The following is a 56,037-nucleotide window of genomic DNA, read 5'->3' on the forward strand; positions in this document are numbered from 1 at the left end:
CACCCCAAGGACGTCTACGAGGGCACCGGCATCGGGCTCTCGTTGTGCAAGAAGATCGTCGAGTTCCACGGCGGTCGCATCTGGATCGAGCAGCCTGACGGCGAGGGCACCAGCATCCGCTGGACCCTGCCGGCTGCCGACGACCACGCCTGAGCGGAGAGCCCCTGTGCCCACGAGCACCAAGATCATCGACGTCCTCCTGGTCGAGGACGACCCCGGCGACGTCCTGATGACCCGCGAGGCGTTCGAGGACAACAAGCTCCGCAACCGCCTGTCGGTCGTCTCGGACGGCGTCAGCGCCCTGGAGTTCCTGCGCAAGGAGGGCGAGCACGTCGAGGCCCCGACGCCCGACCTGATCCTGCTCGACCTCAACCTGCCCCGGATGGACGGCCGCGAGGTCCTGCAGGCCCTCAAGGCCGACGACGGCCTGCGCTCCATCCCCGTGGTCGTCCTGACCACGTCGGAGGCCGAGGAGGACGTGGTGCGCAGCTACGCGCTGCACGCCAACGCGTACGTCACCAAGCCGGTGGACTTCGACCGGTTCATCGAGGTCGTCCGACAGATCGACGAGTTCTTCGTCGAGGTGGTCCGGCTCCCCGGTCGCTGATCCGGGAAGAACTCACCGGGGGCGTGTGTTGTCCCCGGTAACCCGGACCGGACGGAAGTGAGCGCAACCCCATGCTGAACCCGAGCGAGATCTACGACGTCGACCCGGAGGTCGCCGCCCAGGTCGAGGCGCGGACCGTGAACGGCGCTGGTCCCGTGCTCGTGCATGTGGTGCGCGGCTTCGTGGACGCGGGCAACGCCGGCCAGCTGGCCGCGGAGCACCTGGTCGACGAGCTGCCGACCACCCGCCTGGCGACCTTCGACGTCGACCAGCTGCTCGACTACCGGTCGCGGCGGCCGGTCATGACGTTCGACCAGACCACGTGGTCGTCCTACGCGGAGCCCGAGCTGGTCGTCGACCTGGTGCAGGACGCGGCGGGCGTGCCGTTCCTGCTCCTGCACGGCGTCGAGCCGGACGTGCAGTGGGAGCGCTACGTGGCCGCCGTCCGGCAGATCGTCGAGCGCTTCGACGTCCCGCTGACCGTGGGCGTGCATGGGATCCCGATGGGCATCCCGCACACCCGACCGCTGTCGGTCACGGCGCACGCCACCCGTCCCGAGCTCGTCGCCGACCACACCTCGTGGTTCGGCACGGTCCAGGTGCCGGCGAGCGCGAGCGCGCTGCTGGAGCTGCGGCTGGGGCAGTCGGGCCACGACGCGGTCGGCTTCGCGGTGCACGTGCCGCACTACCTCGCGCAGTCCGCGTTCCCGCAGGCCAGCCAGGCAGCGCTCACCAACGTCGAGCGCGCGACCGGCCTCGACCTGCAGGTGGGATCGCTGACCGCGGCCGCCGACGAGGCCATGCACGAGATCGAGCGGCAGGTCACGGGGTCCGAGGACGTCGCGGCCGTGGTGCACGCGCTCGAGGAGCAGTACGACTCGTTCACGCGCAACATCGGCCGGACCAGCCTGCTCGCCGGGTCGACCGACCTGCCGACGGCGGACGAGCTGGGTGCCGAGTTCGAGCGCTTCCTGGCGCAGCAGGGCGACGACGGCCCGGCGATCTGAGGCCCGTCGCCTTTACCAGATCGTTGTCAAAGCGAGTGCGCCGGAAGGGCGAAACCGTGGCGCCGCCCGCGGGCCCGATGTAAGGATGCACACGTTGCAGTGACGTACTCGCTTGACCGGCGTCGTCACCCGGGCCCAGGCCCGGGGGTCGGTTCCGACCAGCCGCTCGCGGCTGGGCCACCCGGTGCAGGACGTGAGGCATTGCGGCACGGTGCGGGCAGAAGGCCGGCGCTGTCACCGGATGGACAGAAGGAAACGAACATGGCACAGGGTGCTGTCAAGTGGTTCAACGCTGAGAAGGGCTACGGGTTCATCGCCCAGGACGGCGGCGGCGCCGACGTCTTCGTCCACTACTCCGCGATCGACTCCTCGGGCTACCGCAGCCTCGACGAGGGCCAGCGCGTCGAGTTCGAGATCACGCAGGGCGCCAAGGGCCCCCAGGCCGAGAGCGTCCGCCCGCTCTGATCGCAGGCTCGTGCGAAGGGCCGTACCCGCCTCGGGTGCGGCCCTTCGTCATGCCGGCGGGTCGACGAGGGCGGGAGCACTCCCGACGAAGGCCGTGACCTCCTCGCCGTGCAGCAGCCGCGCGGGCGCCGGCAGGCTGCGGACGGCCCGGGCCAGCGGGGCGGACCCGAGCAGGTCCGGGTCGTCCGTGGCGGCGAGCACGACGTTCCCGTAGCCCCGCCCGCGCAGGAGCCCGGGCTCGGCGATCACCGCGACGTCGCCGAACGCCTCGCGCAGGGTCGCGCCCTCGGCCCGCGCCCCGGTCAGCGGCGGTCGGTCGGCACAGTTGACCAGGTACACCCCGCCCGGCCGCAGGACCCGCGCCACGTGCGCCACCATCTCGCGCGTGCGCACGTGCGCCGGCGTGAGGTCGCCCGCGAAGACGTCCCGCACGACGACGTCCGCCGATGCGTCGGCCAGCTTCTCCAGCTCCGCGCGTGCGTCCCCGGCGCGGATCCGCAGCGCGGGGGAGCGCGGCAGGTCGAACCAGCCGCGGACCAGCTCGGTCAGCGTCACGTCGAGCTCCACCGCCAGCTGGCGGGAGCCCGGCCGGGTGGCGTCGACCGCCCGCGCGAGCGCGCAGCCCGCGGCGCCGAGGTGGACGACGTCCAGCGGGCCGCCGACGTCGCCGACGCGCTCGATCACCGCGGCCATCTGCTGCATGTACTCGAAGTCGAGGTGCGTGGGGTCCGCCAGATCGAGGTACGAGCTGGGCACGCCGTTGACCAGCACGGTGACGCCGTCGGGGTCGTCGAGGTCGCGGACCAGCTCGACGGTGCCGGTGGCGATGGGCAGCGGCCCCGTGGGCCACGGCGTCCCGGCGCGGGTCCGTGTGGGTGGTCGGTGCGAGCCTGGGCTGCGTCGGGCGGAGCGGTCGCGGGCGGCCATGGGGCCACGCTACGGGGCGCTCGGACGGCGGGAGGGCTTGACGCAGATCGAACAGGTGTTCGATACTGGGGTCACGGATCGACGGCAGGTGAAAGGGGACGGCGGCATGGACCAGCAGCTCGGTCGGCGCAGCGCGGGTGGGACGACCACGGGAGCGCCCATCCCGGCGCGGGTGGACGAGCTGCTCGGCCGCGCGGACGCCGAGCTGCTCGCCGCACAGTTCTCTCCCGAGCCCTGGGAGCAGCTCTCGCACGCGCACCTCGCCGCCCTCCGGGCCGGTGCCGCCGTCGTCGCCTTCCGCGGCACCCCGACCGGCCGGGGCGCCCCCCGCACGGTCTGGGCCATGCTCGGGGCGGTCGCTCCGGAGCTGAGCTCGTGGTCGACGTACTTCGCGGAGGCCGCCCCGCTGCGGTCGGCGGTGGACGCCGGCAGGTTCGAGCTGGTCGGGCCCCAGCGGGGCGAGGAGGCGGTGTGCGCCGCGGAGGACTTCGTCGCCGCCGTGCGTGAGCTGGTGCACGGGGGCGCGGGCGCCGTCGCCGGGCGCACGTTGAGCATGCGCGTCCTGCGGGCGTCGTGAGCACCGGCGGCGGGGCCGTGGCATGAGCCGCGGACCCCGGTCTGCCGGGGCGAAGCGGGACTGGGGCCGCGAGGAGATCGGCTGCTCGATCCTGCACGTCGACATGGACGCGTTCTTCGCCTCGGTGGAGCTCGCGCGCCGGCCCCAGCTGCGAGGGCTGCCGGTGATCGTGGGCGGCGCGAACCGCGGGGTGGTGCTGGCGGCGACGTACGAGGCGCGGGCCTTCGGGGTGCACGCGGCGATGCCGATGTCGGTCGCGCTGCGGCAGTGCCCGCACGCGGTCGTCGTCCCGCCCGACCACCACGCGTACCACGAGGTCTCGACCGGGGTGATGCGCGTGCTCGGTGACGTGACGGCGCTGGTCGAGCAGGTGAGCGTCGACGAGGCGTTCCTCGACGTCGCGGGTGCCCGTCGCCGGCTCGGACCCCCGACGATCATCGCCCAGCTCATCCGTCGCCAGGTGCGCGAGCAGTTCGGGATCACGTGCTCCGTGGGCATCGCCTCGACCAAGTTCGTCGCCAAGCTCGCGTCCGGGCACGCCAAGCCGGACGGCGTCCTGCTGGTCCCGCGCGCGGCGACGGTCGAGTTCCTGCGCGTCCTGCCGGTCGGGGCGCTCTGGGGAGTGGGTGAAAAGACGGAGGCGGCGCTGGCCCGGTGGGGGATCCGCACGGTCGCGGAGCTCGCGGACAGCGACGTGTCCACGGTGCAGAACGCCGTCGGGAAGGTCGCCGGGGCGCACCTGTTCGACCTGTCGTGGGGGCGGGATCCGCGGCCGGTCCGGCCCGGCCGTGAGGAGCGGTCGCTGAGCGCCGAGGAGACGTTCCCGGCGGACGTCGCCGACCTGGTCGTGGTGCAGGAGAAGGCCCGGGAGCTGGCCGACCGGTGCGCGGTCCGGCTGCGCAGGAACGGCCTGGTCACCCGCACGATCACCGTGAAGGTGCGGACGTCGGACTTCCGCACGCTGACCCGTTCGCGCACCCTGCTGACCCCGACGGACGTCGGCCGCGAGCTGTTCCTGGCGGCCCGGGAGCTCATCGCCGGGGTCGATCTGGGCGGGCTGCCGGTGCGGCTGGTCGGGGTCCGGGCGGAAGGGTTGTCGCCCGCGTCGTCGACGGTCCGGCAGCCGACCCTCGAGGAGGCGTCGGACCAGCCGACGGCCTCACGACGGGACGCCGAACGGGCCATGGACATGGTGCGGGACCGGTTCGGGAGGGCGTCGATCTCCGCAGGAGCCCCTCAGTCGACAGGAGTATCCTCACGGTCGACTACCACCTTCGTTCCGGCGGATCTATCCTGAACCGGAAGAAGGTCCACAGAGCTGACAACGGGGGTCAGGATGCCTCTCTCGGAGTACGAGCAGCGCGTGCTCGAGCAGATGGAACGGCAGCTGACCTCTGACGATCCCCGGCTCGCGAACACGCTGACCCAGCGCGGGCATCGCCCGTTCGGCCGATACGTCATCGCGGGAGTCGGTGCGTCCGTCGGTCTGCTGCTGCTCGTGCTCGGCGCGGCGAACAGCCTGGCCTGGTTGGGTGTCGTCGGGTTCGTCGTGATGTTCGCCGCGGTGGCGTTCGCGTTCGCAGACCCCCGCCGAGGGTCCGGGCGTCGCTCGGGGCCGCAGGGCGTCGTGCAGACGGATGGCAAGGTGAAGCCGGCAACGCCGCCGGCTCGTCAGCGCAGCAGCTTCATGAGCCGTCTCGAGGAGCGCTGGGAACGGCGGCGCGGCGAGAGCGGTCGCTGAGCAGCGTCTCGACGCCGCTCATCATCTCCTCCACCCACCCGGCCAGCACGGCCGGCTCGACGTCGGGCTGCTGCGGCGCGTAACGGTCGCGCTCGAACGTCAGCGCCAGCGCCACCAGAGCCTCCTCCGGCGCCCCGGTCAGGGGTGACCCGCACAGCTGCACCAGCTGCTCCTGCACCGACGCCACGACGGTGCGCGGCGTGTCCGAGTCGGTCCACACGATCCCGCGGGCGGCGAGCCGCTTGCGCGCGCGCAGCCAGGCCCGCTCGGGGGTGAGATCGGCGAGGAACCGGGTGCGGCGCCGCAGGATCGCCAGGCCGAACGAGGCGATGGCCAGCACGATCGCGACCGTGACCGCGGCGGGCAGCCATGCGCGCCCGGCGTCGTCGGTGGAGCCGGTGCTGGACTGTCCGCCCGGAGCGGTCGAGGCGGTCGACTGGGGGCGCGCGGTGGGCAGCACGTCGTCGGGCTGCCCGGCCGGCGCGGAGATCCCGCGGAACGGGTCGCTCCACTGCGGCGGGGCTCCGGTCTGCACGGCGGGCGTCGGCTCGAACCGCACCCAGCCGTAGCCCTCGAAGAACAGCTCGGGCCAGGCGTGCGACTCGTGGCCGGTCACCACGTAGGTGCCGTTGCGGTCGGACTCGCCCGGCAGGAAGCCGACGCCGACGCGGGCGGGGATGCCCAGGGTGCGGGCCATCATCGTCATCGAGGTCGAGAACTGGACGCAGTACCCGCGCTTCGACTGCAGGAAGTCCCAGACGGCGTCCTTGGTCCGGGAGGGCGCGACGCGGGTGTCATAGGTGAAGTTCGTCGTCGCCCGGAAGTAGGTCTGCAGGGCCATCGCCTGCTCGTAGGGGGTCGTCGCGTCGGCGGTGACCTCCTTCGCCAGGTCGGCGATGTCCTGCGTGTGGCTGGTCTCGGGGACGACGAGCGAGGCTCCGTCGTCGCCGGGGTCGCCGATCTCCGCGGCGGCGAGGTCGTCGGCGGTCAGCGAGGGGATCTCGACGGTCATGGCGTAGGCCATGCCGTCGAAGGTGCCGCGCCGACCCACGACCTCGTCGCGCTCGGTGTCGTACTCCCAGGTGCCGGGCACGTCGACCGTGCGGGGGAACGTGCTCATCGGCAGCCGACGCTCGCGCAGTCCGCCGACCTCGACCTGGACGTCGGCGAGGGTGCCGCGCTCGGGGTCGGGGAGGGTGCCACGCACGGCGGGGTCGGAGGACAGGAGCGTCGCCGGGTCCCACGGGACCATCTCGAAGGAGTCCGCGCGGTCCCACGACTGCCCGTCGAACGTGGTGAGCGTGAAGGCGCGCAGGGGGCCGACGGCGGCCGCGCTGACGGTGGCCGCCGTGGCGGTCGGAGTCGGCGTGGGCGCGGTGCCGTCGCCCGGGTCCGGCGCGACGGGGTTGACCGTGTAGCGCAGCACGACCTGCGAGGACCGGGAGCCCAGGCTGTCACGCAGGTCCAGGTCGTCGCTGAGCGACATGGGTCCGACCGGCCCGCTGCCGAAGCTGGGCATGCTCAGGCTCGCCCAGCCGGGGAAGGCCGCGACGGCCGGCCCGGCGATCAGGGTCGCGACGATCAGCGAGAGCGAGCACATCACCGCGACCGAGATCCGTCGGGCGCGGTCGCTGTGGGCGGACGCGGGGGCGGCGCTGAGCGCGAGGAGCAGCAGGTAGAAGAACGCGGTCCAGGCGATCGCCCACCCGCTGGCGGGGAACCCGAGGATGATCGCCGGGATCCACAGCGCGGCGAACGCGAATCCGGCCAGCGCCGGCAGGCCGAGCCCGATCGCGACCAGGTCGGCGAGGAGGAACACGGCGACCGCGCCGACGACCACGAGCAGCTCGGCGGGCCGGACGCCGGCCATCGGCACGAGCGAGGCGTTGATGACGGCGACGCCCTCGTGCGCGGCGGCCAGCGTGCGCTCGAGCGAGCCGGTGTCGGGCAGCACCTGCAGCCGTCCCGGGGGCGCTCCGTAGCGGACCAGGATGATGCCGACGGCGACCACGGTGCCGGCCAGGGTGGGTGCCCACCAGGAGCGGGTAACGGCGCGCACGCCGATGACGATCGCAGCGACGACCAGCACGATCGCCCAGGTCGCCGCGAGCCAGCCGCCGCGCTCGATCAGACCGGTGAGCGCGTACAGGCTCGCGCAGGTGGCGGCGGCGCAGAGGGCGGACCCCAGGACGGAGCGCGAGCCCCGGGGGATGCGCTGCGGACGCCCGGTCACTGTGCCGACCCCAGGAGCCGCAGCCAGCAGTCGACGATCGGCTCGCCCGGCGTCACGCGGCAGGCCCGCCAGCCGGCCCGGCGCAGCGCCTTGATCGTGTGCTCGGCCTCGGCCTCGTGCGCGGGGGTGTCCGCCCGGACGACGGCCCAGGCCTGGGCGTTGTCGGCGACGTGCGCGAGCGCGGCCCGTGCCGCCGCGCCGAGCGGGCCGAGGACCGCGAGGACGATCTCGCCGCCCGCGTCCGTCGTCTGCAGGAGGTGCGCGGCCGAGACGAGCTCCGCCTCGCCGATCGCGGAGGTGCGGGGCGACTCGAGGTCGATGGTGCGGTCGAGCACCGCGTTGCGCGCGCCGGGGCCCGTCCGGTTGTGCACGAACGCGAGCGGGTAGGGCGAGGCGTCGTCGCGCAGGCCGCTGACGAGCCGCACGGGGTGGCCGCCGTCGAGCATGGCCAGCGACATCGAGGCGGCCAGCGAGATCGACCACTCGAGGTTGGCCACCTTCGCGGGCAGGTCGAGCAGCACGGACACCGGGCGCATGCCGGCCCGCTCGTCGGAGCGGACCATGAGCGCGCCCTTGCGGGCGCTGCTGCTCCAGTGCACGCGCCGCAGGTCGTCGCCCTCGCGGTAGTCGCGCAGCGACGCGTCGTCCGTCGACGGCGTCCGTGCCCCCAGTGCGACGCGGTCGGGCTCGCCCACCAGGACGTCGCTGGGCGTCGGCAGAGGCACCACCGCGGGCCAGACCGACACCTCGGCCTGCTCGCCCAGCGTCGCCGACGTGCGGACCACCCCGAACGGGTCGCTGCGCGTCACCACCAGCGGGCCGAGCGGCCAGCGCCCGCGCCGGGCCGCCTGCACCGCGTAGCTGACGGTGACCTTGCGGGGCGCCCGGCTGACGCGCGCGCGCAGCGGGCGGCCACCGGAGAGCTCCGTGGCCGCCTGCTCGGCGAACTTCAGCCCGGCCAGCCGGACGCGCGCCGCGGGATCGGTCGCCGAGATCGTGACCTCGATCTGCGCCTCGTCGCCCGCGTGGACCGGGTTGGGGGTCGCGCGACGCTGGACGTTGAGCCGGTGCTTGCCGCGACCGGGGTCGAGCAGGCCGACGCCGACCGCGGCGCCCACCACGAGCAGGAGCGCGAGCGTGCCGATGCGCACCAGGTCGACGGCGCCGAGCACCACGCCGAGCTGCAGCGCGGCGATGCCGGCGACGCCGATCGCCCAGCCGCGGGGGGTGGGTCGCAGTCGCATCAGATCGCGCGGCGGGAGCGCGCGGTGCCCGCCGCCGAGGGCAGCGGGATCCGGTCGAGGATGTCGGTGACGATGTCGGACGTGCTGCGCCCGGACAGCCGGGACTCCGTGCTGGGCAGCAGGCGGTGCGCGAGCACCGGCACGCCGAGCTGCTGGACGTCGTCGGGGAGCACGTGGTCGCGGCCGTCCATGGCGGCGAGCGCCTTGGCCGCCCGCAGCAGCTGGATCGCCGCGCGCGGGGAGGCGCCGAGCCGCAGGCCCTGGTCCTCACGCGTGGCGGTCACCAGGTCGACCACGTAGCGCTTGACCGCGGGTGCCGCGAACAGGCGGCGGGTGGTCTCGATGAGGGCCTTGACCTGCGCGGCGTCGGTCACCGGTCGCAGGGTGTCCAGCGGGTCGGACGTCTCCTGCAGGTCGAGCATGTCCAGCTCGGACTCGATGCTCGGGTAGCCGACCGTGAGTCGCGCCATGAACCGGTCGCGCTGGGCCTCGGGCAGCGGGTACGTGCCCTCCATCTCCACGGGGTTCTGCGTGGCCACCACGAGGAACGGACGCGGTAGGGGATAGGTGCGCCCGTCGACGGTCGCCTGCGCCTCCTGCATGCACTCGAGCAGCGCGGACTGGGTCTTGGGCGAGGCGCGGTTGATCTCGTCGCCGATGACCACGTGCGCGAAGACGGGGCCGGGCCGGAACTCGAACTCGTGCGTCTGCGACCGGAAGATGTTGACGCCGGTCAGGTCCGACGGCAGCAGGTCCGGCGTGAACTGGATCCGCCCCACGGTGCAGTCGATGGTCTTGGCCAGCGCCTTGGCGAGAGTGGTCTTGCCGACGCCCGGCACGTCCTCGAGGAGCAGGTGCCCCTCGGCGAGCAGCACGGCGACGGTGACCCGCACCAGCTCGGGCCGGCCGGTCACCACACCCTCGACCGCGGCACGCATCCGTAGCGTGGTCTCGACGACGTCCTCGAGCTCGCTCGACGACGGGACTGCCTGCAGCATGACGCCTCCTTTGGCGGAACTGCGTCCGAGCCTAAAGGTCGGGCGCGCGTTGTTCATCGCCCACGGCGCCCCCACTTCGCTCCACCACCCACCCGGCGGAGCGCCCTTGTGGCGCCGCGACCGGGCGATTCGTCCGGTCGCTCCGCAATCCGAGCGCCCGGACGCCCCTCGACACGCCCCGGCGGGGCCCCGGGCCGCTGGATCCCTCCACTTCGCCCCACCGATTCTGACCTGGGCTTTTACACCTTCGATCGGGTGAATCGTGCGTCCGTCACGTGGCGGGTGGAGTGAAGTGGAGTACCGTGGAGGCACGTGGTGAGGCAGGGAGTCTCGCGTCGGAGGAGCGGAGGGAGGCGGGGTGTCGCATGAGTCGTCGTCCGGCGTCTTCAGCTCCTTCGCGCCCTTCCTCGGGACGTACACGCCGCGCCTGGACGACAAGGGGCGGCTCATCCTTCCGGCCAAGTTCCGCGGCCAGCTGGCTCCGGGCCTCGTGATGACCCGTGGCCAGGAGCGATGCCTGTTCCTGCTCCCCGTCGACGAGTTCCGCCGCATGCACGACCAGCTGCGCCAGGCCCCGGTCACCAGCCGCCAGGCCCGTGACTACCTGCGTGTGTTCCTGTCGGGCGCCAGCGACGAGCTGCCGGACCGCCAGGGGCGCATCTCCATCCCGCCGATGCTCCGCAAGTACGCGGGGCTCGAGCGTGACGTCGCCGTCATCGGCACCGGCACCCGGGTCGAGATCTGGGACCTCACCGCGTGGGAGACGTACCTGGCCGAGCAGGAGGCCGGCTACGCCGACACCGCGGAGGAGGTCTTCCCGAACGGTCCCTTCTAGCGCACTGGCCCGAACGGGCCGCCCGGTGAGACCTCCTCCCGAATCTCTGCCGCACTTCCCCGGTGGCAGAGGGTCGGTGGGGGATCTGGTCGGACGGCGGAGGGGCCGCCTGACCAATTCCGTGCCACCTGGGGAGGGGAGCAGCGATGACCGAGAACACGCCTGGGCACACGTCGTCCGACGCCGCCTCCCGGCACACCCCGGTGCTGCTGCAGCGCTGCCTCGACCTGCTGGCCCCGGCGTTCGACGTCGAGCGCCCGGTGATGGTCGACTCCACGCTCGGCATGGGCGGGCACACCGAGGGCGTCCTGCAGGCGTTCCCGCACGTCCGGGTGGTCGGCCTCGACCGCGACACCCAGGCGCTCGAGCTGGCGGGCCGCCGGCTGGCCCCGTTCGGCGACCGGTTCACCGGCGTGCACGCCATCTACGACGAGATCAACGACGTGCTGGACCGGCTGGGCATCCCCAAGGTCCAGGGCGTCCTCATGGACCTCGGCGTGTCGTCGCTGCAGCTCGACGAGCGCGAGCGCGGCTTCTCCTACTCGGCCGACGCCCCGCTCGACATGCGGATGGACGCGACGACCGGGCAGACGGCCGCGGACGTGCTCAACACCTACGACGAGCGCGACCTGGCCCGGATCCTGCGGGTCTACGGCGAGGAGCGGTTCGCGCCGCGCATCGCCCGCGCGATCGTCGCCCAGCGTGCCCGGCGGCCGCTCGAGCGCACCGGCGAGCTGGTGAGCATCGTGCGGGCCAACATCCCGGCCGCGACCCGCAAGACCGGGGGCAACCCCGCCAAGCGCACGTTCCAGGCGCTGCGGATCGAGGTGAACGGCGAGATCGAGGTCCTCGAGCGCGCGCTGCCGCAGTCGATCGAGGCGCTCGCGGTCGGCGGCCGGATCGTCGTCGAGTCCTACCACTCGCTGGAGGACCGGGCGGTCAAGCGCGCGCTCGCCGTCGGCGCCACGTCCAGCGCACCGCCCGACCTGCCGGTCGAGCCCGAGACGCACGCGCCGTTCCTGCGCCTGGTGACCCGGGGCGCCGAGGAGGCCGACGAGGCCGAGCTGGCGCACAACCCGAGGTCGCAGTCCGTCCGGCTCCGCGCCGCCGAACGCGTCCGTCCCACGCCCGACCACCTCAAGCCCCGCCAGACCGGAAGGAGGGCAGCATGAGCGCCCAGTCCGCTGCCCGAGCAACCGCGTACCCGGCCCCGGCCCGCCCGCGCCCGACAAGTGCACCCGCACCCCGACTTCGCGTCGTCCGCGCGCCGGAGCACGCCAGGACGCGAGTTCCGTTCATCCTTGCCTGCATGGCTGTCCTCGCCGGCGCGCTCCTCTCCGCGCTGCTCCTCAACACCTCCATGGCGGCGAGCGCGTACGCCAAGTACGACCTGTCGAACGAGCTGGGCCGGCTCGACCAGGACGCGCAGGACCTGACCGCGCAGCTCGACGCCAAGGCGTCGCCCACCCAGCTCGCGGCGTCCGCGGCCGCGCTGGGGATGGTGCCGACCAACGGCACGGGCTGGCTGCGGCTCTCGGACGGCAGCGTGCAGGGCGCACCCGAGCCGGCCGGAGCGGGCGGATGACGACACCGGTCGAGCGCACGCGCGCCCGCACCGCGCCCTCCAACCGGGCCGCCGGCACGACCGTCCCGCGGCAGCGCACGCAGGGCGGCCCGCCGACCGTCGTCGTGCCGCCCGGAAAGCCCCGCAACCCCGGGTCCCGCGGCACCCGCGGCGGCAGGCCACCGGCCGGACCGGTCCAGCCGGGCTCCCGCGCCCGCATGGCCCTGCTCACCGCCCTGATCGTGCTGGCGCTCGCCGTCTTCGGCGGGCGCCTGGTCTACGTCCAGGGGCTGCGCGGCGCCAGCATCGCCGAGCAGGCGCGCAACTCCCGGCTCATCTCCGTGGCGATGCTCGGCGGGCGCGGCGACATCACGGACGCCGAGGGCAACCCCCTGGCGACGTCGGTCGAGCGCTACGACATCTCGGTGAACCAGCGGCTCGTCGCCAAGTTCACGGGGACGGTCAACCCGCCGGTCCCGGACGGCGCCGCGGGGGTCGCGGCCGTGCTCGCGCCGCTGCTCGACATGAACGCCGCCGAGCTGGGCGGCTCCCTGGTGGGCGACCGTCAGTTCGTGTACATCCGCAAGGGCGTGCTGCCCGAGGTCGCCCGCGAGGTCCGCAAGCTGGGCCTGAGCGGCGTGAACGTCGACCGGGTGGCCGAGCGCGTCTACCCCAACAACACGCTCGCCGGGAACGTCATCGGCTTCGTCAACTCCAACGGCGTCGGCCTGGCCGGCCTCGAGGCGTCGCTCAACCCGCGCCTCACCGGCACGGCCGGCAGCGAGACGTACGAGAGCGGGCGCAAGGGGCAGGCGATCCCCGGCGGGTACACCAAGGACACGCCGGCGCGGCAGGGTGACTCGGTCCAGCTCACGCTGCTGTCGGACGTGCAGTGGAAGGCCCAGTCGGCGCTCGACGCCCAGGTGGCCGCCACCGGCGCCGACTCCGGGTCGCTGATCGTCATGGACACCAAGACCGGCGAGGTCTACGCGCTGGCGGACTCCGGCTCGGTGGACCCGAACCACCCCGGGGAGGCGTCGGGCTCGCTGTCCAGCGCGGTCTCGGACGTCTTCGAGCCCGGCTCGACCGGCAAGGTCATCACGATGTCCGCGATCCTCGAGAACAACATCGCGACGCCGCTCTCGCAGTGGTCGGTGCCCTACACGTACTCGCCCGACGGCCACGAGACGTTCAAGGACTCGCACGAGCACGGCGTGCTGCCGCTCACGACGACCGGCGTGCTCGCCGAGTCCTCCAACACCGGCACCGTGATGATCGGCCAGAGCCTGCCCGTGCAGACGCGGTACGACTACCTCGCCAAGTTCGGGTTCGGGGCCAAGACCGGGATCGAGATGCCGGGGGAGTCGAACGGCATCCTGCACCCGGTCGACACCTGGCAGCGGCGCGACAAGTTCGCCGTGCTGTTCGGCCAGTCCGTGTCGGTGACCGCGATCCAGGCGACCCAGGTGTTCCAGACCATCGCCAACGGCGGCGTGCGCGTGCAGCCGCACATCATCAAGGGCTGGACGTCGCCCGACGGCGTCTACACGCCCGTCGCGCCGGCCGCGAAGACCCAGGTGGTCTCGGCGGAGACGGCGAAGACGGTGCTGACGATGATGCAGAGCGTGGTCGACGACGGCACGGGGTCCAGCGCTGCGATCCCCGGCTACCAGGTGGCCGGCAAGACGGGTACCGCGCAGAACTGGGTGGGCGGGGTGCAGGGCATCACGGCGTCGTTCATCGGCGTCGCGCCCGCGGACAACCCGCGCATCGCCGTCGCGGTGATCCTGCACAACCCGAGGTCGTCGATCTACGGTGGCACGGTCGCCGCCCCGGTCTTCTCGGACGTGGCCGGGTACACGCTCAGCGAGCTCGGCGTCGCCCCGTCGGGCACCGCGGGGACGCTCTTCCCCACGACGTGGTGAACCGCACCGGCCGGGAGGCCGAGAGTGCCGCCCGGGGTAGATTCTCCCCATGACGACCCCCGCTCGGATGCGCCCGCTGCATCCCGCGGCCCATCGGGTCGCCGACCTCGTCGAGACGTTCTCCCTGGTCACCCGCGGTGTCCCGGTGGCCGACGACGCCCTGCTGACCGGCGTGACGCTCGCCAGCGGCGACGTGGAGCCCGGTGACGTGTTCGTCGCCGTCACCGGCTTCAAGGTCCACGGCGCCACGTATGCGGCCCAGGCGGTCCACGCCGGCGCTGTGGCCGTGCTCACGGACGAGGCCGGTCTGACCCACCTGGAGTCCGCCGGCCTGACGGACGCGGTCGCCGTCCTGGTCGCGGACGACCCACGAGCGATCGCCGGCCCGGTGGCTGCGTGGGCGCACGACGCGCCCGGCGAGCGGCTGGTCACGGTCGGCGTCACGGGGACCAACGGCAAGACGACGACGACGTACTTCCTCGACGCCGCGCTGCGGGCCGCGCACGCGACGACCGCGGTGCTCGGCACCGTCGAGCTGCGGATCGGGCCGGACGCGGTCGAGAGCCCGCGCACGACGGTCGAGGCGCCGGCGCTGCAGGCGATCCTCGCGGTGGCCGTCGAGCGCGGCGCTACCGCGATGTCCACGGAGGTCTCGTCGCACGCCCTCGCGCTGGGCCGCGTCCACGGGCTGACGTTCGACGTCGTCGGCTTCACCAACCTGCAGCGCGACCACCTCGACTTCCACGGCGACATGGAGGGCTACTTCCGGGACAAGTCCCGGCTGTTCGCGCGCGGTCAGGCGCGCCGCGGCGTGGTCGTGGTCGACGACGAGTGGGGCCGACGGCTGGCCGCGGAGTCCCCGATCCCCGTCGAGTCGCTGGCCACGCACGTCGGTGAGCCGGAGGGCGCGGACGCGGACTGGGCGGTCACCGCCGCGGACATCGGCCTGGACGGCGTCGGGTCGAGCTTCACGCTGCGTGGGCCGGACGGCGTCGAGCACGCGGCCACCAGCCCGCTGCCGGGTCTCGTCAACGTCTCCAACGCTGCCCTGGCCATCGTGCTCGCGCACGCGGCGGGCGTGGACCTCGACCAGGCGATCGCCGCCGTCGCGGTGGCCCACGAGATCCCGGGCCGGATGGAGCGGGTCATCGAGCGCGGCGACGGCTTCCCGCTCGCCATCGTCGACTACGCGCACACGCCCGACGCGCTCGTCCTGGCGCTCGACGCGGTGCGCCCGATCACGCCCGGCCGCCTCGTCATCGTGTTCGGCTCCGACGGCGACCGGGACCAGGGCAAGCGTCCGATCATGGGAGAGATCGCCGCGCGCCTGGCCGACGTGATCGTCGTCACGGACGAGAACCCGCGTTCCGAGGAGCCGTCGGCCATCCGGTCCGCCATCCTCGACGGGGTCCGGGTGCAACGCCCGGACATGGTCGACGTGCACGAGGCCACCAGCCGCGCGCAGGCCATCCGCGACGCCCTCGACCTCGCCGCCGAGCAGGACACCGTGATCATCACGGGCAAGGGCCACGAACCGACACAGGAGATCGCCGGCGTGTTCCACCGCTACAACGACCGTGACGTGCTGATCGCGGCACGCCTCGCCCGTCAGGAGCAGCACGCGTGATCGCCCTCACCGCGGCCGAGATCGCGGCCGCGACCGGTGGCGTGCTGCGCGGCTCCGCGGCGACGGACCCGGCGCTCGTCGTCAGCGGCCCGGTCGTCGTCGACTCGCGCGACGACGTGACCGGCGGCCTCTTCGTCGCGCTGCCCGGCGAGCACGTCGACGGCCACGACTACGCCGCCGTCGCGGTGGCCCGGGGCGCCGCGCTGGTGCTCGCCGCCCGCGACGTGGTCGGCAGCGGCGGCGCCGTGCTGCCCAGCGTCGTCGTGACCGACGTCGAGAAGGCGCTGGGCGATCTCGCCCGCGTGGTGCTCGAGCGGCTGCGCGAGGCCTCGCACGAGCCCGGCGGCAGCGAGCTGAAGGTCGTCGGCATCACCGGCTCCGTCGGCAAGACGACGACCAAGGACCTGCTCGCGCAGCTGTGCGGCAGCGTCGGACCGACGATCGCGCCCGTCCGCTCGTTCAACAACGAGATCGGGCTGCCGCTGACCGTGCTGCGCGCCGACGAGTCGACCCGGTTCCTCGTGCTCGAGATGGGCGCCAGCGGGCCCGGGCACCTGACCTACCTCACGGACATCGCGCCGCCCGACGTGGCCGTGGTGCTCATCGTCGGGCAGGCGCACCTCGGCGGCTTCGGTGGCATCGAGGCCGTCGCCGTGGCCAAGGCCGAGATCGTGCAGGGCCTGGTGTCCGACGGCGTCGCGGTGCTCAACGCCGACGACCCGCGGGTGTCGGCGATGGCCTCGCTGGCGCCGGGGGACGTCGTGACGTTCGGCGCGGCACCCGAGGCGACGGTCGGTGTCCGCGACGTGCGACTGGACCGGTCCGGCCGGGCCACCTTCACGCTCGTCGAGCGCGGCGCCGAGGAGCGCTCGGCGCAGGTCACGCTCCGACTGGTCGGGGAGCACCACGTGCACAACGCGCTCGGCGCCGCGGCCGCGGCCCTCGCGGTCGGTCTCGACCTCGACCAGGTGGCCGCCGGACTGAGCGACGCCGACGTGCTCAGCCCGCACCGGATGCACGTGGTGGACCGGCCCGACGGCGTGACCGTCGTCGACGACTCGTACAACGCGAACCCGGACTCCATGCGCGCGGCGCTCAAGGCGCTGGCCGTGCTGGCCGGGCGGGACCGTCGCTCGATCGCGGTGCTGGGCGAGATGCTCGAGCTCGGCCCCGGTGCGCGGGAGGCGCACGACGCCATCGGCCGGCTCTGCGTCCGTCTCAACATCGGCCTGACCGTGGTCGTGGGCGACGGCGCGCGCGCCATTCGCGACGGCGCCAACCACGAGGGCTCCTGGGGCGACGAGGTGGTGCTCGCCGACGACCTGGACGTGGCCACCGCGTTCCTCGAGAGCGAGCTGCGGCCCGGCGACGTCGTGCTGGTGAAGTCGTCGTACGGCGCCGGCCTGTGGAAGCTGGGCGACGCGCTCGTCGAGGGGGGCGCCCGGTGAAGGCCCTCCTCATCTCCGGCGGCCTCGCGATGCTCATCGCACTGCTGGGCACGCCCCTGTTCATCCGGTACCTGGTCCACAAGCAGTACGGCCAGTTCATCCGGCAGGACGGCCCGACCGCGCACTTCACCAAGCGCGGCACCCCGACCATGGGCGGCGTCGTCATCATCGCGGCCACCCTGATCGGCTGGCTGGGTGGCCTCGTCGCCACCGGCACGGTGCCCAGCGCGTCGGCCGTCCTCGTCATGTTCCTGATGACCGGGCTCGGCGTGGTCGGTTTCCTCGACGACTTCATCAAGATCTCGCGGCAGCGCAGCCTCGGGCTCAAGGCACGCTGGAAGATCCTCGGGCAGGGCGTCGTGGGCGTGACCTTCGCGGTCGCTGCCCTGCAGTTCCCCAACGAGAAGTTCCGCACGCCGGCCTCGACCCACATCTCGTTCATCCGCGACACCAACCTGGACCTGGCGTTCTGGGGCGTGACCCTGGGGATCATCCTGTTCGTCGTCTGGGCGAACTTCCTGATCACGGCGTGGTCCAACGCGGTCAACCTCACCGACGGGCTCGACGGCCTGGCCACCGGCGTCTCGCTCATCGTGTTCGGCGCGTACGTCATCGTCGGGGTGTGGCAGTTCAACCAGAGCTGCCAGTTCCTCGCGAGCGCCGGCCCCCGCTGCTACGAGACCCGGGACCCGCTGGACCTCGCGGTCATCGCGGCCGCCATCACGGGCGCGTGCTTCGGGTTCCTGTGGTGGAACGCCAGCCCCGCCAAGATCTTCATGGGCGACACCGGCTCGCTCGCCCTCGGCGGCGCGCTGGCCGGCCTGTCGATCATGTCCCGCACCGAGATCCTCGCCGCGATCATCGGTGGCCTGTTCGTGCTCGAGGTGCTCTCGGACGTCATCCAGATCGGCTTCTTCAAGATGACCGGCAAACGTGTGTTCAAGATGGCGCCGCTGCATCATCACTTCGAGCTCTCGGGCTGGGGTGAGGTGACGATCGTCATCCGGTTCTGGATCATCGCCGGGCTCTTCGTCGCGCTCGGCGTCGGCATCTTCTACGCCGAGTGGGTGGCCGGCTAGGTGTCCGAGCTCGTGCTGGAGGGCGCCCTCGTGGTGGTCGCCGGGCAGGGCGTGTCCGGCCGTGCCGCGGTCGAGGTGCTGGCCTCCCGGGGTGCGCGCGTGGTGCCCGTCGACGACCGCGCGGACGACGTGATCGGCTCCGCCGAGCTGCTCGCGGGCACGGTGCTGGAGCGGGCCGACCTGGTCGTCGCCTCGCCCGGCCTCCCGCCGCACCACCCGCTGATCGCCGCAGCCCTGGAGCGCGGCCTGCCGGTGTGGAGCGAGGTCGAGCTGGCGTGGCACGTGCGCGTCGACCGCGCGTCGGGGGGCGGACCCGCGCCCTGGCTCGCCGTGACCGGGACCAACGGCAAGACCACGACCGTCGGCATGCTCGAGTCGATCCTGCGCGCGGGCGGCGAGAACGCGGTCGCGGTCGGCAACGTCGGCACCCCCGTGGTGCTCGCCGCGACGGACCCGACCGTGGACGTCCTGGCGGTGGAGCTGTCGAGCTTCCAGCTGCACTTCACGCACTCGATGTCGGCGCAGGCCGCCGCGGTGCTCAACGTCGCGCCCGACCACCTCGACTGGCACGGGTCGCTGGATGCGTACGCGGCCGACAAGGGACGCATCTTCGAGCACGCGCAGGTGGCGTGCGTGTACAACCTGGCCGACCCCGTGACCGAGCACCTCGTGCGGGAGGCGGACGTCGAGGACGGTGCCGTCGCCGTGGGCTTCACGCTGGGCACGCCGCTGGTCGGGCAGGTCGGGCTCGTGGAGGACGTGCTGGTGGACCGCGGGTTCTCCCGGCTCCGGCACACGCACGCCGCCGAGCTGGGCACGCTGGACGACCTGGCGCAGCTGGCCGGCCCCGACGGCACGGTGCCGCCGCACGTCGTCGCGAACGCGCTCGCCGCCGCGTCCCTCGCGCTGGCGCACGACGTCGCCCCGGCGGCGATCCGGGCGGGCCTGCGCGCCTACGGGCCCGGGGCGCACCGGCTGGCCACGGTCGCCGTGGTCGACGGCGCGGCCTACGTCGACGACTCGAAGGCCACGAACGCCCACGCGGCGGCGGCCGCCCTCGGCGCGTTCGCGCCCGGCAGCGTCGTCTGGATCGCGGGCGGCCTGGCCAAGGGGGCGCAGTTCGACGAGCTCGTGGCGGCACGGCGGGACCGCCTCAAGGCCGTCGTCCTCATCGGGGTGGACCGGGCGCCGCTGCGTGAGGCTCTCGCCCGACACGCACCCGAGGTCCCCGTGGTCGAGGTCGACGCCGGTGAGACTGGCCCGGTGATGACCCGCGCCGTGCACGAGGCCCGACGGCTCGCCGCCGCGGCACCCGTGGGCGACGCGACCACGGTGCTGCTCGCCCCCGCCTGCGCCTCGATGGACCAGTTCACGTCGTACGCCGCGCGGGGTGAGGAGTTCGCCGCAGCCGTGCACGCACTGGGGGACCGATGACCGCGACGACCGGCCGCCCGCGGCTGCCCCCGAACGAGCGCGCTGACGAGCCGGGTACCAGCACCGGCTCGCTGCTCGGCCAGTGGAACAGCGCGGTCACCAGCTACTACGTCCTGCTCGGCGCGACGGCCCTGCTGCTCGTGATCGGCCTGGTCATGGTCCTGTCGAGCTCGAGCGTCGAGTCCCTGGACGACGGGCACTCGCCGTACGCGGTCTTCCTCGACCAGGCGAAGTTCGCGCTGATCGGCCTGCCGATCCTGTTCGGGCTCTCGCGCGCGCCGGTGCGGTTCTTCCAGACCATCGCGTGGCCCGCCCTGGCGTTCGCCATCCTGTTCCAGCTCACGGTGTTCACGCCGCTCGGCTGCGGCGCCGGCGGCAACCAGAACTGGGTGTGCGTCGGTGGCTTCTCCGCGCAGCCGTCCGAGACCATCAAGCTCGCCCTCGCCGTCTGGCTCGGCGCCGTGCTCGCCCGCAAGCTGCCCCTCCTGCGCCAGTGGAAGCACGCCCTGATCCCGGCGGTCCCGGTGGCCGGCCTGGCGATCCTCGTGGTTCTCGCCGGGCACGACCTGGGCACCGCCCTCGTCCTGATCATGCTGGTGGCGGGCGCGCTGTTCGTCGCCGGGGTGCCCATGCGGATGTTCGGGTTCGCGGCGCTGCTGGCCGGCGGGCTGACCGCTCTGCTCACGGTCACCAGCAAGAACCGCACCGACCGGATCACGTCGTGGCTCTCGGACCAGTGCGACGTCGCGACCGCCTGCTACCAGACCCTGCACGGCGGCTGGGGCCTGGCGAGCGGCGGCTGGGGCGGTCTGGGGCTGGGGGAGAGCCGCGAGAAGTGGTCGTACCTGCCGGCCGCGCACAACGACTTCATCTTCGCGATCCTGGGCGAGGAGCTCGGGCTCATCGGGACGCTGCTGGTGCTCGGGCTCTTCGGCCTGCTGGCCTTCGCGATGATCCGCGTGATCCGCCGCCACCCGGACCCGTTCGTGCAGATCACCACCGGGGCGATCCTGTGCTGGATCATCGGCCAGGCGCTGGTCAACGTCGCGGTCGTCATCGGGCTCGCGCCGGTCATCGGCGTCCCGCTCCCGCTGGTCTCGGCCGGTGGTTCGGCGCTGATCATGACCATGGCTGCCCTCGGCGTGCTCATCGCCTTCGCGCGCTCGGAACCGGGCGCCGCGGAGGCGCTCGCCGCGCGGCCGTCCGTGGTGCGCCGGTCGCTGGCCGTCATCGGGCGGTCCCGTGGCTGACGCACGACCAGTCCCGACCGTGCCCGCCGTGCTCCTTGCCGGCGGTGGCACCGCGGGCCACGTCAACCCCCTGCTCGCGGTCGCCGACGAGCTCCTGCGGCGGCACCCGAACGCCCGCCTGACGGTCCTGGGCACCACCCAGGGCCTGGAGGCGCGCCTGGTGCCCGAGCACGGGCTGCCGCTCGCGGTGGTGCCGCGCGTCCCGCTGCCGCGCCGACCGACCCTCGACTGGTTCCGCCTGCCGTGGCGGCTGCGCGACGCGGTCCGTGCCGCCGGGGTGGCGATCGACGAGTCGGGCGCGCAGGTCGTGGTGGGCTTCGGCGGGTACGTGGCGACGCCCGCGTACCTCGCGGCCCGCCGCCGGGGCGTCCCCGTCGTCATCCACGAGCAGAACGCGCGCCCTGGCCTGGCCAACCGGCTCGGCGCCCGCTGGGCGAAGTCGGTCGCCGTGACGTTCCCGGGCACCGCGCTGCGCGGCGGGCAGGTCACCGGCCTCCCGCTGCGTGCGCCCGTCGCCCGGTTGGTGCAGCAGCTCGCGGCCGACCCGGTGGGCACCCGGGCCGCCGCTGCGGCCGAGCTGGGGCTCGACCCCGCGCTGCCGACGCTGCTGGTCACCGGCGGCTCGCTCGGCGCGGTCAGCGTGAACACGGCCGTGGCCGGCGCGGCCGCGGACCTGCTCGCCGCCGGCGTCCAGGTCCTGCACCTGACGGGCGCCGGCAAGGCCGACGCGGTCCACGCAGCCCTCGACGGCGTGCCCGGGGCCGAGCGCTACCACGTGCGCGAGTACCTGACCGAGATGCACCTCGCGCTGGCCGTGGCGGACGTGGTCCTCGGGCGCTCCGGTGCCGGCACGGTGTGCGAGCAGGCGGCACTCGGCATCCCCGCGATCTACGTGCCCCTGCCCGTCGGCAACGGCGAGCAGCGGCTCAACGCCGCCTCCGTGGTCGCGGCGGGCGGCGGCCTCCTGGTGGACGACGCCGACCTCGACCCCGCCTGGATCCGCGCGCACCTGCCGGTCCTGCTGGTCGGGGACGCGGCGGCCGAGACGCGCGAGCGCATGGGCCGGGCGGCGGCGAGCGTCGGCGTCCGCGACGCCGCGGCGCGCGTGGCCCGGCTGATCGAGGCGGAGCTCCCGTGACGTCCGTGCTGCGCCCCGCCGACCTCGGCCGCGTGCACCTCATCGGTGTCGGCGGCGCTGGCATGTCCGCGATCGCCACGCTGCTCGCCGCCCGCGGGCTGGTGGTCAGCGGGTCCGATGCCGCGGACGGTCCGGCGCTGCCGGCGCTGCGGGCGGCCGGCGTGGACGTGCACGTGGGTCATGACGCCGGGCTGGTCGACGGCGTCGACGCGGTCGTCGTCTCGTCGGCGGTCCGGGAGTCCAACCCCGAGCTCGCCCGCGCGCGCGACCGGGGCCTGCGGGTGCTGCACCGCTCCGAGGCCCTCGCGGCGCTCATGGTCGACCGGGACGCGGTGGCGGTCGCCGGCGCGCACGGCAAGACCACCACGTCGGCGATGGTGGCGACCGTCCTGCTGCACGCGGGCGCGGACCCGTCCTTCGCGATCGGCGGCACCGTCTTCTCCGCAGACGGCCCGCTCGGCGGCGGTCGGGCCGGGGCGGGGGCGGCGTTCGTCGCGGAGGCCGACGAGTCCGACGGTTCGTTCCTCGCCTACGCGCCGCTCGTCGCGGTCGTCACCAACGTCGAGCCCGACCACCTCGACCACTACGGCTCGGCGGAGGCGTTCGAGGACGCGTTCGTCGCGTTCGCCGGCCGGATCCGGACCGGCGGCACGCTCGTGGCCTGCGCGGACGACGCGGGGGCCGTGCGGCTGGTCGAGCACGTGCGGGACGACCTCGCGGCGCAGGACGTCGCCGTGGTCACCTACGGCACCTCGCCCGACGCGGACGTCCGGGTGGGCGACCTGGTCGCCGACGGTGACCGGTGGGCCTTCGAGCTGCGCGCTGGCGACCTCGCGACGACGGTCCGCCTGGCCGTCCCCGGTGCGCACAACGCGCTGAACGCCGCCGCCGCGTGGGCCGCGGTGCGGGCGCTCGGCGTCGACGACGCGGCCGCGGGTCTCGGCGAGTTCCGCGGCACCGGCCGCCGGTTCGAGGACCGGGGCAGCGCCGACGGCGTGCGGGTGGTCGACGACTACGCCCACCACCCGACCGAGGTCGCGGCCGTGCTCCGCGCCGCGCGCTCCGTGGCGGGCGACGGGCACGTCCTCGTGCTGTTCCAGCCCCACCTCTACTCGCGCACCCGCACGTTCGCCGCCGAGTTCGGCGCCGCCCTCGACCTGGCCGACGTGGTCGTGGTGAGCGACGTGTACGCCGCCCGGGAGGACCCGGACCCGTCGGTGACGGGCGCGCTGATCGTCGACCGGGTGCCGACCCCCGGCAGGGCGACGTTCGTCGCCGACAGGCTCGACGCCGCCCGTGCGGTCGCGGCCGCCGCCCGCCCGGGCGACCTGCTGCTCACGGTGGGCGCGGGGGACGTGACCCAGCTGGCGTCCGTGGTGCTCGACGAGCTCGCCATGCGTGCTGAGCGTGCCGGTGACCATGGAGCGGGCGCGTGAGCCCGTCCCGTCCGACGGCGCCGCGGGATCCCGCGCCGGGACGACCGCCCGCTCCGCGACCTCCCGCGCCCCGACCGGCGGCCACGCCGACGACCGCGAAGAAGTCGCCCGCCAAGCCGCCGACCGCGCAGTCGGGCACCACGCAGCCGAGCGCAGCGCGTCCGGCCACGGTCCCGACGAAGGCGACACCGAAGGCGCCGACCGCCGAGACGTTCGGTCGCTCGGTGACCACCTACAGCGCCGGGGGAGCCCGCCGCTACGCCGGCCCGGTCGCGCCCCCCGTCGTCTCCACCAGCTCGGTCGCCCGGTTCGCCGAGCGCGCCCGCGCCCGACGCAACCTCGCCCGGCGGCAGGTCGTGCTGGTCGCCGGCTCGGTCGCGGCCGTGGCGGCCCTCGGGTGGCTGCTGTTCATCTCGCCGGTGCTGGCGCTGGAGCCGGCCCAGGTGGTGGTCGAGGGCGCGGGGACCGTCGTCGCGGTCGACCAGGTGCTCGGGGTGGTCGACACCCACGCCGCCACGCCGCTGCCGCGCCTGGACACCGTCCGCCTGCGCGACGAGGTGCTCGACGTGCCCGGGGTCCGGGAGGCGCGGGTGACGCGTGCATGGCCGCACGGCCTGCTCGTCGTGCTCGTCGCGCGAGAGCCCGTCGCCGCGGTGCCGGAGGCGTCCGGGGACGCCGCGCACCCCGCGCCGGGGTTCGCGCTGCTCGACATGGACGGCGTGCAGGTCGGTCGGGTCGACGCGGCGCCCGCGGGGCTGCCGGTCGTCGACGTGCCCGTGGGCGACAAGCGCACCCTCAACGCCGTGCTGAGCGTGCTCGAGCAGCTGCCGGCGGACCTGCTCGCGCAGGTCGGAGCGGTCTCCGCGCACACGCAGGACACCGTGACCATGACGCTGCGCGACAACGTCGAGGTCGACTGGGGGAGCGCGCACGAGACCCCGCTGAAGATCGCGGTCCTCTCGGCCCTGCGCGCCTCGCCCGCGGCCGCCGGCTCGACCGTCATCGACGTGTCGGCGCCCCGGCTGCCGATCACCAGGTGAGTTTCGGGGTCAACTCCCGACACGCGCGGCGCGGTCGTTGAACACCGTCCGGGTGACACCTAGCGTCACGCACTGACAACGCACCTGACATAACTATAACCCTCAAGTAGAGGGTGAAGGTTTCACAGCCGGCCCGGAACATCGTGGCCGGACCCCGTGGCCCAGGGCCGCGACCGGCACAGAACGAGAGGCACCCACCGTGGCAGCTCCGCAGAACTACCTGGCGGTCATCAAGGTCGTCGGCATCGGCGGCGGCGGCGTCAACGCCGTGAACCGCATGATCGAGGTCGGCCTCAAGGGTGTCGAGTTCATCGCCGTCAACACGGACGCCCAGGCCCTTCTCATGTCGGACGCCGACGTGAAGCTCGACGTCGGCCGTGAGCTGACGCGTGGCCTCGGCGCCGGCGCGGACCCCGAGGTGGGCAAGAAGGCGGCCGAGGACCACAAGGACGAGATCGAGGACGTCCTGCGGGGCGCGGACATGGTCTTCGTCACCGCGGGCGAGGGCGGCGGCACCGGCACCGGCGGCGCGCCGGTCGTCGCGCGGATCGCCCGCTCGCTCGGCGCGCTGACCATCGGTGTGGTCACGCGGCCGTTCACCTTCGAGGGCCGTCGCCGGTCCGTCCAGGCGGACACGGGGATCGAGGCGCTGCGGGCCGAGGTCGACACGCTCATCGTCATCCCGAACGACCGGCTGCTGCAGATCTCCGACCGCTCGGTCTCCGTGCTCGACGCGTTCCACTCGGCCGACCAGGTGCTGCTCTCGGGTGTCCAGGGCATCACGGACCTCATCACCACGCCGGGCCTGATCAACCTCGACTTCGCCGACGTGAAGTCGGTCATGCAGGGCGCCGGCTCGGCCCTCATGGGCATCGGCTTCGCCCGGGGCGACGACCGCGCGGTGCAGGCCGCCGAGATGGCGATCTCGTCCCCGCTGCTCGAGGCGTCGATCGACGGCGCGCACGGCGTGCTGCTCTCGATCCAGGGCGGCTCGGACCTCGGGCTCTTCGAGATCAACGAGGCGGCGCGGCTCGTGCAGGAGGCCGCGCACCCTGAGGCGAACATCATCTTCGGTGCGGTCATCGACGACGCGCTGGGCGACGAGGTCCGCGTGACGGTCATCGCCGCCGGCTTCGACTCGGGCTCGCCGACGGTGCGCCGCGACGCGCGGGCGCTCGGCCAGGTCAGCGGCAACTCGGCGCGCCAGGTCGCCCCCGCGGCCGCCCAGGTGCCCACGCCGCGCCCGGTGCTCGACCCGGAGGAGCAGCTGGTCCCGGTCGGCTCGTACGCGCAGAACCGCGCCGCGTCCCCGGCCCAGCCCGACGTCCCGGCCTTCCTGTCCACGGAGGCCGAGCCGACGCCGATCACGGGAGCGCTCGAGGTGCCGCGGATCTTCACCGAGGACGCCCCGCGCCGCGACCGCGACGAGCTCGACGTCCCGGACTTCCTCAAGTAGCCGGACCGTGGCCGGCATGCAGTCCGGGACCGACCTCCCGCCCGTCGTGGAGGTCGATCTCGGCGCAGCCGTCCGTGCCGGTTTCAGCACCCGCGGCGGCGGCGTCAGCCGCCCGCCGTACGACGCGCTGAACCTGTCCTACGCCGTGGGTGACGAGCCCGCGGACGTGGACCGGAACCGGGCGCGTCTCGACCGGTGGGCGGGCGCACCCGTCGCCTACGTCACGCAGGTGCACGGCGCCGGCGTGCTCGTGCTCTCGGCGCCCCCGAGTTCCGGCGCGGTGTCCGTCGGTGAGGCGGACGCGATCGTGTCGACCTCCCCGGCCGTCGCCGTCGCCGTGCTCGTCGCGGACTGCGTCCCGGTGCTGCTGGCCGACGGCGAGGCGGGGGTCGTCGCCGCGGTGCACGCGGGCCGGCGCGGCCTGGTCGCCGGGGTGGTCGAGGCGGCCGTGGCGGCGATGGTCGAGCACGGTGCCGACGCGGGCCGGATCCGCGCGGCCGTCGGCCCCGCGATCGCGGGCGAGTCGTACGAGGTGCCCGTCGAGCTCCAGGACGAGGTCGTCGCGGCCGTGCCGGAGACCGTGGCGACGACGGCGTGGGGAACGCCGGCCCTGGACCTGCCGGCCGGGGTGGTCGCGGTGCTGGGCCGGGCGGGCGTCGTGCACGTCGTCAGCCACGCGCGGGACACCTGGCAGGACCCGGCGCTCTTCTCGTACCGTCGTGCGCAGCGGACGGGTCGGTTCGCCGGCGTCGTCCGGCCCGCGCCGGGGGACCGATGGTGAATGCCGAGGTTGTCGGGCGTGTCGCACCCTGCGTCGTTCGCGCCCGTTGCTAGCGTGACCGGCAGAGGGAGCCCACCGTCGTCGCACTGGCGGCGTGGGGCTCCGGGGTGGTCCGGAGAGATCCGGGGAGGGAGCCAAGGCGATGGCCGGAGCGCTGCGCAAGACGATGCTGTACCTCGGCCTGGCCGACGACCGGTCGGAGCACGAGGAGTACCTCGAGGAGTTCGACGACCAGGAGGTCGCGGTGCCGCAGGAGTACGAGGCCCAGGTCACGCCGCTGCACCGGCCGACGCGCACGACGCTGCCCACCCAGGCCGCGCCGCAGGCGTCCGTCGCCGGTGAGCTGCGCCGCATCACCACCATCCACCCGCGCTCGTACAACGACGCGCGCAAGATCGGCGAGGCGTTCCGCGAGGGCACCCCGGTGATCATGAACCTGACGGACATGGACGACGCCGACGCGAAGCGCCTGGTCGACTTCTCGGCCGGTCTCATCTTCGGCCTGCACGGCGCGATCGAGCGCGTCACCAGCAAGGTGTTCCTGCTCTCGCCGGCGCACGTCGAGGTGGCTGGCGAGCCCTCGGGTCCTGCGGCCGAGCCGCCGACGCGCGCGGGCTTCTACAACCAGAGCTGACGCGTGCACCTCGTCGCCGCACTGCTGTTCTACGTCGTCCTGATCTTCTTCCTGCTCCTGCTCGTGCGCCTGGTCCTCGACTGGGTGCAGTTCTTCGCGCGCGAGTGGAAACCCTCGGGGATCGCCCTGCTGATCGCCGAGGGGACGTACACGGTGACCGACCCGCCGCTGAAGGCGTTGCGCCGGATCCTGCCGCCCGTGGGCATCGGGAACGTGCGGCTCGATCTCGCGTTCCTGGTGCTCGTCCTGGGGTGTTCCGTCCTGATGTCCGTGCTCAGCTCGTTCTGAGCCGACGAACCACCCGTCCGTGGGCGTGTCGCAGGGGCGTGCGCTCCCCCCATTCTCCGCTACCGTGGCCCGAGGCGGTCGGTGGACTGCCGCCGGCCCGACCGAGCACTACCGACTGAGGTGATGACGATGGCTCTGCTGACTGCAGACGAGGTCTTGAACAAGAAGTTCCAGGCCACGAAGTTCCGCGAGGGCTACGACCAGGACGAGGTCGACGACTTCCTGGACGAGGTCGTCAACACCCTGCGCGAGGTGCAGGGTGAGAACGACGACCTGAAGACGAAGCTCGCCGCGGCCGAGCGCCGCATCGCCGAGCTCAGCCGGGCCGGTGCCCAGCAGGCCGCCCCGGCCGCGAAGCCCGAGCCCACGCCCGAGCCCGTCCCGGCTCCCGCACCCGTCGTCGCCGCCCCGGTGCCCGCGCCGGCCGCGGTCGTCGCGCCGGTGCAGCCCGCCCCCCGGGCGAGCGAGCCCGAGTCGGCCACCGGGATGCTCGCCCTGGCCCAGAAGCTGCACGACGACTACGTGCGCAGCGGCCAGGAGGAGTCCGACCGTCTGGTGGGCGAGGCGAAGAGCCAGGCCAACCGCATCGTCCGCGAGGCCGAGGAGACGTCGCAGCGCACGCTCGGCCAGCTCGAGCAGGAGCGGTCGCTCCTCGAGCGCAAGATCGACGAGCTGCGGGTCTTCGAGCGCGACTACCGCACCCGCCTGAAGAGCTACCTCGAGAACCTGCTCGGCGACCTCGACAACCGGGGCAACGCTCTGCCGCCCCGCTCGGGCCAGCCGCAGCCGGTCGGGGACGGCCAGGGCCTCTGACACACCCGTCCGGCGACCACCCGCCGGACCGGCACGTCCTGCATCACCACAGGTCAGGTCGTCCGTCCACCACACGCCACGCCGGGTTTCACCCGGCGTGGCGTGTTGTGTCCCTGCCTGCGCACGCATACAGTCACGTGACTTCGAGGACAGGGGGGCCCGCTCGTGGCCATCAACGACGCGCTGAGCACGGTCGACATCAGCACGGACACCAAGGAGCTCGCGAAGCTCGTCAAGACGTTCCCGGTGCGCGACGGCGAGAAGCCGTGGACCGCCCGCGAGGTCAAGGACGTGGCGGAGGAGCTCACCAGCGACATCGACCGACTCACCGGCGAGCTGGCGGCAGCCGATGCCGAGCTCTCCGATCTGCTGCGCAACTCGGGGGACGGCGCCGGCGACGACCAGGCCGACTCGGGTTCGTCGGCCCTCGAGCGTGAGCAGGAGCTCACGCTGGTGAACAACACGCGCGACCTGCTCGCGCAGACCACCCGCGCCCTGAGCCGGATCTCGACGGGGACGTTCGCGACCTGCGAGTCCTGCGGCAAGGCCATCGGCAAGGCACGCCTCCAGGCGTTCCCCCGGGCCACCCTCTGCGTGGAGTGCAAGCAGCGCGAAGAGCGCCGCTGACGCGCACGTAGACTCCTGCGGTGCCCACCACCACGGACGACAGTCTCGACGCGCCCTCGGTCCATCCACGTCGACGCGGCCTGCTGATCGCGCTGTTCTCGATCGCTGCCGTCGTCCTGGTCCTCGACCAGGTGTCGAAGGCGTGGGCGCTGGACGCCCTCGCGGACGGCCACCGGCGCCAGCTGGTCGGTGACCTCCTCGGGCTCCAGCTCGTGTTCAACCCCGGCGCCGCGCTGTCGATCGCCACGGGGATGACGTGGCTGCTGACCATCGTCGCGACGGTCGTGATCGTCGTCGTCGTGCGGGCGAGCCGCCGGATCGGCTCGCGGGCCTGGGCGATCGCGCTCGGCCTGCTGCTGGGCGGGGCCCTGGGCAACCTGGTGGACCGCTGGATCCGTGAGCCGGGGCCGGCCCGCGGGCACGTGGTCGACTTCATCGCGTACGCGCACTGGTTCGTGGGCAACGTGGCGGACATCGCGATCGTGGTCGCCGCCGTGATGGTGGTGTTCCTCGCGGCGACGGGTGTGCACATCGACGGGACCCGCGACGGCCATGGCCGGGACGAGGCCGACGACGAGCCCGCCGTCGAGGCCGGGTCCGCGACGGACGCCGAGGCCGGGTCCGAGAGCACCGCGCCGACCGGGCAGACCGAGCAGAATGCCTGACACGCGGGCGATGCCCGTGCCCGACGGCCTGGTCGGTGAGCGGGTGGACGCGGCGCTGTCCCGGCTGCTGGGCCTCTCGCGCACCCGCGCCGCGGAGATCGCCGAGGCCGGCGGGGTGCACCTGGACGGCAAGGAGCTGGGCAAGTCCGACCGCCTGTCCGCGGGCGGCTGGCTCGAGGTCGAGATCCCCGACGTGGCACCGGCGTCGAGCGTCGAGATCATCGCGGAGCCCGTGCCCGGCATGCGCATCGTCTACGACGACGACGACCTGGTCGTCATCGACAAGCCCGTCGGTGTCGCGGCGCACCCGTCGCCCGGCTGGACCGGCCCGACCGTCGTCGGCGCGCTCATGGCCGTCGGCTACCGCATCTCCACCTCCGGCGCGGCCGAGCGGCAGGGGATCGTGCACCGGCTCGACGCGGGGACGTCGGGGTTGATGGTCGTCGCGAAGAGCGAGCACGCCTACACGGTGCTCAAGCGGGCGTTCAAGGAGCGCACGGTCGAGAAGGTCTACCACGCGCTGGTGCAGGGCCACCCGGAGCCGACGACGGGCACCATCGACGCCCCGATCGGCCGGCACCCCAGCTCGGACTGGAAGTTCGCCGTGGTGGCGGACGGGAAGCCGTCGATCACGCACTACGAGGTGCTCGAGATGCTGCCGGCGGCGTCGCTGGTCGAGGTGCACCTCGAGACGGGCCGGACGCACCAGATCCGCGTGCACTTCTCGGCGACGCGGCACCCGTGCGTCGGCGACCTGACGTACGGCGCGGACCCGACGCTCGCGGCGCGCGTGGGGCTGACGCGGCAGTGGCTGCACGCGATGCGGCTCGGGTTCCACCACCCGAGCACGGGCGAGTGGCTCGAGCTGACCAGCGAGTACCCCGAGGACCTGGCCCGCTCGCTGGCGGTGCTGCAGGACGGGTACGCGTGAGCGTGCGCGTCGTCCGGGTCGAGACGCCCGGGCAGCGCGCCGCGATGACGGCGATCCGCATGGCCGTGTTCGTGCAGGAGCAGAACGTCGCCGCCGAGCGGGAGATGGACGCGCTCGACGACGACCCGGCGACCCTGCACGTCCTCGCGCTCGACGACGACGACGGGACGGCGCTCGGCACCGCGCGGCTGCTGCCGCCGCACCACGCCGGTGAGCCTGCCCACATCGGGCGCGTCGCGGTGAGCGCGGCGGCGCGAGGTCGTGGGGTCGGAGCCGTGCTCATGACCGCTCTCGAGGCCGCCGCGCTGGACCGCTACGGGGTCGCGTCGGACGGTGCGCGGACGGTGTCCGTCGAGCTCAGCGCGCAGGAGCAGGCGCTCGGGTTCTACGCCCGGCTGGGGTACGTCGCGCGGCCCGAGCGGTACCTCGACGAGGCCATCTGGCACCGCGACGCGGTGAAGGTCGTCACGGCTCCGGCGTAGGCGCGCCGCGACACGCCGTGCGCCCGCCGACACAGTCCGCGAGGCGCTGAGGAGTGTCGGTGACGGGACGTAGGATCGCCCGCATGGCATCAGCTGGGGGTACCGACTTCGTCCACCTCCACGTGCACACCGAGTACTCGATGCTCGACGGCGCGGCCCGGCTCGGTGACCTCTTCGCCGAGGTCGAGAGGGTCGGTCAGACGGCCATCGCGACCACCGACCACGGCTACCTCTTCGGCGCCTTCGACTTCTGGTCCAAGGCGACGTCCGCTGGGATCAAGCCGATCATCGGGATCGAGGCGTACGTCACGCCCGGTACCAGCCGGTTCGACCAGACCCGCGTGCGGTTCGGCCAGCAGGGCCAGGAGCAGGACGACGTCTCGGCGCGCGGCGCCTACACGCACATGACGCTGCTGGCGCGGAACAACGAGGGCCTGCACAACCTCATGCGCGCGTCGTCGCTGGCCTCGCTCGAGGGGCAGATGGGCAAGTGGCCGCGCATGGACCGCGACCTGCTCCAGCGGTACGGCAAGGGCCTCATCGCGACCAGCGGCTGCCCGTCCGGGGAGATCCAGACGCGCCTGCGCCTCGGCCAGTGGGACGAGGCCGTCCGCGTCGCCGGGGAGCTGCAGGACATCTTCGGCAAGGAGTACTTCTACGTCGAGCTGATGGACCACGGGCTCGACATCGAGACCCGCGTCATCAAGGACCTGCTGCGGCTCTCGGAGACCATCGGCGCCCCGCTGCTGGCCACCAACGACCTGCACTACGTGAAGCAGGAGGACCGCGCGTCGCAGGACGCGCTGCTGGCCATCAACTCGGGCTCGACGCTCGCGGACCCGGACCGTTTCAAGTTCGACGGCGACGGCTACTACGTGAAGTCCGCGCAGGAGATGCGGCAGATCTGGGCCGAGCACCCCGAGGCCTGCGACAACACGTTGCTCGTCGCGGAGCAGTGCGAGGTCACGTTCAACACCTCGGCCAACTACATGCCGAACTACCCGGTCCCCGCCGGGGAGGACGAGACCAGCTGGTTCGTCAAGGAGGTCGAGACCGGCCTGCACGTGCGCTACCCGGACGGCATCCCGGACGCCGTGCGCAAGCAGGCCGAGTTCGAGACCGAGGTCATCACGGGCATGGGCTTCCCGGGGTACTTCCTCGTGGTCGCCGACTTCATCAACTGGGCCAAGAACAACGGCATCCGGGTCGGACCCGGTCGTGGGTCCGGCGCCGGCTCGATGGCGGCGTACGCCATGCGCATCACCGACCTCGACCCGCTGCAGCACGGCCTGATCTTCGAGCGGTTCCTCAACCCGGACCGCGTCTCCATGCCCGACTTCGACGTCGACTTCGACGAGCGTCGGCGCGGCGAGGTCATCCGGTACGTGACGGACAAGTACGGCGAGGACCGCGTCGCGCAGATCGTCACGTACGGCACGATCAAGGCCAAGCAGGCCCTCAAGGACTCCGCACGGCTGCTCGGCATGCCGTTCGCGATGGGGGAGAAGCTCACCAAGGCGATGCCGCCCGCCATCATGGGCAAGGACATCTCGCTCACGGGCATCTTCGACCCGGCGGACAAGCGGTACAACGAGGCCGAGGAGTTCCGTCAGGTCCACGCGGCGGACCCCGAGGCGCAGCGCGTGGTCGAGCTGGCCAAGGGCATCGAGGGGCTGAAGCGCCAGTGGGGCGTGCACGCGGCCGGCGTCATCATGTCGAGCGACCCGCTGATCGACATCATCCCGATCATGCGGCGCCCGCAGGACGGCGCGGTCATCACGCAGTTCGACTACCCGACGTCCGAGGGCCTCGGCCTCATCAAGATGGACTTCCTCGGGCTGCGCAACCTGACGATCCTCGACGACGCGCTCGAGAACATCGTCATGAACGGCAAGGAGCCGGTGGTCCTCGAGGGCCTCGAGCTGGACGACCGGGCCACGTACGAGCTGCTGGGCCGCGGCGACACCCTGGGCGTGTTCCAGCTGGACGGCGGCGGCATGCGGTCCCTGCTGCGGCTCATGCGCCCCGACAACTTCGAGGACATCTCGGCGGTCGGCGCGCTCTACCGACCGGGCCCGATGGGCGCCAACTCGCACACCAACTACGCGCTGCGCAAGACGGGCGTCCAGCCCGTCACCCCGATCCACCCGGAGCTCGAGGAGCCGCTCGCGGAGATCCTCGGCACGACGTACGGGCTGATCGTCTACCAGGAGCAGGTCATGGCGATCGCCCAGCGCGTCGCCGGGTACTCGCTGGGCCAGGCCGACATCCTGCGCCGCGCGATGGGCAAGAAGAAGAAGTCGGAGCTGGACAAGCAGTTCGAGGGCTTCTCGGCCGGCATGGTCGAGCGCGGCTTCTCGATGGGCGCGGTGCAGACGCTCTGGGACATCCTGCTGCCGTTCTCCGACTACGCGTTCAACAAGGCGCACTCCGCGGCGTACGGGGTCATCTCGTACTGGACCGCCTACCTCAAGGCCAACTACTCGACCGAGTACATGGCCGCGCTGCTCACCAGCGTGCGCGACGACAAGGACAAGTCCGCGCTGTACCTGGGCGAGGCGCGGCACATGGGGATCACGGTGCTGCCCCCCGACGTGAACTCGTCGTCGGCCAACTTCACGGCCGTGGGCAAGGACATCCGGTTCGGCCTGACCGCGGTCCGCAACGTCGGTTCCAACGTGGTCGACGCGGTCGTGCGGGCGCGGGAGGAGAAGGGCGAGTTCACGTCCTTCACCGACTTCCTCGACAAGGTGCCCGCGGTCGTCTGCAACAAGCGGACCATCGAGTCGCTCATCAAGGCCGGCGCGTTCGACTCCCTCGGGCACGCGCGGCGCGCGCTGCTGCTCGTGCACGAGCAGGCGGTGGACTCGGTCATCGGCGTCAAGCGCAAGGAGGCCGAGGGGCAGTTCGACCTCTTCGCGGACCTCATGGGCGGCGACGACGGGCCGCAGGGCTTCTCGGTCGTCGTGCCGGACCTGCCCGACTGGGACAAGAAGCAGCGGCTGGCTTTCGAGCGGGAGATGCTCGGCCTGTACGTGTCGGACCACCCGCTGTCGGGGCTCGAGCACGTGCTCGCGGCCGCGGCGGACGTGTCGATCGCGACCCTCCTGGGTGACGAGCAGCGGCCGGACGGCTCGACCGTCGTCGTCGCGGGGCTCATCACGTCGCTGCAGCGCAAGATGTCGAAGCAGGGCAACCCGTGGGCCGCGGTCACCATCGAGGACATGGAGGCCTCGGTCGAGATCATGTTCTTCGGCGAGACCTACCTGGCCTACTCCACGGCACTGACCGAGGACGCCGTCGTGGTGATCCGCGGCCGGGTGCGTCGCCGCGACGACACCATGCAGCTGCAGGCCATGGAGGTCTCGCTGCCGGACGTGTCGCAGGCCGCCGACGCGCCCGTCGTGGTGTCGATGGCCGTCTCGCGGTGCACGCCACCGGTGGTCGAGCGGCTGCGCGAGGTGCTGTCCACCCACCCCGGCGTCACCGAGGTGCACCTGCGGCTCACCAGCCCGGGCCGGGCCACCGTGATGCGGCTCGACCACGGGCTGCGCGTCGCGCGGTCGCCCTCCCTCTTCGGTGACCTCAAGGCGCTGCTCGGGCCTAGCTGCCTGGCGTCCTGACCAGCCACGCGAGCACCTCGGCGGCGTGCCCGTCGGGCGGGAACACCGGGTAGAAGGTCTTCTCGACGACGCCGTCGCGCACGACCATCGTCAGGCGACGCAGGAGCGTCCGTCCGCCCGCCTCGAAAGTCGGCAGGCGCAGGGCGGTCGTCAGTGCGAGGTTCTCGTCGCTGAGCATCGGGAACGGCAGGTGCAGGCGCTCGACGGCCTCGCGCTGGTAGTCGGTGTCCTGCGTGGAGAGCCCGAACACCGCGGACGCGCCGGCGGCGAGCAGCTCGGCGTGGTGGTCCCGGAACGCGCAGGCCTCGGCCGTGCAGCCGCGAGCGCCGGGGATGCTGTCCCAGTCGGCCGGCAGCTCGACGCCCGGGCCGCCGCCGGTCATCGGGTACGCGTACACGACGCTGCGGCCCGGACCGAGCTCGTCCAGCGTGACGCGCGTGCCGTCGGTGGCGACGAGGACGACCGATGGCAACGGCGTCCCGGTGAGGTGGTCGGCGCCGCCGTCGTCGGCGGGCGCGGGCAGGTCGTCCGGGAGCCGCGTGAGGTCCATGGATCCAGCGCCCTCGACGTCAGCCGACGGTCGCTTCCTTGTAGCCCGTCGGCAGGTCCACCTCGACGACGTCGCCGCGGACCAGCTGGCGGCCGCGGCGCGCCTCGTCCTCACCGTTCACCGTGACGGCGCCGTCCTCGAGCAGCTCGCGCGCGTGCGCCCCGGAGTCGGCGAGGTCGGCGAGCTTGAGGAACTGGCCGAGGCGGATCGAGTCGTCGGCGATGGGTACGAGGCTCATGGGAGCAGTCTGCCCTCGACGCGGCCGGTGTGGTGCAGCGCACGCCCGCAGGGTGGTCCTGCTCAGGCCCTGGTCGGATGTGCGTCCTATGCTCAGGAACGTGATCACCCGCATCGACCTGCGCGGTCGCACCCTCACGCGCCGTGAGCTGCTCGACGAGCTGCCCCGTGCCGAGGTCGACGTCGAGCACGCCGCGGAGGTCGTCGCGCCGATCCTGGCGGACGTGCGCAAGCGCGGTGCCGCCGAGCTGCGGGACCTCGCCGAGCGGTTCGACGGCGTGCGCCCGGTGCACCTGCGCGTGCCTGCGGACGTGATCGCCGCGTCCGTCGGCGTGCTCGACCCGCAGGTGCGGTCCGCGCTGGAGGAGACCATCGCGCGCGTGCGCGAGGTGCACGCCGCCCAGCGGCCGGCGGACTTCACGGTCCAGCTGGCGCCCGGCGCTCAGGTCCGTCAGCGCTGGGTCCCGGTCCGCCGCGTCGGCCTGTACGTGCCGGGCGGGCTGGCGGTGTACCCGTCGTCGGTGGTCATGAACGTGGTCGCGGCCCAGGCCGCAGGCGTCGGGTCGCTCGCGGTGGCGTCGCCGCCCCAGAAGAACGACGACGGGCTGCCCGACCCGGTCGTGCTGGCCACGTGCGCGCTGCTCGGCGTGGACGAGGTCTACGCGGTCGGCGGTGCGCAGGCGATCGCGATGTTCGCCTACGGCGCGTCCGGCAGCGACGAGGTGGACGGTGAGACGCTCTGCGAGCCGGTCGACGTGGTCACCGGCCCGGGCAACGTGTACGTCGCGGCGGCCAAGCGGCTGGTCCGGGGGATCGTCGGTATCGACGCCGAGGCCGGTCCCACCGAGATCGCGATCCTGGCCGACGGCACGGCGGACGCCACGCACGTGGCCGCCGACCTGGTCTCGCAGGCGGAGCACGACCCGCTCGCCGCCGCGGTCCTGGTGACGCCGTCGGTCGAGCTGGCCGGGGCGGTGGAGGCGAAGCTGGTCGACCGGGTCGACAGCACCATGCACCGCGGTCGCGTCACGACGGCGCTCGGGGGCAAGCAGTCCGCGATCGTGCTGGTCGACGACCTCGAGCGCGGGCTCGACGTGGTCAACGCCTACGGCGCCGAGCACCTCGAGATCCAGACGGTCGACGCCGCGGCGCTCGCCGAGCGGGTGACCAGCGCGGGCGCGATCTTCGTCGGGGCGTACTCGCCGGTCTCGCTCGGGGACTACATGGCGGGCTCGAACCACGTGCTGCCCACCGGCGGCTGCGCGCACTTCACCAGCGGGCTGGGTGTCCACTCGTTCCTGCGAGCCGTGCAGGTCATCGAGTACGACGCCGACGCGCTCGCCGCGGTCGCGGACAAGATCGTCGCGCTCGCCGACGCCGAGGGGCTCCCGGCCCACGGCGAGGCGGTGCAGGCCAGATTCTGACGCATCTCGCACCGGAACCGCCGCGCGGACCGCGCCCACCCAGCGCCCGCGTCCTCGCGCGAGCCCGCGACCTCAGCCCCCGTCGAGAGGACAGCCTGTGACCGGCAACGCGACGTTCCGCCACCGCGATGTCGCGCTCCTTGCCGTCGTCGGCATCGAGGCGCCGGTCGTCGTCCCGTCGACGGTGTTCGACGAGCAGCTCACGCCCACCCTGGAGCGGCTGCGGCTGCCCCGCGGCCTCCTGTCCCGCGTCGCGGGCGTGCACGAGCGCCGGTGGTGGGACGAGGGGATGACCTTCGACGACGCCGCCACCGCCGCGGGCGCCAAGGCGCTGGCGGAGGCCGGGATCGACGCCGGGAACGTCGGCCTGCTGATCAACACCTCGGTGACCCGGACGTTCCTGGAGCCCTCGGTCGCGTCGCGTATCCACTCCAACCTCTCGCTGCCGTCGAGCGCGCTCAACTTCGACCTGACCAACGCGTGCCTCGGCTTCGTCAACGGGATGACGCTGGCGGCGCAGCTGATCGACGCCGGGCAGATCTCGTACGCGGTGATCGTCAACGGCGAGGACCCACGTCCGACGCAGGAGGCGACGATCGCGCGGCTGACGTCACCGGAGACGACGCGGGAGTCGTTCCTCGAGGAGTTCGCGACGCTCACGCTCGGGGCGGGTGCCGCGGCGGCGGTCCTCGGTCCGGCCCACCTGCACCCGGGCGCCCACCGCCTCCTCGGCGGCGTGACGCGCTCGGCGACGCAGCACCACGAGCTGTGCGTCGGCGGCGTCGACGGGATGCGGACGGACCCGGGCGGGCTCCTGGCGGGCGGGCTGGAGCTCGTCGTCGACGCGTGGAACGAGGCGCAGCCCGAGTGGGACTGGGCCGACGTCGACCGGATCGTCACGCACCAGGTCTCGTCGGTGCACACCCGCTCGATCGTCGAGGCGCTGGGGCTCGACCCCGAACGCGTGCCGACGACCTTCCCGCGGTGGGGCAACGTCGGCCCGGCGGCGCTGCCGATGACCCTGGCGGAGCAGGTCGACTCGCTGCGCACAGGGGACCGGGTGCTGTGCATGGGCGTCGGCTCGGGCCTGCACACGGCGATGGCCGAGATCGTCTGGTGACGGAGGCGTCGACACCCCCGGCCGACGTTCTCGAGGCCGGCGGGATCGATCCGCGCTGGTCCCGGGTGGTGCGAGTCGGGTCGCGGACGTGGCACCTGCTCGACAACGGTCCGACCCTGGCCGCCGACCCGGTCGGCACGCTGCTGTGCGTGCACGGCAACCCGACGTGGTCGTTCCTCTGGCGGCGCCTGGTCGCAGCGGGCGCACGGACCGAGCGCCCCTGGCGGGTGATCGCCGTCGACCAGCTGGAGATGGGGTTCTCCGAGCGGACCGGTGAGCAGCACCGGCTGGCCGCCCGGGTGGCCGACCTGGGCGCACTGACCGACCACCTCGGCCTGACCGGTCCCGTCGTCACGGTCGGGCACGACTGGGGCGGCGTGGTCAGCCTGGGGTGGGCGCTCGACCACCCGGACCTGCTGGCGGGCATCGTGCTCACCAACACCGCGGTGCACCAGCCGGCCGACGACCCGCTGCCCGCCGCCCTCCGGGTCGCGATGGCGCCGGGGGTGCTCCCGGTGGGGACGGTGACGACACCGGCCTTCCTCGAGACGACCCTCGCCCTCGCGCACCAGCGCCTCGACCCGGCGGTCGCGGACGCCTTCCGCGCCCCGTACCGCACGGCCGACCGCCGCGCGGGCATCGGTGGTTTCGTCGCGGACATCCCGGCGACGCCCGACCACCCGAGCCGTGCCGAGCTGGACCGGATCGCCGACGGGATCCGCGACCTCGACGTGCCGGCCCTGCTGCTGTGGGGTCCGCACGACCCGGTCTTTTCCGCGCGGTACCTGCGTGACCTGCGCGAACGGCTGCCGCACGCCGACGTGCACCGCTTCGAGGGCGCCGGGCACCTGGTCGTCGAGGACGAGGATGTGGCGGGGGGAGTGCTGCGCTGGCTCGACGCCCAGCAGGTCCCGACGCGGCCCGACGAGTCGGCCGGGCCGTTCCGGGCGCTGGGGGCCGCCCTCGCGGAGCGCTCGGACGACCACGGGACCGCGCTGGTCGAGCTGGCCGGACCGCGGTCCCGTCGCGTGAGCTGGGCGGCCCTCGCGGCACGCACCGACGAGCTCGCCCGCGGCCTCGCGGCGAGCGGCGTGCGGCCGGGCGACCGCGTCGCGCTGCTGGTGCCGCCCGGGGTCGACCTCACGTCGGTGCTCTATGCGTGCCTGCGGCTCGGCGCGGTCGTCGTCGTCGCCGACGCCGGCCTCGGCGTCCGCGGCCTGACCCGGGCCGTGCGGGCCGCCGAACCTATCGTCGTGATCGGGATCGAGCGGGCGCTCGTCGCGGCCCGCTGGCTGCGCTGGGCGCCCATGCTGGTCAGCGCCGGACCGTTGCGCGCGGGCGTGCGACGGGCGCTCGGGGTCAGCGCCTCCCTCGACGAGCTCGCGGCGCTGGGGCGGGCGTCCACGGAGGCCCCCCCGTGGCCGGACGCCGACGCGGACGCCGCGGTGCTGTTCACCTCGGGCTCCACCGGGCCGGCCAAGGGTGTGGCGTACACGCACCGCCGGCTCGCGGCGATCCGCGACGTCGTCGCCGGCACGTACGGCGTCGGGCCGACGAGCCCGCTGGTCGCGGCGTTCGCCCCGTTCGTGCTCCTGGGCCCCGCGCTCGGAGCCACCAGCGCGAGCCCGGACATGGATGTCACCGCGCCGGGCACGCTGACCGCGCAGGCGCTCGCGGAAGCGGTCGGGGCGATCGACGCGTCCGTCGTGTTCGCCTCGCCCGCCGCGCTGCGCTCGGTGGTGCGCACCGCCGACGGCTCGACGCCGGCCGCGCTCGGGGGCGTTCGGCTCGTCCTGTCCGCCGGTGCCCCGGTCGGCGCCGACCTGCTGGAGGCGACCTCCGCGCTCATGCCCGGCGCCGAGGCGCACACGCCGTACGGCATGACCGAGGCACTGGTCGTCGCGGACGTGTCGCTGACCGAGCTGCGCGCGCTGCCGTCGGGCGACGGGGTCTGCGTCGGTCGTCCCGTGCCCGGCGTCCGCGTCGCGATCAGCGCGCTCGACGCTGACGGTCGGGCCTCGGGCACGCCGGACCGGGCGCCGGGGGTCACCGGCGAGGTGCTGGTCGCGGCGGCGCACACGAAGGCGCGGTACGACGGGCTGTGGCTCACCGAGCAGGCGTCCGGGCGGGACGCGGGGTGGCACCGGACCGGCGATGTCGGACACCTCGACGACGACGGACGGCTGTGGATCGAGGGGCGGCTGGTGCACGTGCTGGTCACCGCCGCGGGAGTCCGGACGCCTGTGGGTCTGGAGCAGCGCGCCCAGCGCGTGCCCGGCGTGGCCGCGGCGGCCGCGGTCGGGGTCGGGCCGCGGGGTGCGCAGCAGGTCGTGGTCGTCGCGCAGGTCGAGGACCGGACCGGGGTCGTCGCGGACCCCGCGCTCGCCGCGGCGGTGCGCGACGCGCTGACCGGGGTCGACGTGGCCGCGGTGCTGGTCACCGACCGGCTGCCCACCGACGTCCGGCACAACTCCAAGGTGGACCGGACCCGCGTCGCCGCCTGGGCGCAGCGGGTGCTGTCGGGGGAGCGGGCACGGCTGTGACGCGGGTGCTGGTCACGGGCGCGAGCGGCATGCTCGGCCGGGCCGTCGCCGAGCGGCTGGTCGCGGACGGGCACGACGTCCGCACGCTGCAGCGCAGACCGTCCGGGGTCGCCGGTGCGCAGGACGTCGCCGGCTCCGTGACGGACCCCGCCGTCGTGCGCGACGCGCTGGTGGACAGGGACGCGGTCGTGCACCTGGCCGCGAAGGTGTCGATCCTGGGGCCGCTCGCCGAGTTCGAGGCCGTCAACGTCGGCGGGACGCGGCACCTGCTCCAGGAGTCGGCGCGAGCCGGGGTCCGTCGGTTCGTGCACGTGTCGTCGCCGTCGGTGGCCCACCTGGGACGCTCGCTGGCCGGCGCCGGCGCGGGCCCGGCCGACCCCGACCACGCGCGCGGCAGCTATGCCCGGACCAAGGCCACGGCGGAGCTCAGCGCGCTCGCAGCGCACGACCCCGACGGCCTGGCGGTGATCGTGGTCCGGCCGCACGTGGTGTGGGGGCCGGGGGACACCCAGCTGGTCGGGCGGCTCGTGGACCGGGCGCGCGCGGGTCGGGTGCCGGTCCTCGGCCAGGGCGCGGCCCTCATCGACACCACGTACGTCGACAACGCGGTGGACGCCCTGGTCGCCGCGCTGCACGCCGACGCGACGGCCTACGGGGAGCCGTACGTCGTCACCAACGGCGAGCCACGGCCGGTGCTGGAGCTGCTCGTGGGCATCTGCGAGGCCTGCGGGGTGCCGGTGCCGAGGCGGCACGTCCCCGCGGCGGTGGCCCGGGGTGCGGGGTCGGTGCTGGACCTCGCCTGGCGGGCGCTGCCCCTGCCCGGGGAGCCGCCGCTGACCCGGTTCGTCGCGGAACAGCTCTCGACCGCCCACTGGTTCGACCAGCGCCGCACGCGCGAGGCCCTCGGCTGGACGCCCTCGGTGAGCCTCGACGAGGGGCTGGCCCGTCTGGCGGACTGGACGGCGCGGCAGTCGTCGGCCGACGCTCCCTAGACTCGGCACGTGACTGCAGAACTCTCCCGGGGCGTCCTCCCGCTGCGCCCCGACCTCGTCGGCCTCGAGCCCTACGGCGCTCCCCAGCTCGACGTCCCGCACCTGCTCAACGTCAACGAGAACCCGTACGGGCCGGCGCCCGACGTGGTCGCCGACATCGCCGCGGCGGTCGCCCGGGCCGCGGAGGGCCTGAACCGCTACCCCGACCGCGACTTCGACGCCCTGCGCGCCGACCTGGCGGAGTACCTGCGGGTCGAGTCCGGGGTCACGCTGGCCACCGAGCAGGTCTGGGCCGCCAACGGGTCGAACGAGATCATGCTGCACGTCCTGCAGGCGTTCGGTGGTCCGGGTCGCACGGTGCTGTCGTTCGCGCCGACCTACTCGATGTACCCCGAGTACGCCCGGGACACGTTCACCGGCTGGGTCGCCGGTCGACGCGACGAGGACTTCGGGCTCGACCCCGACGTGGCCCGCGCCGCCATCGCCGAGCACGCGCCCTCGGTCGTGCTGCTGGCCAGCCCGAACAACCCGACCGGCACCGCCCTGCCCGCCGAGACCGTGCTCGCGGTCCTCGACGCCGCGGCCGGGGTGCCCGGCGGGTGCGTGGTCGTCGTCGACGAGGCCTACGGCGAGTTCCGCCGTACCGGCACCCCGTCGGCCCTCGAGCTGCTCGCCGGCCACCCGCACCTCGCGGTGAGCCGGACCATGTCGAAGGCCTTCGGCCTGGCGGGCGCCCGCGTGGGCTACCTCGCCGCCGCACCCGCGCTGGTCGACGCCCTGCGCGTGGTCCGGCTGCCGTACCACCTGTCGGCGGTGACGCAGGCGGTGGCCCGCGCGGCCCTCGCGCACGCGCCGGCCCTGATGGCCCAGGTGGGCTCGCTGCGCGACGAGCGCGACGCCCTCGTGGTCTGGCTGCGGGAGCGCGGGCTGCGCGTCGCCGAGTCCGACGCGAACTTCGTGCTGTTCGGCCTGTTCGACGACCGGCACGCGATCTGGCAGGGTCTGCTCGACCGTGGGGTCCTCATCCGTGAGGTCGGACCCGACGGGTGGCTGCGGGTGTCGGTCGGCACCCCGCAGGACATGGCGGCGTTCCGGGACGCCCTGGTGGAGGTGGCTGCACTGTGAGTGCTCCGAAGGCCCGTACGGCTCGCATCGAGCGCGCGACCAGCGAGTCGAGCGTCGTGGTCGAGCTCGACCTCGACGGCACCGGCCGTACCGACATCTCCACCACCGTGCCGTTCTACGACCACATGCTCACCGCGCTGGGCAAGCACTCGCTGATCGACCTCACGGTCAAGGCGACCGGCGACACGCACATCGACGCCCACCACACGGTGGAGGACGTCGCGATCACCCTCGGCGAGGCGCTGCGCGAGGCCCTGGGCGACAAGCGCGGGATCTCGCGGTTCGGCGACGCCACCGTCCCCCTCGACGAGGCGCTCGCCCAGGCCGTCGTGGATGTGTCGGGCCGCCCGTACCTCGTGCACACCGGCGAGCCTCCCGGCCAGGAGTACCACCTCATCGGCGGCCACTTCACGGGGTCGCTGACCCGGCACGTGCTCGAGTCGATCGCGCACCACGCCGCGTTCAGCATCCACGTGCGCGTGCTGGCCGGCCGCGACCCGCACCACATCGTGGAGGCTCAGTTCAAGGCGCTCGCCCGGGCGCTGCGCTTCGCCGTCGCGCTCGACCCGCGGGTGGACGGGATCCCGTCGACGAAGGGCGCGCTGTGAGCGACGAGCTGCCCGACGACTTCGTCGTCCCGGACGACCTCTCCTCCCTGGACACCCCGGCGGAGGAGCCGTCGGTCGTGCTCGTGATCACGCAGGTCGCAGCGCCCGCGCCCCTGGCCGCGGCGTGCGCGATCGCGAAGGTCGAGGTCGACGTCGTGCCGACCGACATCGGCGCGATCGCCGTCCTGCGGGACCCGCGGGCGGCGGCCGACGGCGCCGGCGCGATCTCGAAGCTGCTGCGCACGCTGCCGGTGATCCTGCTCGAGCGGCGCGAGGGCCAGATCACGGCGTCGCGCTGGACGTCGGGCGAGCGGGGCGACAAGCTTCCCGCCGGGCTCGTCCTGTCCGATGCGCCCGCGGTCCTGGAGGACCTGTTGCTGGGCTCGGTGCGGGCGGCCGACGTCGAGGGCGTCGTCACGAGCGTCGGGATGTCGCGCTGGCAGGCGATGCGGACGATCACCAAGCGCCAGTAGCGCGCGTGTAGCGGTACAGAACGGAAACGTTTCGTCGCTCGCGGGAGCGTCGCGGCCGGTGCTTGCATGGCGGGCACCGGACGACTCGCCCGTCCTGCCGCTCGCCTCGACGCCGAGGCGACGCGCCGTGACCGGCGGGCGGGGAGTCCTCCAACTCCTGTGGAGCACTCATGACACGCACACGAGCCGGCCTGCTCGGCCGCCTGCTGGGCGCACTCGCCGTCCTCGCCCTGGCCGTCACCACGGTCGTCGCGACGACGCAGAGCAGCGCGGTCGCCGCGGCGAGCGGCACCGGGACCGGCTACCTGAGCACCAGGGGCAACCAGATCGTCGACGCCACCGGCGCGACCGTCCGCCTCACCGGGATCAACTGGTTCGGGATGGAGACGGACAACAAGACCTTCCACGGGCTCTGGGCGAACGTGACGTGGCGCTCGATGATCGACCACATGGCCCAGCTGGGCTACAACACCGTCCGGGTGCCCTACTCGGGGGACGCGTTGAAGCCCGGGGCCGTCGCCACCAGCGTCAACACGAACACCAACCCGGACCTGGTGGGCCTCTCGCCGCTGCAGATCCTGGACAAGGTGGTCGACTACGCCGGGTCGATCGGGATGCGCGTGATCCTCGACCGGCACCGGCCGACCTCCGCCGGCCAGACGGCGCTCTGGTACACGCCCACGGTCTCCGAGGCGAGCATGATCGCCGACTGGCAGCTGCTGGCGAAGCGCTACGCGGGCAACACGACGGTCGTCGGCGCGGACCTGTTCAACGAGCCCCACGCCGAGGGCACGTACCCGAACGGCACCGGCTCGTGCTGGGGCTGCGGCGACACCGCGCGCGACTGGCGGCTGGCCGCCGAGCGCATCGGCAACGCCGTGCAGGCGGCCAACCCCAGCTGGCTGGTGCTGGTCGAGGGCGTGAGCTGCCTGGACGGCAGCAACGCGAACGTGTGGGACTCGATCCCCGACGACCCGAACGCGTGCAGCTGGTGGGGCGGCAACCTGTCGGGCGCGGGCAAGAACCCGGTGCGGCTGAACGTCGCCCACAAGCTCGTGTACTCCGCGCACGACTACGGCATCTCCGTGTACGACCACCAGGACTGGTTCGACACCACCAAGCACCCCGACTTCCCCGCGAACCTGCCGGCCGTCTGGGACTACTACTGGGGCTACCTCTCCACGCAGAACATCGCGCCCGTGCTGGTGGGCGAGTTCGGCAGCACGCTGGGCGACCCGCGGGACGTCCAGTGGATGACCACGCTCGTCAGCTACATGCGCACCAACGGGATGTCCTTCACCTACTGGTCGTGGAACCCGGACTCGGGCGACACCGGCGGGATCGTGCAGGACGACTGGGTCACCGTGAACACCGCCAAGCAGTCGATCCTGCAGCCGGCCCTGGTGCCGCCGGTCAAGCCGGGGACGACGCCGACGGCCACCCCCACGGGCACGCCGACCTCGACCCCCACGCCGACTCCCACCCCCACCCCCACTCCGACTCCGACGACGCCCCCGGCGGGCTCCTGCACCGCGACCGTGACGATCTCGAACTCGTGGCCCACCGGCTACCAGGCGGCGATCACGGCCAAGAACACCGGCACCGCCACAGTCAGCCCGTGGGTGGTCTCGTTCACGGTCCCCGCCGGCGTCACCATCGGCAGCGGCTGGAACGGCACCTTCGCCCAGAGCGGCACGACGATCACGGTCACGGCGCCCAGCTACAACGCCACGCTCGCCCCAGGTGCGACCGCGAGCGTCGGGTTCACCGCCAACGGCACGTCCGCCCCGGCGCCCAGCGGCGTCACGCTCAACGGGGCCTCGTGCTCCTGACCCGTGTCCCGCCCACGCGAGGAGATCTCATGTCCCGTCGTCGTCGTACCGTCGCGCTCGTCGCGCTGCTCTGCTCGTTGCTCGGCATGACCGGCGTCGCCGCGGCGCAGGTCGCCTCCGCGGCACCCGTGCTGTGCGACCAGTGGGCCAGCGCCCCCATCCAGGGCGGCCGGTACACCGTCATGAACAACCGCTGGGGGACCAGCGCCACCCAGTGCCTCGACGTCTCGAGCGGCGGCTTCACGGTGACGCAGGCGGACGGTACCGCGGCCACCAACGGTGCCCCCAAGTCGTACCCGGCGGTCTACTACGGCTGCCACTACTCCAGCTGCACCACCAGCGGGAACATCCTGAGCCCCAACGGCCTGCAGACGTCCGACCCGAGGTTCGCCGCGGTCTCGACCAGCGTGAGCATGACGTACCCGAGCAGCGGGACGTACGACGCGGCGTACGACATCTGGTTCCACAAGAGCCGCCCGACGACGACCACGCAGCAGAACGACGGCGCCGAGCTGATGGTGTGGCTCAACCACGCCGGGTCGATCCAGCCGATCGGCTCGAAGGTCGGCACCGCGACCGTCGCCGGCGCGACCTGGGACGTCTGGTCGGGCAGCAGCGGATGGAACGTCATCTCGTACGTCCGGCAGACGCCGACGTCGTCGGCCACCTTCCTTCTGAACGACTTCTGGAAGGACGTCGTCGCCCGCGGGCTCGGGTCGACCAGCTGGTACCTCACCAGCATCCAGGCCGGGTTCGAGCCGTGGATCGGGGGCACCGGGCTGACGCTGACCAGCTTCTCGGTCACCACGGACGGCACGCAGCCCACCCCGACCCCGACGCCGACCGTCACGGCCACCCCGACACCGACACCGACCCCGACGCCCAGCCCGACCACCGGGCCGTCGGCGTGCACGGCGACCGCGGCCATCACCGGGTCGTGGGGCGGCGGGTTCCAGGCGGCGGTCACCGTGAAGAACACCGGCTCCGCGATGCTGAGCGGCTGGTCGGTCCGGTGGGTGTTCCCGGGCGGGCAGACGATCAACAACCTCTGGAACGGCGTCGCGTCGCAGTCCGGCGCGAACGTCACCGTCGCCAACGCGCCCTACAACGGGCTGCTGGGGGCCGGCGCGTCGACGACCTTCGGGTTCGTCGGCAACGGGTCGGCGCCCGGCTCGCCCGCGCTGACCTGCACGGGTTCCTGACCACGGCCCCGAGCCCGCGCCGCCCCGCGAGGGTCGGAGTCGGCCGGGCGAACGGCGGCGTCTCGCGGATCGGCGCCGGTGCGGGCCGTGGGACGGCCGCGGGTACCGTGGTCCGGTGCCTGCCCAGCCCCTCGTCGTCGTGCTCGACCACGGCCCCGACGACCACGCACCGCTGGTCGAGGCGCTGACCGGCGCGGGTGCCCAGGTCGAGGTCACGGCGGACAAGCGCGCCGCGCTCGCCGCCGACGGCGTGGTGATCGCGGGCAGCGGACCGTTCGCCGACGTCGTCGCCGGTCTGCTGGCCGTCGGTGCGGACCAGGTCGTCGACCGACGGCTCGCGGGCGGACGCCCGGTGCTCGCCATCGGCGTCGGGATGCACGTGATGTTCGCGGCGGGACCGGGTGCCGAGGGGCTGGGGGAGTGGCCGGGGTCGGTCGAGCCCGTGGCCGCCGCCGGGCACGCCCAGGTCGAGGTGCCCGCCGGGTCACGGCTGTTCGTCGACCTCGACGACGCCGAGTTCCACTTCGCGCACGCCCACGCCGCCCGCACCTTCCCCCTGCTCGACGACTGGCCCGCGGACACGCGTCTGGTCGTCCCCGTGGTCGTCTGGTCGGCCGGCCCGGACCGGTTCGTCGCCGCCGTCGAGAACGGCCCCCTCACCGCCCTCCAGCTGCACCCCGAGCACTCCGGCGACGCCGGCGCCCGGGTGCTCGCGCGCTGGGTCGACTCCCTCCCCACCACCCACGGAGCCCACGCATGACTGATCGCCTCGAGCTGCTGCCCGCCGTCGACGTCGCCGACGGTCAGGCCGTCCGCCTGACCCAGGGCGCCGCGGGCACCGAGACCGGTTACGGCGACCCGCTGTCGGCCGCGCTCGACTGGCACGCCGGTGGCGCGGAGTGGATCCACCTGGTCGACCTCGATGCCGCCTTCGGGCGCGGCTCGAACGCGGTGCTGCTGGCCGAGGTGACCGCGGAGCTCGTCGCCAAGGGGGTCAAGGTCGAGCTGTCCGGCGGCATCCGCGACGACGCGTCGGTCGAGCGGGCGCTCGGCACGGGGGCCACGCGGATCAACCTGGGCACGGCCGCCCTGGAGAACCCGGAGTGGACCGCCCGCGTGATCGGCTCGTACGGCGACCAGATCGCGGTCGGTCTGGACGTGCGCGGCACCACGCTCGCCGCCCGCGGCTGGACCCAGGACGGCGGCGACCTCTGGGAGGTGCTCGCCCGGCTCGAGGACGCCGGCTGTGCCCGCTACGTGGTCACCGACGTGAACAAGGACGGCATGCTCAACGGCCCCAACGTGGACCTGCTGCGCGAGATGTGCGCCCGCACCGACGCCCCCGTGATCGCGTCGGGCGGCGTGTCGAGCCTCGAGGACCTGCGCGTCCTGCGGACCCTCGTGGCGCTCGGCGTCGAGGGCTCGATCGTGGGCAAGGCGCTCTACGCGGGTGCGTTCACGCTCCCCGAGGCGCTGGACGTCGCCGGGCGCCCGTGACCGGACGTCAGCTCCCGCCGTCGTCCCCGTTCGCCGGCGACGACGGCACGGCGGATCCCGCGGTCGCCGCGGCCCTCGCCGCGCTGGGGGCGGGGACCGGCACCGTTGCGGGCGTCGTCGACGCGCTCGCGGGCACGCGCGTGCTCGTGCCGGTGCTGGCCGAGCTCGAGGTCGAGGACGTCGTCGTGCACGGCGGTCACGAGCACACGGTCGACAAGGAGGCGTCGGCGGGCATCGTCGCCCTGCAGGCCCCCGACGGCCGGACGGCGCTGCCCGTGTTCACGTCCGTCGCGACGATGACCGCGTGGCGGTCGGACGCCCGGCCCGTCCCGTCGGACGTCGCCCGCGCAGCCCTGTCCGCCGTGACGGAAGGCTGGGAGGTGCTGGTGGTCGACCCCGGTGGCCCGACCACTGTCCTGATCCCGCGCCCCGCTGTGTGGGCGCTCGCGCAGCAGGAGACGTGGCACCCCGCGGTCACCCCCGACGGGGTCGACGCCGACCTGCGAGCGGCGATCGCCGCGGCGGTGGCGCCGGTGCCCGGCGTGGTGGCCGTCGATGCCGTGCCCGGGTCGCGGGCCGAGGTCGCCGTCGTCGTCGACCTCGTCGCGGGCCTGGACCGGGACGGTCTCGATGCGGTGGTCGCGCAGGTCAACGCCGCGGTGGCCGGGGTCGAGCTGGTGGCCACCCGGGTCGACTCGCTCGAGCTGCGCCCGCGCGCGGCCCGCTAGCGACGCTTGACCGCCCACGCGAGGGCGAAGGCCGTGAGGGCGACCGCCCCGACCAGCTGACCGCCGAGGATGACGCGGTTGAGGTCGAGCGCCGGCCGCCAGTGCGCCCCGGACCCGTCGACGACGAACACGCCGACGGCCTTGACGTGCACGCCGTACCCGCCGCCGCCGCCGTGGCCCACCTGCGCGCCGGCCGGGACGTCGTCGCCCTCGGCACCGGCCGGCACGCCGACCTCGCCCGCGCCGGAGCCGGAACCGGTCCCGCCCCAGACCTTGGCGACCGGGATGACGAGCGTGCCGTCACGCTCGTACGCCTCACCGAACACCCTCCGGACAGTGAAGGTCTCGTTCGCGGCCTTGGTGACGTCGGCGGGGTCGAAGCGCGGGACGGCCATGGGATCCTCCGTGAGGTTCAGCCGGTGCAGGGTGCGGACGGGGTGAACGATGCCCCGTCGTCCAGCATGGACCGCAAAGTGCTCACGGGCACCACAAAGCTGTGCCCGTTCGCGTCCTTGGCGTACACGACCCCGACCACGCGGCCGTCCCCGTCGAGCACCGCGGAGCCGGAGCTGCCGTGCTCGACGGGCGCGTCGGTCACGAGCACCGCACCGAGGTTCTCGTTCAGCGGGTCGGTCTCGCTCGAGATGACGTGGCCGGTCGTCACCGTGAGCGCCTTCCCGAGGGGGTAGCCGACGACCGTGACGGCGTCGCCGATCGCCGGGTCGGCGGTCGCCAGCTCGGGAGCTGCCGGCAGCGCGTCCTGCGTGTGCACGATCGCGAGGTCCGCCAGGTTGGCGGTGCTGGCCGCCGACGCGGCGAGGTCCCGGCCGTCGTACGTCGAGATCTGCAGCGTCGACGCGTCCTTGACCACGTGCCGGTTGGTGACCAGCGTGTGGTCGTCCAGCGCGAAGCCCGAGCCCGTCGACAGGGTGCCGCAGCCGATGTTGCGGATGCGGACGGCCATCCGCTGCGCGGCGTCGAAGCCGTCGGGGGAGAGGTTGCCGCTGGATGTCGGTGACGGGCGGGGCAGGTCCGTGGGCACGACGCTGGTGGGCACCGGGGCCGGCATCGCCGGCAGCATGCTGCACCCGGCGCTCAGCGCGAGCACCGCGCCGACCAGCACGGCGCCGGCCCGCGCGCGACGCGTCATCGTCGGAGCTCGCGCTGCAGGGCCGCGTTGGCGTCCGTCGCCTTCGCGCACACGGTCTGCACGTCGGTGGTGAAGCGGTCGAGGTCGGCCTGGTCGTACTGGCTGGAGTTCTGCAGGTAGCCGATGAGCCGCTGCTGGCCGTCGACACAGGCGGCCAGCGAGGTGGCCACCTGCCCGGCGGCCTGCGACACCCGCGACTGGTAGTCGGCGAGCTGCTGCTGCGACGCGCTGGTGTCCCCGAGCTGCGCCTTCTCGTCGGCCAGCTCCGTGATCCGCTGCTGCGCGGTCGCCAGCTGCGCGCGCGTGGCGTCGAGCTCCGCCTGGTTCGCCTCGAGGTCCGCCTGCGACGCGGCCAGGTCGGTCCCGGTGGACCGGGCGAGCGTCTCCCAGTCCTGCGTCGAGGACTGCCACGCCTGGTTCGTGGTGAGCATGTGAGAGAGGAGCAGCCCGCCGACGACCAGGGTGGCGACGAGCAGGACCGCGAGGACCGTGGTGGCGATGCCCGGGCGACGTCGACGCGGCGCTGACTGCGGTGCCGGAGCCTCCGTGGCGGTCGGGAGCCACGAGCCCACCTCGACGCCCGCCGGGGTGATCTCGCTCACGGGCCGGTTCGGCGGGACGGGCTCCTCGGACTGCATCGCCCCAGGATAAGAGGCCCTCCTGTGCCGTCGGGCCGCTCCCGCGGGTGGGATCGCGGCACCGGCCCGGCGGGAGCACACGGGCGCAGCGGCGACAATCATCTGATGCCCTCGACGACCTACGGAGCCGTGCTGCGCCTGCCCGGCGTCGCACGTCTCTTCGTCGTCTCGTTCGTCGCCCGGATCCCCGCGGCCATGGTCGGCGTGGTCCTCACGCTGCACGTCGTCTCGACGCTCGACCGCGGCTACGCGCAGGCGGGCGTGGTCGTCGGCGCCGCGACCGTCGGCATGGCGCTCGGCGCGCCGTGGCGCGGACGCCTGGTGGACAAGCTCGGGCTGCGCCGGGCGATCGCGCCGTCGGTCGTCGTCGAGTCGGCGGTGTGGCTGGCGGCTCCGCACCTCACCTACGAGGCCCTCATCGGGGCGGCGTTCGTCGCGGGGCTCTTCCTGGTGCCGGTCTTCTCGGTCAGCCGGCAGTCGCTGTCGGTGCTGGTGCCCCTCCAGCACCAGCGGGCCGCCTTCTCGCTCGACTCCGTCGCCGTCGAGCTGACGTTCATGCTCTCCCCGGTGGTCGGCGTGCTGCTGGCCACCCAGGCCTCGACGTCGGTGGCGCTGACCGTGGTCGGCGCGCTGACCGTCGGCGCCGGGGTGCTCCTCATGTGGGCGAACCCGCCCACCCGCAGCGCGCTCTCGGCCGGGCCCGTCGTCGACCTGCCGAAGGGCCGGCTGCTGACCCCGGGGCTGGTCGTCGTGCTGCTCGCGGGTCTCGCCGCCGCGTTCGTGCTGGTCGGCACGGACGTGTCGCTCGTCGCCACCCTCAACGACGCCGGCCGCTCCGCGGACGTCGGCTGGATGATCGCGCTGTGGGCCGGCGGCTCGGTCGTCGGCGGGCTGGTCCACGGGGCCACGCACCGCAACCCGTCACCTCTGGTGCTGGTCGCGATCCTCGCGCTCGCCACCGTGCCCGCGGCGTTCGCCACCGGGCAGGTCTGGCTGGCGGTCGCCGTCGTCGTCGCGGGCCTGCCGTGCGCGCCGGCGCTGTCGTCGATCAACGCGACCCTCGTCCGCCTGGTCCCCGAGCACCGCCGGGGCGAGGTCATGGGCTGGAGCGGCACCATGGGGACGGTCGGCAACGCGCTGGGCGCACCCCTGTGCGGCGCGGTGATCGACCGAGCGACGCCGGGCGCCGGGTTCCTCACCGCCGCGGTGGTGGGCGGCGGCATCGCGGTCAGCGGGCTCGTCGCGCTCGCGATGGTCCGCCGCCGGGGCGAGGCCGGGGCGCCCGAGACTCCCGACCAGGCCCCGCCCCGTCACGTGCCCGCGACCACCCGCACCCGCGTCCGGCTGGTCCGCCACCGCGGCGCCGGCTCCACCCGACGCGAGCGGGTCAGACGACCGAGCCGGTGAACTTCTCGCCGGGTCCCTCGCCGGGGGCGTCGGGGAACGGGGAGGCCTCGCGGAACGCCAGCTGCAACGAGCGCAGACCGTCCCGCAGCGAGCGTGCGTGCTGGTTGCCGATGTCCGGCGCCGAGGCCGTGACCAGCGCGGCGAGAGCGGTGATGAGCTTGCGGGCCTCGTCCAGGTCCAGGAAGTCGGCGCCGGCGCCGGTCGGTCCGTCCTCGGCCAGGCCGCACTTCACGGCGGCGGCGCTCATGAGGTGGACGGCGGCGGTCGTGATGACCTCGACGGCCGCGACGTCCGCGATGTCGCGGGTGGCCGCGGTGGTGGTGGGGTCCGTGCTCGGACTGCTCTCGGTCATGGCCCGATCCTCTCACCGGGCCCCGGGTGCTCCGGCGCCGGTTCGGGCTCACCCGGCTTCTCTGGTAGCCTTGGCAGTCGACTGACCTGGGCTGTGCCTCGCTCTCACGGGTGGACACGGCTCAGGCGCACAAGTGGAGTCTCTCCCACCTGGGCCTCGACTGTTCGATGCGTTGGATGCGCATCGACGACAGAGACCGGGTCACAGTCCGCACCGGACGGCGCAAGCGGTCCCGGTGGCGTGAGCATGGCTACGGCCGTGAACGCGTGGCGGACCTCGAGGCCTCCTCCTGTGCTCAGGACGGGGGCCTTCCTCGTTCCTGACGGTCCGCCACGACGAACCTGAGGAGCACCACATCAGCGAGCCCCGCATCAACGATCGGATCCGCGTAGCCGAGGTCCGCCTGGTCGGCCCCAACGGCGAGCAGGTCGGGATCGTCCGCGTGGAGGACGCACTGCGCCTGGCGCAGGACGCTGACCTCGACCTTGTCGAGGTCGCCCCTGACGCTCGTCCGCCCGTCTGCAAGATCATGGACTACGGCAAGTTCAAGTACGAAGCAGACATGAAGGCCCGCGAGGCCCGGCGGAACCAGACGAACACGGTCCTCAAGGAGATCCGTTTCCGGCTGAAGATCGACCCGCACGACTACGGCACCAAGAAGGGCCACGTCGAGCGGTTCCTCACGGCCGGCGACAAGGTCAAGGTCATGATCATGTTCCGCGGCCGCGAGCAGTCGCGCCCCGAGATGGGCGTGCGCCTGCTCCAGCGGCTGGCCGACGACGTGTCGGAGCTCGGCTTCATCGAGAGCATGCCCAAGCAGGACGGGCGCAACATGATCATGGTGCTCGGCCCGAACAAGAAGAAGGCCGACCAGAAGCAGGAGCAGCGCCGTGCGGCGCAGGCTGCTGCGGCTCGCGAGCAGAACGCCGCGGCTGCTGCCGCTGCCGCTGCTGCGGCGACGAACCCGGCCCCGGCCGAGCCCGTCGTCGAGGCGCCCGCTGCCGTCGAGACCCCGGTCGTCGTCGAGACGCCCGCCGTGGTCGAGACGCCTGCTGCCGTGGAGACGCCTGCTGCGGTGGAGACGCCGGCACCGGCTGAGGCTCCGGCCGCGGCCGAGACGCCGGCAGCTGTCGAGACGTCGGCGCCCGCGCCGGTCGCCCCCCGGCCCGCCGCCGCACCCCGTCCGGCCACCTCGCGCCCCGCCGCTCCGCGACCGACGCCCGCCGCCGCACCCCGTGCGACGACGCCCCGTCCGGCTTCGGCAGCGCGTCCGGCCGCAGCCGCTCGACCCGCAGCCTCGGCCCCCCGGCCCGCCGCTGCGTCCACCCCGGCGACGCCCGCCGCGGCCGCACCTGCTGCTGCCGCGCCGAAGCCCGCCACGCCGAAGCCCGCCGGCACCCCGCGGCCCGCGCCGCGTCCGGGACCGGCCGCTCCGGCCAAGGCACAGACCAGCAAGACGGCCTCGGAAGAGGCCAGCTGAACCAGCACGAACGGACGGGCCGGTCCACCGGCCGGCCCGCACCAGACGAGTCGTACGAACCCGTGCGATGTGAACGACAAGGAGACACGGCAGCCATGCCGAAGAACAAGACGCACTCCGGTGCCAAGAAGCGCTTCCGGGTCACCGGGACCGGCAAGGTCATGCGCGAGCAGGCCGGCGCCCGCCACCTGCTCGAGCACAAGTCGAGCCGCCGCACGCGTCGCCTCGCCGGCGACCTCGTCGTCTCTCCTGCCGACGCCCCCCGTATCAAGAAGCTGCTCGGCAAGTGACCCCGGGGGCGCACCTGCGCCCCGGTCGCTCGGCCTAGCCTGAGACAAGCAAGGAGCATCACGTGGCACGCGTGAAGCGGGCGGTCAACGCCCAGAAGAAGCGCCGTACAACCCTCGAGCGCGCTGCGGGCTACCGCGGTCAGCGGTCGCGCCTGTACCGGAAGGCGAAGGAGCAGGTCACCCACTCCCTCGTCTACGCGTACCGCGACCGCAAGGTGCGCAAGCAGGACTTCCGCAAGCTGTGGATCCAGCGCATCAACGCTGCGTCCCGCGAGCAGGGCCTGACCTACAACCGCCTGATCCAGGGCCTGAAGCTCGCGGGCATCGAGGTGGACCGCCGCGTGCTGGCCGACCTCGCCGTCAACGACGCCGCGACGTTCAACACGCTCGTGGCCGCCGCCAAGGCCGCCCTGCCCGCGGACGTCAACGCGCCGAAGGCTGCGTGACCCTCGTCCGCCGCTGAGCCCGACCGCCCTGTGCTCCCTCGCCGGAGCCGGGCGGCGGCTCGGTGCACCCCGAAGCCCCCGAGGTCCTCTGCGACCGCCGGGGGCTTCGTCGTCCCCGCGCACCCCCAAACCGTCGCCGACCCGGCATCATGTCGCCATGAACGAGCCGGACGCCCCGCGGGTCGAGCGCAGCGGGCCGTCGCCCTGGGGCCTCCTGGCATTCGGGCTCGGGATGCTGGTCGGGCTCACCCTCCTCGTCGCCGAGGTGGTCGACCCGCCGGTCTGGGTGATGTGGGCCGTGGTCGGCGCCCTGCTCGTCGGCATCGTGCTGTCGGTGCCTCTCGCGTACCGCGACGCGCGCCGGCAGGGCCGGTCGCGACCGCGCAGCGCGTGGCGGGCGCTCACCGAGCCGGTCCGCTACCTGATCCGGTGGACCTTCTGAGTGGCAGCGCCGCGGGCACGCGATGATGTCCCGGTGAGCAGCCCCACCCTGACGAATCCCCGTGCTGAGCGGGTCAAGGCCGTGCGGGCGCTGAGCGAACGGGCCGTGCGGAAGCGGGCCGGGCGGTTCGTCGTCGAGGGGCCGCAGGCGGTCCGGGAGGCGGTGCTGGCCGGCGCCGACGTGCACGACGTCTACGTCACGCCCGAGTCGGCGCAGCGGTACCCCGAGATCGTGGTGGGCGCGCAGGACCGGGGCATCCGGGTGTCCGTCGGGACCGCCGAGGTGCTCGACGCCATGAGCCCGGACGGTCAGCGGGTCGTCGCGGTCGCGTCGCTGACGACGCACACGCTCGGCGGGCTCGGGGACCTGAGGCTCGTCGCGATCCTGGCGAACGTGCGCGACCCCGGCAACGCCGGGACCGTGATCCGCGCGGCCGACGCGGCCGGCGCGGATGCGGCGGTGCTGACCGGCGAGAGCGTCGACGTGCACAACCCCAAGGTGGTCCGGTCGACCGCCGGGTCGCTGTTCCACCTGCCCGTGGTGACGGGCGCCGACCTCGCCGCGACCGTCGCCGACCTGCGCGCGGCCGGCCTGCTGGTCCTCGCGGCGGACGGCACCGGCGCCTT

The 56,037-nt window shown here is 73.6% G+C and carries 57 protein-coding genes (2 of these 57 cut by a window edge); 47 read left to right on the forward strand and 10 right to left on the reverse strand.

Going from position 1 to position 56,037, the window contains the following annotated elements; translation table 11 throughout:
* The 4 genes from AC1DWH_RS10185 to AC1DWH_RS10200 all read left to right on the forward strand — a co-directional run.
* Positions 1–153 carry the final stretch of a sensor histidine kinase gene (locus AC1DWH_RS10185; protein WP_477093563.1) on the forward strand. Its footprint begins 1,416 nt before the window's first position, so only the last 153 of its 1,569 coding nucleotides appear in the window; its start codon lies beyond the left edge, outside the window; its stop codon occupies positions 151–153.
* Between the two features lie 13 nt (positions 154–166).
* Positions 167–607 carry a response regulator gene (locus tag AC1DWH_RS10190; RefSeq protein ID WP_477093564.1) on the forward strand — a complete coding sequence of 147 codons (441 nt, stop codon included), beginning with the start codon at positions 167–169 and terminating at the stop codon, positions 605–607.
* 71 nt (positions 608–678) lie between these two features.
* Positions 679–1,614, forward strand: coding sequence for a proteasome assembly chaperone family protein (locus AC1DWH_RS10195; protein WP_456844412.1), 936 nt, complete (start codon positions 679–681; stop codon positions 1,612–1,614).
* A 261-nt stretch (positions 1,615–1,875) separates the two neighbouring features.
* Positions 1,876–2,079 (forward strand): cold-shock protein, encoded by a 204-nt coding sequence (locus tag AC1DWH_RS10200; RefSeq protein WP_028049841.1) that lies wholly within the window; start codon positions 1,876–1,878, stop codon positions 2,077–2,079.
* Positions 2,080–2,127: 48 nt separating this feature from the next.
* On the opposite strand, the gene AC1DWH_RS10205 is transcribed toward AC1DWH_RS10200, so the two are convergent.
* Entirely contained in the window at positions 2,128–3,006 is an 879-nt protein-coding gene (locus AC1DWH_RS10205; RefSeq protein WP_477093565.1) for a spermidine synthase, read from the reverse strand.
* A 106-nt stretch (positions 3,007–3,112) separates the two neighbouring features.
* On the opposite strand from AC1DWH_RS10205, the gene AC1DWH_RS10210 reads away from it, so the two are divergent.
* Genes AC1DWH_RS10210 through AC1DWH_RS10220 form a run of 3 tightly spaced genes read left to right on the forward strand, consistent with a single transcriptional unit; the run spans position 3,113 to position 5,324 of the window.
* A complete protein-coding gene (locus AC1DWH_RS10210) occupies positions 3,113–3,583 on the forward strand; it encodes an SAV_6107 family HEPN domain-containing protein (RefSeq protein ID WP_477093566.1) in 471 nt (156 codons plus the stop codon).
* 22 nt (positions 3,584–3,605) lie between these two features.
* Positions 3,606–4,880 carry a DNA polymerase IV gene (dinB, locus tag AC1DWH_RS10215; protein WP_477093567.1) on the forward strand — a complete coding sequence of 425 codons (1,275 nt, stop codon included), beginning with the start codon at positions 3,606–3,608 and terminating at the stop codon, positions 4,878–4,880.
* A 39-nt stretch (positions 4,881–4,919) separates the two neighbouring features.
* Entirely contained in the window at positions 4,920–5,324 is a 405-nt protein-coding gene (locus tag AC1DWH_RS10220; protein ID WP_456844408.1) for a DUF3040 domain-containing protein, read from the forward strand.
* Here the strand turns inward: AC1DWH_RS10220 and AC1DWH_RS10225 are convergent.
* Genes AC1DWH_RS10225 through AC1DWH_RS10235 form a run of 3 tightly spaced genes read right to left on the reverse strand, consistent with a single transcriptional unit; the run spans position 5,269 to position 9,799 of the window.
* On the reverse strand, positions 5,269–7,557 hold the full coding sequence (locus AC1DWH_RS10225; protein ID WP_477093568.1) for a transglutaminase TgpA family protein: 2,289 nt from the start codon (positions 7,555–7,557) through the stop codon (positions 5,269–5,271). The two genes, AC1DWH_RS10220 and AC1DWH_RS10225, sit on opposite strands and share 56 nt — an antisense overlap.
* The gene (locus AC1DWH_RS10230) at positions 7,554–8,801 is read right to left on the reverse strand and encodes a DUF58 domain-containing protein (RefSeq protein ID WP_477093569.1); all 1,248 of its coding nucleotides are present in this window, start codon (positions 8,799–8,801) and stop codon (positions 7,554–7,556) included. Before AC1DWH_RS10230 ends, AC1DWH_RS10225 begins: the two co-directional genes overlap by 4 nt.
* On the reverse strand, positions 8,801–9,799 hold the full coding sequence (locus AC1DWH_RS10235; RefSeq protein WP_456844405.1) for an AAA family ATPase: 999 nt from the start codon (positions 9,797–9,799) through the stop codon (positions 8,801–8,803). Before AC1DWH_RS10235 ends, AC1DWH_RS10230 begins: the two co-directional genes overlap by 1 nt.
* Positions 9,800–10,157: 358 nt before the next feature.
* Here AC1DWH_RS10235 and mraZ point away from each other — a divergent pair, with 358 nt between their 5' ends.
* The 22 genes from mraZ to dnaE all read left to right on the forward strand — a co-directional run bounded on the left by mraZ (position 10,158) and on the right by dnaE (position 34,875).
* Positions 10,158–10,634, forward strand: coding sequence for a division/cell wall cluster transcriptional repressor MraZ (gene mraZ / locus AC1DWH_RS10240; RefSeq protein WP_456844404.1), 477 nt, complete (start codon positions 10,158–10,160; stop codon positions 10,632–10,634).
* 146 nt (positions 10,635–10,780) lie between these two features.
* Positions 10,781–11,806 carry a 16S rRNA (cytosine(1402)-N(4))-methyltransferase RsmH gene (gene rsmH, locus AC1DWH_RS10245; protein WP_477093570.1) on the forward strand — a complete coding sequence of 342 codons (1,026 nt, stop codon included), beginning with the start codon at positions 10,781–10,783 and terminating at the stop codon, positions 11,804–11,806.
* 137 nt (positions 11,807–11,943) lie between these two features.
* Positions 11,944–12,219 carry a cell division protein FtsL gene (gene ftsL, locus AC1DWH_RS10250; protein ID WP_456844402.1) on the forward strand — a complete coding sequence of 92 codons (276 nt, stop codon included), beginning with the start codon at positions 11,944–11,946 and terminating at the stop codon, positions 12,217–12,219.
* The gene (locus AC1DWH_RS10255; RefSeq protein ID WP_477093571.1) at positions 12,216–14,123 is read left to right on the forward strand and encodes a peptidoglycan D,D-transpeptidase FtsI family protein; all 1,908 of its coding nucleotides are present in this window, start codon (positions 12,216–12,218) and stop codon (positions 14,121–14,123) included. Before ftsL ends, AC1DWH_RS10255 begins: the two co-directional genes overlap by 4 nt.
* Positions 14,124–14,172: 49 nt before the next feature.
* Positions 14,173–15,750, forward strand: coding sequence for a UDP-N-acetylmuramoyl-L-alanyl-D-glutamate--2,6-diaminopimelate ligase (locus AC1DWH_RS10260; RefSeq protein ID WP_477093572.1), 1,578 nt, complete (start codon positions 14,173–14,175; stop codon positions 15,748–15,750).
* Positions 15,747–17,198 (forward strand): UDP-N-acetylmuramoyl-tripeptide--D-alanyl-D-alanine ligase, encoded by a 1,452-nt coding sequence (locus tag AC1DWH_RS10265; RefSeq protein WP_477093573.1) that lies wholly within the window; start codon positions 15,747–15,749, stop codon positions 17,196–17,198. Before AC1DWH_RS10260 ends, AC1DWH_RS10265 begins: the two co-directional genes overlap by 4 nt.
* Entirely contained in the window at positions 17,195–18,277 is a 1,083-nt protein-coding gene (mraY, locus tag AC1DWH_RS10270; RefSeq protein ID WP_456844398.1) for a phospho-N-acetylmuramoyl-pentapeptide-transferase, read from the forward strand. Before AC1DWH_RS10265 ends, mraY begins: the two co-directional genes overlap by 4 nt.
* Positions 18,278–19,711: a UDP-N-acetylmuramoyl-L-alanine--D-glutamate ligase gene (gene murD / locus AC1DWH_RS10275; RefSeq protein WP_477093574.1), complete on the forward strand. Its 1,434-nt coding sequence runs from the start codon at positions 18,278–18,280 to the stop codon at positions 19,709–19,711. It abuts the gene before it with no gap.
* Positions 19,708–20,961: a putative lipid II flippase FtsW gene (gene ftsW, locus AC1DWH_RS10280; RefSeq protein WP_456844396.1), complete on the forward strand. Its 1,254-nt coding sequence runs from the start codon at positions 19,708–19,710 to the stop codon at positions 20,959–20,961. Before murD ends, ftsW begins: the two co-directional genes overlap by 4 nt.
* 19 nt (positions 20,962–20,980) lie before the next feature.
* Positions 20,981–22,099, forward strand: coding sequence for an undecaprenyldiphospho-muramoylpentapeptide beta-N-acetylglucosaminyltransferase (gene murG / locus AC1DWH_RS10285; RefSeq protein ID WP_477093575.1), 1,119 nt, complete (start codon positions 20,981–20,983; stop codon positions 22,097–22,099).
* On the forward strand, positions 22,096–23,535 hold the full coding sequence (murC, locus tag AC1DWH_RS10290; RefSeq protein ID WP_477093576.1) for a UDP-N-acetylmuramate--L-alanine ligase: 1,440 nt from the start codon (positions 22,096–22,098) through the stop codon (positions 23,533–23,535). Before murG ends, murC begins: the two co-directional genes overlap by 4 nt.
* Positions 23,532–24,575, forward strand: coding sequence for a cell division protein FtsQ/DivIB (locus AC1DWH_RS10295; RefSeq protein WP_477093577.1), 1,044 nt, complete (start codon positions 23,532–23,534; stop codon positions 24,573–24,575). Before murC ends, AC1DWH_RS10295 begins: the two co-directional genes overlap by 4 nt.
* 199 nt (positions 24,576–24,774) lie before the next feature.
* On the forward strand, positions 24,775–26,031 hold the full coding sequence (gene ftsZ, locus AC1DWH_RS10300; RefSeq protein ID WP_456844392.1) for a cell division protein FtsZ: 1,257 nt from the start codon (positions 24,775–24,777) through the stop codon (positions 26,029–26,031).
* Between the two features lie 16 nt (positions 26,032–26,047).
* Positions 26,048–26,812 carry a peptidoglycan editing factor PgeF gene (gene pgeF / locus AC1DWH_RS10305; RefSeq protein ID WP_477093578.1) on the forward strand — a complete coding sequence of 255 codons (765 nt, stop codon included), beginning with the start codon at positions 26,048–26,050 and terminating at the stop codon, positions 26,810–26,812.
* Positions 26,813–26,954: 142 nt separating this feature from the next.
* A complete protein-coding gene (locus tag AC1DWH_RS10310; protein WP_456844390.1) occupies positions 26,955–27,446 on the forward strand; it encodes a cell division protein SepF in 492 nt (163 codons plus the stop codon).
* Positions 27,447–27,449: 3 nt separating this feature from the next.
* Positions 27,450–27,734, forward strand: coding sequence for a YggT family protein (locus AC1DWH_RS10315; RefSeq protein WP_456844389.1), 285 nt, complete (start codon positions 27,450–27,452; stop codon positions 27,732–27,734).
* A gap of 129 nt (positions 27,735–27,863) precedes the next feature.
* Positions 27,864–28,547 carry a DivIVA domain-containing protein gene (locus AC1DWH_RS10320; protein ID WP_477093579.1) on the forward strand — a complete coding sequence of 228 codons (684 nt, stop codon included), beginning with the start codon at positions 27,864–27,866 and terminating at the stop codon, positions 28,545–28,547.
* A gap of 165 nt (positions 28,548–28,712) precedes the next feature.
* On the forward strand, positions 28,713–29,174 hold the full coding sequence (locus tag AC1DWH_RS10325) for a TraR/DksA family transcriptional regulator (RefSeq protein WP_456844387.1): 462 nt from the start codon (positions 28,713–28,715) through the stop codon (positions 29,172–29,174).
* A gap of 20 nt (positions 29,175–29,194) precedes the next feature.
* Positions 29,195–29,839 carry a signal peptidase II gene (locus tag AC1DWH_RS10330; protein ID WP_477093580.1) on the forward strand — a complete coding sequence of 215 codons (645 nt, stop codon included), beginning with the start codon at positions 29,195–29,197 and terminating at the stop codon, positions 29,837–29,839.
* Positions 29,832–30,770 (forward strand): RluA family pseudouridine synthase, encoded by a 939-nt coding sequence (locus AC1DWH_RS10335; protein ID WP_477093581.1) that lies wholly within the window; start codon positions 29,832–29,834, stop codon positions 30,768–30,770. The genes AC1DWH_RS10330 and AC1DWH_RS10335 overlap by 8 nt, the downstream gene beginning before the upstream one ends.
* Positions 30,767–31,252, forward strand: a complete 486-nt coding sequence (locus AC1DWH_RS10340) for a GNAT family N-acetyltransferase (protein ID WP_477093582.1) — start codon at positions 30,767–30,769, stop codon at positions 31,250–31,252. Before AC1DWH_RS10335 ends, AC1DWH_RS10340 begins: the two co-directional genes overlap by 4 nt.
* A gap of 83 nt (positions 31,253–31,335) precedes the next feature.
* On the forward strand, positions 31,336–34,875 hold the full coding sequence (gene dnaE, locus AC1DWH_RS10345) for a DNA polymerase III subunit alpha (protein WP_477093583.1): 3,540 nt from the start codon (positions 31,336–31,338) through the stop codon (positions 34,873–34,875).
* Here the strand turns inward: dnaE and AC1DWH_RS10350 are convergent.
* Entirely contained in the window at positions 34,856–35,425 is a 570-nt protein-coding gene (locus AC1DWH_RS10350; RefSeq protein WP_477093584.1) for a peroxiredoxin, read from the reverse strand. The two genes, dnaE and AC1DWH_RS10350, sit on opposite strands and share 20 nt — an antisense overlap.
* 19 nt (positions 35,426–35,444) lie before the next feature.
* Positions 35,445–35,663, reverse strand: a complete 219-nt coding sequence (locus AC1DWH_RS10355; protein ID WP_456847392.1) for an RNA-binding S4 domain-containing protein — start codon at positions 35,661–35,663, stop codon at positions 35,445–35,447.
* Positions 35,664–35,763: 100 nt separating this feature from the next.
* On the opposite strand from AC1DWH_RS10355, the gene hisD reads away from it, so the two are divergent.
* The 12 genes from hisD to AC1DWH_RS10415 all read left to right on the forward strand — a co-directional run bounded on the left by hisD (position 35,764) and on the right by AC1DWH_RS10415 (position 49,206).
* A complete protein-coding gene (gene hisD / locus AC1DWH_RS10360; protein ID WP_477093585.1) occupies positions 35,764–37,086 on the forward strand; it encodes a histidinol dehydrogenase in 1,323 nt (440 codons plus the stop codon).
* A gap of 97 nt (positions 37,087–37,183) precedes the next feature.
* A complete protein-coding gene (locus AC1DWH_RS10365) occupies positions 37,184–38,206 on the forward strand; it encodes a 3-oxoacyl-ACP synthase III (protein ID WP_477093586.1) in 1,023 nt (340 codons plus the stop codon).
* Positions 38,200–40,749 carry an alpha/beta fold hydrolase gene (locus tag AC1DWH_RS10370; protein WP_477093629.1) on the forward strand — a complete coding sequence of 850 codons (2,550 nt, stop codon included), beginning with the start codon at positions 38,200–38,202 and terminating at the stop codon, positions 40,747–40,749. Before AC1DWH_RS10365 ends, AC1DWH_RS10370 begins: the two co-directional genes overlap by 7 nt.
* Positions 40,746–41,741 (forward strand): NAD-dependent epimerase/dehydratase family protein, encoded by a 996-nt coding sequence (locus tag AC1DWH_RS10375; protein ID WP_477093587.1) that lies wholly within the window; start codon positions 40,746–40,748, stop codon positions 41,739–41,741. Before AC1DWH_RS10370 ends, AC1DWH_RS10375 begins: the two co-directional genes overlap by 4 nt.
* Before the next feature lie 9 nt (positions 41,742–41,750).
* Complete coding sequence (locus AC1DWH_RS10380; RefSeq protein ID WP_477093588.1) at positions 41,751–42,866, forward strand: histidinol-phosphate transaminase; 1,116 nt, start codon at positions 41,751–41,753, stop codon at positions 42,864–42,866.
* Positions 42,863–43,474 (forward strand): imidazoleglycerol-phosphate dehydratase HisB, encoded by a 612-nt coding sequence (gene hisB / locus AC1DWH_RS10385; RefSeq protein ID WP_477093589.1) that lies wholly within the window; start codon positions 42,863–42,865, stop codon positions 43,472–43,474. The genes AC1DWH_RS10380 and hisB overlap by 4 nt, the downstream gene beginning before the upstream one ends.
* The gene (locus AC1DWH_RS10390) at positions 43,471–43,947 is read left to right on the forward strand and encodes a hypothetical protein (RefSeq protein WP_456846036.1); all 477 of its coding nucleotides are present in this window, start codon (positions 43,471–43,473) and stop codon (positions 43,945–43,947) included. Before hisB ends, AC1DWH_RS10390 begins: the two co-directional genes overlap by 4 nt.
* Before the next feature lie 170 nt (positions 43,948–44,117).
* A complete protein-coding gene (locus AC1DWH_RS10395) occupies positions 44,118–45,779 on the forward strand; it encodes a cellulase family glycosylhydrolase (RefSeq protein ID WP_477093590.1) in 1,662 nt (553 codons plus the stop codon).
* A gap of 29 nt (positions 45,780–45,808) precedes the next feature.
* Positions 45,809–46,981 carry a GH12 family glycosyl hydrolase domain-containing protein gene (locus tag AC1DWH_RS10400; protein ID WP_477093591.1) on the forward strand — a complete coding sequence of 391 codons (1,173 nt, stop codon included), beginning with the start codon at positions 45,809–45,811 and terminating at the stop codon, positions 46,979–46,981.
* A gap of 115 nt (positions 46,982–47,096) precedes the next feature.
* Positions 47,097–47,741, forward strand: coding sequence for a type 1 glutamine amidotransferase family protein (locus AC1DWH_RS10405; protein ID WP_477093592.1), 645 nt, complete (start codon positions 47,097–47,099; stop codon positions 47,739–47,741).
* The gene (gene priA, locus AC1DWH_RS10410; protein ID WP_477093593.1) at positions 47,738–48,478 is read left to right on the forward strand and encodes a bifunctional 1-(5-phosphoribosyl)-5-((5-phosphoribosylamino)methylideneamino)imidazole-4-carboxamide isomerase/phosphoribosylanthranilate isomerase PriA; all 741 of its coding nucleotides are present in this window, start codon (positions 47,738–47,740) and stop codon (positions 48,476–48,478) included. The genes AC1DWH_RS10405 and priA overlap by 4 nt, the downstream gene beginning before the upstream one ends.
* The gene (locus tag AC1DWH_RS10415) at positions 48,475–49,206 is read left to right on the forward strand and encodes an SseB family protein (protein ID WP_477093594.1); all 732 of its coding nucleotides are present in this window, start codon (positions 48,475–48,477) and stop codon (positions 49,204–49,206) included. The genes priA and AC1DWH_RS10415 overlap by 4 nt, the downstream gene beginning before the upstream one ends.
* On the opposite strand, the gene AC1DWH_RS10420 is transcribed toward AC1DWH_RS10415, so the two are convergent.
* From AC1DWH_RS10420 to AC1DWH_RS10430, 3 genes are read right to left on the reverse strand one after another with little or no spacing between them, the layout of a single operon-like run.
* Positions 49,203–49,601, reverse strand: coding sequence for a spore germination protein GerW family protein (locus tag AC1DWH_RS10420; RefSeq protein ID WP_456846030.1), 399 nt, complete (start codon positions 49,599–49,601; stop codon positions 49,203–49,205). The genes AC1DWH_RS10415 and AC1DWH_RS10420 overlap by 4 nt on opposite strands.
* A gap of 17 nt (positions 49,602–49,618) precedes the next feature.
* The gene (locus tag AC1DWH_RS10425) at positions 49,619–50,356 is read right to left on the reverse strand and encodes a S1C family serine protease (protein ID WP_477093595.1); all 738 of its coding nucleotides are present in this window, start codon (positions 50,354–50,356) and stop codon (positions 49,619–49,621) included.
* Entirely contained in the window at positions 50,353–50,994 is a 642-nt protein-coding gene (locus tag AC1DWH_RS10430) for a hypothetical protein (protein ID WP_477093596.1), read from the reverse strand. Before AC1DWH_RS10430 ends, AC1DWH_RS10425 begins: the two co-directional genes overlap by 4 nt.
* A gap of 105 nt (positions 50,995–51,099) precedes the next feature.
* Here AC1DWH_RS10430 and AC1DWH_RS10435 point away from each other — a divergent pair, with 105 nt between their 5' ends.
* The gene (locus tag AC1DWH_RS10435; RefSeq protein WP_477093597.1) at positions 51,100–52,401 is read left to right on the forward strand and encodes an MFS transporter; all 1,302 of its coding nucleotides are present in this window, start codon (positions 51,100–51,102) and stop codon (positions 52,399–52,401) included.
* Here the strand turns inward: AC1DWH_RS10435 and AC1DWH_RS10440 are convergent.
* Entirely contained in the window at positions 52,382–52,753 is a 372-nt protein-coding gene (locus AC1DWH_RS10440; RefSeq protein ID WP_477093598.1) for a DUF1844 domain-containing protein, read from the reverse strand. The genes AC1DWH_RS10435 and AC1DWH_RS10440 overlap by 20 nt on opposite strands.
* A gap of 382 nt (positions 52,754–53,135) precedes the next feature.
* On the opposite strand from AC1DWH_RS10440, the gene infC reads away from it, so the two are divergent.
* The 5 genes from infC to AC1DWH_RS10465 all read left to right on the forward strand — a co-directional run.
* Complete coding sequence (gene infC, locus AC1DWH_RS10445) at positions 53,136–54,233, forward strand: translation initiation factor IF-3 (protein WP_477093630.1); 1,098 nt, start codon at positions 53,136–53,138, stop codon at positions 54,231–54,233.
* Between the two features lie 95 nt (positions 54,234–54,328).
* Positions 54,329–54,523 (forward strand): 50S ribosomal protein L35, encoded by a 195-nt coding sequence (rpmI, locus tag AC1DWH_RS10450; RefSeq protein ID WP_456847232.1) that lies wholly within the window; start codon positions 54,329–54,331, stop codon positions 54,521–54,523.
* 62 nt (positions 54,524–54,585) lie between these two features.
* Positions 54,586–54,969, forward strand: coding sequence for a 50S ribosomal protein L20 (gene rplT / locus AC1DWH_RS10455; protein WP_456847233.1), 384 nt, complete (start codon positions 54,586–54,588; stop codon positions 54,967–54,969).
* Between the two features lie 157 nt (positions 54,970–55,126).
* A complete protein-coding gene (locus AC1DWH_RS10460) occupies positions 55,127–55,411 on the forward strand; it encodes a hypothetical protein (RefSeq protein ID WP_477093599.1) in 285 nt (94 codons plus the stop codon).
* 33 nt (positions 55,412–55,444) lie between these two features.
* Positions 55,445–56,037 carry the 5' portion of a TrmH family RNA methyltransferase gene (locus AC1DWH_RS10465; RefSeq protein ID WP_477093600.1) on the forward strand. It continues 229 nt past the right edge of the window, so only the first 593 of its 822 coding nucleotides appear in the window; it begins with the start codon at positions 55,445–55,447; the stop codon falls past the right edge of the window.

This window comes from Cellulomonas sp. P2_F12, assembly GCF_056403775.1.

Bases quoted from the DNA above. Each gene is read 5' to 3' on its own strand.
- AC1DWH_RS10195 (WP_456844412.1), top strand. From the start codon at position 679: ATGCTGAACCCGAGCGAGATCTACGACGTCGACCCGGAGGTCGCCGCC.
- AC1DWH_RS10200 (WP_028049841.1), top strand. From the start codon at position 1,876: ATGGCACAGGGTGCTGTCAAGTGGTTCAACGCTGAGAAGGGCTACGGG.
- AC1DWH_RS10205 (WP_477093565.1), bottom strand. From the start codon at position 3,006: ATGGCCGCCCGCGACCGCTCCGCCCGACGCAGCCCAGGCTCGCACCGA.
- AC1DWH_RS10210 (WP_477093566.1), top strand. From the start codon at position 3,113: ATGGACCAGCAGCTCGGTCGGCGCAGCGCGGGTGGGACGACCACGGGA.
- dinB (WP_477093567.1), top strand. From the start codon at position 3,606: ATGAGCCGCGGACCCCGGTCTGCCGGGGCGAAGCGGGACTGGGGCCGC.
- AC1DWH_RS10220 (WP_456844408.1), top strand. From the start codon at position 4,920: ATGCCTCTCTCGGAGTACGAGCAGCGCGTGCTCGAGCAGATGGAACGG.
- AC1DWH_RS10230 (WP_477093569.1), bottom strand. From the start codon at position 8,801: ATGCGACTGCGACCCACCCCCCGCGGCTGGGCGATCGGCGTCGCCGGC.
- AC1DWH_RS10235 (WP_456844405.1), bottom strand. From the start codon at position 9,799: ATGCTGCAGGCAGTCCCGTCGTCGAGCGAGCTCGAGGACGTCGTCGAG.
- rsmH (WP_477093570.1), top strand. From the start codon at position 10,781: ATGACCGAGAACACGCCTGGGCACACGTCGTCCGACGCCGCCTCCCGG.
- ftsL (WP_456844402.1), top strand. From the start codon at position 11,944: ATGGCTGTCCTCGCCGGCGCGCTCCTCTCCGCGCTGCTCCTCAACACC.
- AC1DWH_RS10255 (WP_477093571.1), top strand. From the start codon at position 12,216: ATGACGACACCGGTCGAGCGCACGCGCGCCCGCACCGCGCCCTCCAAC.
- AC1DWH_RS10260 (WP_477093572.1), top strand. From the start codon at position 14,173: ATGACGACCCCCGCTCGGATGCGCCCGCTGCATCCCGCGGCCCATCGG.
- ftsW (WP_456844396.1), top strand. From the start codon at position 19,708: ATGACCGCGACGACCGGCCGCCCGCGGCTGCCCCCGAACGAGCGCGCT.
- pgeF (WP_477093578.1), top strand. From the start codon at position 26,048: ATGCAGTCCGGGACCGACCTCCCGCCCGTCGTGGAGGTCGATCTCGGC.
- AC1DWH_RS10310 (WP_456844390.1), top strand. From the start codon at position 26,955: ATGGCCGGAGCGCTGCGCAAGACGATGCTGTACCTCGGCCTGGCCGAC.
- AC1DWH_RS10320 (WP_477093579.1), top strand. From the start codon at position 27,864: ATGGCTCTGCTGACTGCAGACGAGGTCTTGAACAAGAAGTTCCAGGCC.
- AC1DWH_RS10335 (WP_477093581.1), top strand. From the start codon at position 29,832: ATGCCTGACACGCGGGCGATGCCCGTGCCCGACGGCCTGGTCGGTGAG.
- dnaE (WP_477093583.1), top strand. From the start codon at position 31,336: ATGGCATCAGCTGGGGGTACCGACTTCGTCCACCTCCACGTGCACACC.
- AC1DWH_RS10350 (WP_477093584.1), bottom strand. From the start codon at position 35,425: ATGGACCTCACGCGGCTCCCGGACGACCTGCCCGCGCCCGCCGACGAC.
- AC1DWH_RS10355 (WP_456847392.1), bottom strand. From the start codon at position 35,663: ATGAGCCTCGTACCCATCGCCGACGACTCGATCCGCCTCGGCCAGTTC.
- AC1DWH_RS10395 (WP_477093590.1), top strand. From the start codon at position 44,118: ATGACACGCACACGAGCCGGCCTGCTCGGCCGCCTGCTGGGCGCACTC.
- AC1DWH_RS10400 (WP_477093591.1), top strand. From the start codon at position 45,809: ATGTCCCGTCGTCGTCGTACCGTCGCGCTCGTCGCGCTGCTCTGCTCG.
- priA (WP_477093593.1), top strand. From the start codon at position 47,738: ATGACTGATCGCCTCGAGCTGCTGCCCGCCGTCGACGTCGCCGACGGT.
- AC1DWH_RS10420 (WP_456846030.1), bottom strand. From the start codon at position 49,601: ATGGCCGTCCCGCGCTTCGACCCCGCCGACGTCACCAAGGCCGCGAAC.
- AC1DWH_RS10425 (WP_477093595.1), bottom strand. From the start codon at position 50,356: ATGACGCGTCGCGCGCGGGCCGGCGCCGTGCTGGTCGGCGCGGTGCTC.
- AC1DWH_RS10430 (WP_477093596.1), bottom strand. From the start codon at position 50,994: ATGCAGTCCGAGGAGCCCGTCCCGCCGAACCGGCCCGTGAGCGAGATC.
- AC1DWH_RS10435 (WP_477093597.1), top strand. From the start codon at position 51,100: ATGCCCTCGACGACCTACGGAGCCGTGCTGCGCCTGCCCGGCGTCGCA.
- AC1DWH_RS10440 (WP_477093598.1), bottom strand. From the start codon at position 52,753: ATGACCGAGAGCAGTCCGAGCACGGACCCCACCACCACCGCGGCCACC.
- rpmI (WP_456847232.1), top strand. From the start codon at position 54,329: ATGCCGAAGAACAAGACGCACTCCGGTGCCAAGAAGCGCTTCCGGGTC.
- AC1DWH_RS10460 (WP_477093599.1), top strand. From the start codon at position 55,127: ATGAACGAGCCGGACGCCCCGCGGGTCGAGCGCAGCGGGCCGTCGCCC.